General features: G+C 65.3%; 42 protein-coding genes. 10 read left to right on the forward strand and 32 right to left on the reverse strand.

Annotated features, from left to right (window positions below; genetic code table 11):
* Positions 1 to 83 precede the first annotated feature (83 nt).
* From serS to ACQR1I_RS33405, 10 genes are all read right to left on the reverse strand, one after another.
* Complete coding sequence (gene serS, locus ACQR1I_RS33360; RefSeq protein ID WP_434870619.1) at positions 84 to 1,415, reverse strand: serine--tRNA ligase; 1,332 nt, start codon at positions 1,413 to 1,415, stop codon at positions 84 to 86.
* Between the two features lie 127 nt (positions 1,416 to 1,542).
* Positions 1,543 to 2,358: a twin-arginine translocase subunit TatC gene (gene tatC, locus ACQR1I_RS33365; protein WP_434870618.1), complete on the reverse strand. Its 816-nt coding sequence runs from the start codon at positions 2,356 to 2,358 to the stop codon at positions 1,543 to 1,545.
* Positions 2,355 to 2,876 carry a Sec-independent protein translocase protein TatB gene (gene tatB / locus ACQR1I_RS33370; protein WP_434870617.1) on the reverse strand — a complete coding sequence of 174 codons (522 nt, stop codon included), beginning with the start codon at positions 2,874 to 2,876 and terminating at the stop codon, positions 2,355 to 2,357. Before tatB ends, tatC begins: the two co-directional genes overlap by 4 nt.
* Positions 2,877 to 2,983: 107 nt before the next feature.
* Positions 2,984 to 3,217 (reverse strand): twin-arginine translocase TatA/TatE family subunit, encoded by a 234-nt coding sequence (locus ACQR1I_RS33375; RefSeq protein ID WP_434870616.1) that lies wholly within the window; start codon positions 3,215 to 3,217, stop codon positions 2,984 to 2,986.
* A 292-nt stretch (positions 3,218 to 3,509) separates the two neighbouring features.
* The gene (gene scpB, locus ACQR1I_RS33380) at positions 3,510 to 4,661 is read right to left on the reverse strand and encodes an SMC-Scp complex subunit ScpB (RefSeq protein ID WP_434870615.1); all 1,152 of its coding nucleotides are present in this window, start codon (positions 4,659 to 4,661) and stop codon (positions 3,510 to 3,512) included.
* Between the two features lie 19 nt (positions 4,662 to 4,680).
* A complete protein-coding gene (locus ACQR1I_RS33385; protein ID WP_172108563.1) occupies positions 4,681 to 5,520 on the reverse strand; it encodes a segregation and condensation protein A in 840 nt (279 codons plus the stop codon).
* A complete protein-coding gene (gene nagZ, locus ACQR1I_RS33390; protein WP_434870614.1) occupies positions 5,517 to 6,545 on the reverse strand; it encodes a beta-N-acetylhexosaminidase in 1,029 nt (342 codons plus the stop codon). The genes ACQR1I_RS33385 and nagZ overlap by 4 nt, the downstream gene beginning before the upstream one ends.
* A gap of 42 nt (positions 6,546 to 6,587) precedes the next feature.
* The gene (locus ACQR1I_RS33395; protein ID WP_434870613.1) at positions 6,588 to 8,132 is read right to left on the reverse strand and encodes an SPOR domain-containing protein; all 1,545 of its coding nucleotides are present in this window, start codon (positions 8,130 to 8,132) and stop codon (positions 6,588 to 6,590) included.
* A 95-nt stretch (positions 8,133 to 8,227) separates the two neighbouring features.
* Positions 8,228 to 10,024, reverse strand: a complete 1,797-nt coding sequence (argS, locus tag ACQR1I_RS33400; RefSeq protein WP_434870612.1) for an arginine--tRNA ligase — start codon at positions 10,022 to 10,024, stop codon at positions 8,228 to 8,230.
* Positions 10,025 to 10,032: 8 nt separating this feature from the next.
* Positions 10,033 to 11,199, reverse strand: coding sequence for a deoxyguanosinetriphosphate triphosphohydrolase (locus ACQR1I_RS33405; protein WP_434870611.1), 1,167 nt, complete (start codon positions 11,197 to 11,199; stop codon positions 10,033 to 10,035).
* A gap of 109 nt (positions 11,200 to 11,308) precedes the next feature.
* On the opposite strand from ACQR1I_RS33405, the gene erpA reads away from it, so the two are divergent.
* Entirely contained in the window at positions 11,309 to 11,650 is a 342-nt protein-coding gene (gene erpA, locus ACQR1I_RS33410) for an iron-sulfur cluster insertion protein ErpA (protein ID WP_434870610.1), read from the forward strand.
* Between the two features lie 17 nt (positions 11,651 to 11,667).
* Here erpA and ACQR1I_RS33415 read toward each other — a convergent pair whose 3' ends face one another.
* Entirely contained in the window at positions 11,668 to 13,983 is a 2,316-nt protein-coding gene (locus ACQR1I_RS33415) for an ATP-binding protein (RefSeq protein ID WP_434870609.1), read from the reverse strand.
* Positions 13,984 to 14,834: 851 nt separating this feature from the next.
* Between ACQR1I_RS33415 and ACQR1I_RS33420 the strand changes: the two genes are divergently transcribed.
* Positions 14,835 to 17,384: a penicillin-binding protein 1A gene (locus ACQR1I_RS33420; protein WP_434870608.1), complete on the forward strand. Its 2,550-nt coding sequence runs from the start codon at positions 14,835 to 14,837 to the stop codon at positions 17,382 to 17,384.
* A gap of 29 nt (positions 17,385 to 17,413) precedes the next feature.
* On the opposite strand, the gene ACQR1I_RS33425 is transcribed toward ACQR1I_RS33420, so the two are convergent.
* Together ACQR1I_RS33425 and ACQR1I_RS33430 are read right to left on the reverse strand one after the other, a co-directional pair.
* Positions 17,414 to 18,154, reverse strand: a complete 741-nt coding sequence (locus ACQR1I_RS33425; protein ID WP_434870607.1) for a metallophosphoesterase family protein — start codon at positions 18,152 to 18,154, stop codon at positions 17,414 to 17,416.
* 472 nt (positions 18,155 to 18,626) lie between these two features.
* On the reverse strand, positions 18,627 to 19,532 hold the full coding sequence (locus tag ACQR1I_RS33430; RefSeq protein ID WP_434870606.1) for a LysR substrate-binding domain-containing protein: 906 nt from the start codon (positions 19,530 to 19,532) through the stop codon (positions 18,627 to 18,629).
* A 97-nt stretch (positions 19,533 to 19,629) separates the two neighbouring features.
* On the opposite strand from ACQR1I_RS33430, the gene styA reads away from it, so the two are divergent.
* From styA to ACQR1I_RS33450, 4 genes are all read left to right on the forward strand, one after another.
* Positions 19,630 to 20,874 carry a styrene monooxygenase subunit StyA gene (gene styA / locus ACQR1I_RS33435; protein WP_434870605.1) on the forward strand — a complete coding sequence of 415 codons (1,245 nt, stop codon included), beginning with the start codon at positions 19,630 to 19,632 and terminating at the stop codon, positions 20,872 to 20,874.
* Positions 20,875 to 20,896: 22 nt separating this feature from the next.
* Complete coding sequence (locus ACQR1I_RS33440) at positions 20,897 to 21,424, forward strand: flavin reductase family protein (RefSeq protein WP_434870604.1); 528 nt, start codon at positions 20,897 to 20,899, stop codon at positions 21,422 to 21,424.
* A 667-nt stretch (positions 21,425 to 22,091) separates the two neighbouring features.
* Positions 22,092 to 22,997, forward strand: coding sequence for a 2Fe-2S iron-sulfur cluster-binding protein (locus tag ACQR1I_RS33445; RefSeq protein WP_434870603.1), 906 nt, complete (start codon positions 22,092 to 22,094; stop codon positions 22,995 to 22,997).
* Between the two features lie 82 nt (positions 22,998 to 23,079).
* Positions 23,080 to 23,559 carry a ferritin-like domain-containing protein gene (locus ACQR1I_RS33450; RefSeq protein ID WP_434870602.1) on the forward strand — a complete coding sequence of 160 codons (480 nt, stop codon included), beginning with the start codon at positions 23,080 to 23,082 and terminating at the stop codon, positions 23,557 to 23,559.
* Positions 23,560 to 23,669: 110 nt separating this feature from the next.
* Here the strand turns inward: ACQR1I_RS33450 and ACQR1I_RS33455 are convergent, their stop codons facing one another.
* A complete protein-coding gene (locus ACQR1I_RS33455) occupies positions 23,670 to 24,692 on the reverse strand; it encodes an aldo/keto reductase (protein WP_434870601.1) in 1,023 nt (340 codons plus the stop codon).
* 214 nt (positions 24,693 to 24,906) lie between these two features.
* On the opposite strand from ACQR1I_RS33455, the gene xth reads away from it, so the two are divergent.
* Positions 24,907 to 25,704, forward strand: a complete 798-nt coding sequence (gene xth / locus ACQR1I_RS33460) for an exodeoxyribonuclease III (RefSeq protein WP_434870600.1) — start codon at positions 24,907 to 24,909, stop codon at positions 25,702 to 25,704.
* Positions 25,705 to 25,711: 7 nt separating this feature from the next.
* Here xth and ACQR1I_RS33465 read toward each other — a convergent pair whose 3' ends face one another.
* The 18 genes from ACQR1I_RS33465 to eno form a co-directional block, all read right to left on the reverse strand.
* Positions 25,712 to 26,182 carry a GNAT family N-acetyltransferase gene (locus tag ACQR1I_RS33465; protein ID WP_434870715.1) on the reverse strand — a complete coding sequence of 157 codons (471 nt, stop codon included), beginning with the start codon at positions 26,180 to 26,182 and terminating at the stop codon, positions 25,712 to 25,714.
* A gap of 49 nt (positions 26,183 to 26,231) precedes the next feature.
* Entirely contained in the window at positions 26,232 to 26,948 is a 717-nt protein-coding gene (locus ACQR1I_RS33470; RefSeq protein WP_434870714.1) for a tetratricopeptide repeat protein, read from the reverse strand.
* Positions 26,949 to 27,048: 100 nt separating this feature from the next.
* Positions 27,049 to 28,773: a dihydroxy-acid dehydratase gene (gene ilvD / locus ACQR1I_RS33475; RefSeq protein WP_434870599.1), complete on the reverse strand. Its 1,725-nt coding sequence runs from the start codon at positions 28,771 to 28,773 to the stop codon at positions 27,049 to 27,051.
* A gap of 232 nt (positions 28,774 to 29,005) precedes the next feature.
* Positions 29,006 to 29,977, reverse strand: coding sequence for a tripartite tricarboxylate transporter substrate binding protein BugD (locus ACQR1I_RS33480; protein WP_434870598.1), 972 nt, complete (start codon positions 29,975 to 29,977; stop codon positions 29,006 to 29,008).
* Positions 29,978 to 30,047: 70 nt separating this feature from the next.
* Positions 30,048 to 31,289, reverse strand: coding sequence for a threonine synthase (locus tag ACQR1I_RS33485; RefSeq protein ID WP_434870597.1), 1,242 nt, complete (start codon positions 31,287 to 31,289; stop codon positions 30,048 to 30,050).
* 313 nt (positions 31,290 to 31,602) lie between these two features.
* Complete coding sequence (gene lpdA / locus ACQR1I_RS33490) at positions 31,603 to 33,024, reverse strand: dihydrolipoyl dehydrogenase (protein ID WP_434870596.1); 1,422 nt, start codon at positions 33,022 to 33,024, stop codon at positions 31,603 to 31,605.
* A complete protein-coding gene (locus ACQR1I_RS33495; RefSeq protein WP_434888872.1) occupies positions 33,024 to 33,296 on the reverse strand; it encodes a hypothetical protein in 273 nt (90 codons plus the stop codon). The genes lpdA and ACQR1I_RS33495 overlap by 1 nt, the downstream gene beginning before the upstream one ends.
* 39 nt (positions 33,297 to 33,335) lie before the next feature.
* Positions 33,336 to 34,682 (reverse strand): pyruvate dehydrogenase complex dihydrolipoamide acetyltransferase, encoded by a 1,347-nt coding sequence (locus tag ACQR1I_RS33500; RefSeq protein ID WP_434870594.1) that lies wholly within the window; start codon positions 34,680 to 34,682, stop codon positions 33,336 to 33,338.
* A gap of 2 nt (positions 34,683 to 34,684) precedes the next feature.
* Complete coding sequence (locus tag ACQR1I_RS33505) at positions 34,685 to 34,990, reverse strand: DUF5076 domain-containing protein (protein WP_434870593.1); 306 nt, start codon at positions 34,988 to 34,990, stop codon at positions 34,685 to 34,687.
* Positions 34,991 to 35,001: 11 nt separating this feature from the next.
* Complete coding sequence (locus tag ACQR1I_RS33510) at positions 35,002 to 36,375, reverse strand: pyruvate dehydrogenase complex E1 component subunit beta (protein ID WP_434870592.1); 1,374 nt, start codon at positions 36,373 to 36,375, stop codon at positions 35,002 to 35,004.
* Positions 36,376 to 36,404: 29 nt separating this feature from the next.
* Positions 36,405 to 37,427, reverse strand: coding sequence for a pyruvate dehydrogenase (acetyl-transferring) E1 component subunit alpha (gene pdhA, locus ACQR1I_RS33515; protein ID WP_434870591.1), 1,023 nt, complete (start codon positions 37,425 to 37,427; stop codon positions 36,405 to 36,407).
* A gap of 205 nt (positions 37,428 to 37,632) precedes the next feature.
* Entirely contained in the window at positions 37,633 to 37,950 is a 318-nt protein-coding gene (locus tag ACQR1I_RS33520; RefSeq protein ID WP_434870590.1) for an FtsB family cell division protein, read from the reverse strand.
* A 174-nt stretch (positions 37,951 to 38,124) separates the two neighbouring features.
* Positions 38,125 to 38,682, reverse strand: a complete 558-nt coding sequence (locus ACQR1I_RS33525) for an NADPH-dependent FMN reductase (RefSeq protein WP_434870589.1) — start codon at positions 38,680 to 38,682, stop codon at positions 38,125 to 38,127.
* 146 nt (positions 38,683 to 38,828) lie between these two features.
* The gene (locus tag ACQR1I_RS33530) at positions 38,829 to 39,695 is read right to left on the reverse strand and encodes a hypothetical protein (RefSeq protein WP_434870588.1); all 867 of its coding nucleotides are present in this window, start codon (positions 39,693 to 39,695) and stop codon (positions 38,829 to 38,831) included.
* Between the two features lie 116 nt (positions 39,696 to 39,811).
* Positions 39,812 to 40,987 (reverse strand): serine hydrolase domain-containing protein, encoded by a 1,176-nt coding sequence (locus ACQR1I_RS33535; protein WP_434870587.1) that lies wholly within the window; start codon positions 40,985 to 40,987, stop codon positions 39,812 to 39,814.
* A gap of 202 nt (positions 40,988 to 41,189) precedes the next feature.
* Positions 41,190 to 42,188 carry an MBL fold metallo-hydrolase gene (locus ACQR1I_RS33540; protein WP_434870586.1) on the reverse strand — a complete coding sequence of 333 codons (999 nt, stop codon included), beginning with the start codon at positions 42,186 to 42,188 and terminating at the stop codon, positions 41,190 to 41,192.
* A 117-nt stretch (positions 42,189 to 42,305) separates the two neighbouring features.
* Complete coding sequence (locus ACQR1I_RS33545) at positions 42,306 to 43,448, reverse strand: zinc-binding dehydrogenase (protein WP_434870585.1); 1,143 nt, start codon at positions 43,446 to 43,448, stop codon at positions 42,306 to 42,308.
* Positions 43,449 to 43,479: 31 nt separating this feature from the next.
* Entirely contained in the window at positions 43,480 to 44,763 is a 1,284-nt protein-coding gene (gene eno / locus ACQR1I_RS33550) for a phosphopyruvate hydratase (RefSeq protein WP_434870584.1), read from the reverse strand.
* 179 nt (positions 44,764 to 44,942) lie between these two features.
* On the opposite strand from eno, the gene queF reads away from it, so the two are divergent.
* The 3 genes from queF to ACQR1I_RS33565 form a co-directional block, all read left to right on the forward strand.
* The gene (gene queF / locus ACQR1I_RS33555; protein WP_434870583.1) at positions 44,943 to 45,419 is read left to right on the forward strand and encodes a preQ(1) synthase; all 477 of its coding nucleotides are present in this window, start codon (positions 44,943 to 44,945) and stop codon (positions 45,417 to 45,419) included.
* Positions 45,420 to 45,593: 174 nt separating this feature from the next.
* Positions 45,594 to 46,706 carry an ATP-dependent nuclease gene (locus tag ACQR1I_RS33560; protein WP_434870582.1) on the forward strand — a complete coding sequence of 371 codons (1,113 nt, stop codon included), beginning with the start codon at positions 45,594 to 45,596 and terminating at the stop codon, positions 46,704 to 46,706.
* A 41-nt stretch (positions 46,707 to 46,747) separates the two neighbouring features.
* Positions 46,748 to 46,965, forward strand: a 218-nt coding sequence (locus ACQR1I_RS33565; protein WP_316197067.1) for a transposase, incomplete at its 3' end; no start/stop codon positions are given.

The raw sequence follows: 46,965 nt of genomic DNA on the forward strand, positions 1-46,965 counted from the left end.
GCGATTGCTGAACAGACCCGAGGATAGGGCCCAGCGTTCGCCACGCAAGCAAACGACCGCCGCCGATGACATTTGCCGCGGCCCTATGGCTCCGCGGCAACGACCTTGAGGCCGCCCATGTAGGGCTGCAACGCGTCGGGGACGGCGATCGAGCCGTCGGCCTGCTGATAGGTCTCCATGACCGCGATCAGCGCTCGGCCCACGGCCGTGCCGGAGCCGTTCAATGTGTGCACGAAGCGCGGTTTGCCATCGCTGGCGCGGTAGCGCGCATCCATGCGGCGGGCCTGGAAGTCGCCGCACACCGAACAGCTCGAGATCTCGCGGAAGGCGCCGCCATCGCCCTGCCCCGGCATCCAGACCTCGATGTCGTAGGTCTTCTGCGACGAGAATCCCATGTCGCCGGTGCACAGCGTGATGACGCGGTAGTGCAGATCGAGCCGGCGCAGCACCTCCTCGGCGCAGGCGAGCATGCGCTCATGCTCGTCCTTGCTGGTCTCCGGCGTGGTGATCGACACCAGCTCGACCTTGGTGAACTGGTGCTGCCGGATCATGCCGCGGGTGTCGCGGCCGGCCGCCCCGGCTTCCGCGCGGAAACACGGCGTCAACGCCGTGAGCCGCATCGGCAGCTCCTTCTCGTCGACGATCGATTCGCGCACGAGGTTGGTGAGCGCGACCTCCGCAGTCGGGATCAGGCCGAGCCGTTCGGTCTTCAGCCGCTCATCGGGCGAGACGAGCAGTTCGCCCTTCACCGCCCAGAATTGGTCGTCCTCGAATTTCGGCAACTGGCCGGTGCCGAACATGACGTCGTTGCGCACCAGTAGCGGCGGGTTGATCTCGGTGTAGCCGTGCTCGGTCGTGTGCAGGTCGAGCATGAACTGACCGAGCGCACGCTCGAGCCGTGCCAGTCCCTTCTTCAGAACGACGAACCGCGCGCCCGACAGCTTCGCCGCCGACTCGAAGTCCATCGTGCCGAGGCCCGTACCGATATCGTCATGCGGCTTCGGCGCGAACGCGTAGTTGCGCTTGGCGCCGAACACGTGGCGCTCGACATTGTCGCGCTCATCCTTGCCGTCAGGGACTTCGTCGAGCGGCAGGTTCGGAATGGCGGACAATTCGCGCGCCAGTTCCTCGTCGGCCTGCTTCGCAGCCGCCTCGAGGTCCGGCATCGTTGTCTTCAGCTTGGCGACCTCGTCCATCAGCGCCGACGCGCGTGCGTCGTCCTTGGCCTTCTTGGCCTCGCCGATCTCCTTGGAGGCGGCGTTGCGGCGGGCCTGCGCCTGCTCGGACGCCAGGATCGCCGCTCGCCGCCGCTCGTCGATGGCGAGCAGTTGCGACGACAACGGCGACAGACCCCGGCGCGTCAGCGCCGCATCGAAACCTTGCGGATTGTCGCGGATCGATTTGATGTCGTGCATGGTCGTTCGGTCCTGGGAACGAAAAGACAGGGGCGAGTCGCCGCGGCAGAAGCGGGCGCGCTTGCACTACCGCGAATGGCCGCCGATGGGAACAGGGCCCCGAACAGTCCCGGTCGCCCTGATCGCCTTATTCCGAAGGATTGGTCGGCAGATTCCCGGAGCCGGACGACGAGCCGGCTTTGGCCGCAGCCGCCTGCTTCTCGACGAAGCCCACGGCGATGATCGCACCCTCGTAGAGCGCCATCAGCGGGAGCGCCAACGAGGCCTGGCTGAGCACGTCCGGCGGGGTCAGCACGGCCGCAATGATGAAGGCGATCACGATGAAATAGCGCCGCTTCTCCTTCAGCATCTTCGAGGTGACGATGCCGATCCGGCCGAGCAGGGTCAGGATCACCGGGAGCTGAAAGGCGATGCCGAAGGCGAAGATCAGCGACATCATCAGCGACAGATATTCGCCGACCTTGGGCATCAGCGCGATCTGCGCCGTCTCGGGCCCACCAAGCTGCTGCATGCCGAGCGAGAAGCGAACGATCATCGGCCACACCGCAAAATAGACCAGCATGGCGCCGAGGACGAAGAACACGGGGGTCGCGATCAGATACGGCAGAAACGCATTGCGCTCGTGGCGGTAGAGGCCAGGCGCCACGAACATGTAGATCTGCGTCGCGATGATCGGAAACGACAAGAAGCCGGCGCCGAACATTGCAAGCTTGAGCTGCGTGATGAAATATTCGAGCAGCTGCGTGTAGATGAACTTGCTGTTCTCCGGCCCGGCCACCCACACGAACGGCAGCACCAGGATGTTGTAGATCTGCTTGGCGAACAGGAAGCACAAGATGAAGGCCAAGCCGAAGCCGACCAGCGCCTTGATCAGCCGCGACCGCAGCTCGATCAGGTGGTCCATCAACGGGGCCTTGCTGGCCTCGATATCCTCGGCACTCATGACGCTTTGGCGTCCTTCAGACGCTCCGCCTCGGCCGGCGCTTCAGCCGGCGGCTCGGGCTTGATCTCGCGCACGATGGCCAGCGGCTCGCCGGTGGCCTGATGCGTCTCGGCTTCCATGAAGGTCTCGGCGCGCGCTGGCTCGGGGGTGGTGGGGATCACGACGGGCTCGGGGGACACGGCAACACTGTCCGATGCAGGCGCAGCCGGCTCGGCAGGCCTGTCCACGCCCTCGATGTCCAAGGCCTTGTCGACGTCGCGCTGCAGCGAGGACATCATGCCCGACGGGGAGAAGCCGCTCGCAGCCTCCTTCACCTCGTCAAAACTCTTCTTGAGGTCGGCCATCTCGGCCTCGCGCATGGCTTCCTGGAACTGGCCCTGGAATTCGGAGGCCATGCGGCGGGCCTTGCCCATCCACTGCCCGACCATGCGCAGGACGCCGGGAAGCTCCTTGGGGCCGATCGCAATGAGCGCGACGACCCCAATCACGAGCAGCTCACTCCAGCCGATATCGAACATGTACCAATCCGCCTACGCGACGACGCTCTTGATCCCGCCCTGCCCAACGCGTCCGAGCAGGTTCCGGGGTTGCGGGAGCGCGCGCCGCCCGCGCCGTTTAGCGCAGATCAAACGGCCTTGCTGCCGACATCCGTGCGGGTGGCCGAGGGCGTCGCGCCATGGTCGATCGACTTGACCGGCTCGGTCTTCTCCGGCGCCTTGTCGTCGTCCTGCATGCCCTTCTTGAAGGCCTTGATGCCCTGCGCGACGTCGCCCATGAGGTCGGAGATCTTGCCGCGCCCGAACAACAGCAGGACGACGCCGATCACGACGATCCAGTGCCAAATGCTAAGCGAACCCATCCTGCAACCCTCCAAACACCCTTGCAGCCGTCCAGCGACTGCCGTCGACGCTACCGCCGAAACCGCGCCATATCCATGGACTTGCCCGCGACACTTCGCTTCTAGCATTCGATTGCGAAACAGCAACCTGAACCAAGGCGGCAATCAGCCGAAAGCGGCGCGCGGAGAGCCCGATCTGGCCGGAAGGTAGGCGTCAGCGCCCCCAAAAACAAGCACTTAAGGTCCGCCAAATCGCGGGCGGACCTACGTAATAACGCGAGTGTTAACGGCGCCAAGGGAGCCGTTCCTTCCGCTATTCCCGGTGCGACGAACCGTCCTCGTCGGTATCGCTGTCGCCCTCGTCATCCGCGGCGTCGGCATCGCGTTCGGCTTCGGTGGCTTGCTCGACCTGAGCTTCAGCCTGATCCTCGGCTTCGGCCGAGAGATCGACCAGCTCGGCCACAGGCTCATCATCCTGCTCATCGAGGAGTTCCTCGACCTCGAGCTCCTCGATGAGCAACTCCTGGACCGCGAGAGTCGTCTCGACGACCTCGTCCTTCGCAACGGACGTCGAGACCTCCAGATCGCCGACGGCAAGCTGCGACGTCGCCTCGTCGTCCAGAACGCCCGCCTCGGCCTCTACTGCTCCCGCCTCTGCGGTTTCAGTCAGCGTTTCGATGACACCGGTCTCAACGAAGCCGGCTTCCCCGACTGCCGCTCCCGCGTCGGACGATTCCGCGTCTGCGCCCTCGGCTTCGCCTGGCTCGGCCTCGACCGCCGGCGCGAGCGCCAGATCGAGATCGCCCGGATCCAGCGGCTCCTCGTCCTCGCGGAGCGTCGGATCGTCGGAGGGCGTCGGAACGGTAAAGCCGGTGGGCAGGCGCGAATCCAACAGGCCTGTGCCCTTCAGCTCTTCCAGGCCCGGCAGATCACCAAGCGTCTCCAGGCTGAACTGGCCCAGGAACGCATCGGTGGTGCCGAAAGTCAGCGGCCGGCCGGGGGTCTTGCGACGCCCACGCGGCTTGATCCAGCCGGTCTCCAGCAGCACGTCGAGCGTGCCCTTCGATGTCACGACGCCGCGGATCTCTTCGATCTCGGCACGGGTCACCGGCTGATGATACGCAACGATGGCCAGCACCTCGATCGCGGCGCGTGACAGCTTGCGGGTCTCGGTGCTCTCGCGCGTCATCAGCCAGGCGAGATCGCCGGCGGTGCGGAACGTCCACTTGTTGGCGACACGCACGAGGTTGACGCCACGGGTGGCGTATTCCGCCTGCAGCTGCGCCAGCGCGGCCTTGATGTCGACACCGTCAGGCATCCGCTTGGCAAGCGTCGCCTGCTCGAGCGGCTCGGCCGCAGCGAACAGCAGAGCCTCAAGGATGCGCAACTCTTCGGGGCGCACCTCGGGCTCGTTCGCCGCGATCTCGTCGGGCTCTTCCATGCGCAGTTCCGCCAAGCTTGCCATGGCAGGGTCTCCTTCTTCGTTACTCAACCGTCAAGTCCGGCGCAGCCATGGCGCCGGGCTGGTTCGGTGGACGCTTACGAAAATACAGCGGCGCGAACGCCTGCTTCTGGTTCAGCTCGAGCTTGCCTTCGCGGACCAGTTCCAGCACGGCCGCAAAGCTCGATGCGAAGACGGTGGCCTTCTGTGCCGGCTCGACGACGTAGTCCAGCAGGTAGTCGTCGAGGCATCCCCAATCGTCCGACACCTCGGTCATGCCGACCAGGCGTTCGAGGGAGGCGCGCGCCTCGGCCAGCGACCACACGGTGCGCTTGGCCATGTGCACCGAGGTGACGACGCGCGACTGACGCTGAATGGCGTAGGCCGACAGCAGGTCGAACAGGGTCGCGGTAAACTTGGGGTGGCGGACCTCGGCAATCTGCTCCGGATTGCCGCGCGGGAACACGTCGCGCTGGAACTGCGGCCGGTTCATCAGCCGGTTGGCAGCCTCGCGGATCGCCTCCAGCCGGCGCAGCCGGTTGGCGAGCGCCGTCGCCATCTCCTCGGCGCTCGGTCCTTCCTGGGCCGGCGGCTCGGGCAGCAGCAGGCGCGACTTCAGGAACGCGAGCCAAGCCGCCATGACGAGATAGTCGGCGGCGAGCTCCAGCCGGATCTTGCGCGCGGCCTCGATGAACTGGAGATACTGGTCGGCGAGCGCCAGGATCGAGATCTTGGCGAGGTCCACCTTCTGCTGCCGAGCCAGCGCGAGCAGCAGGTCGAGCGGGCCTTCATAGCCCTCGACGTCGACGACCAATGCCGGTTCGGCTTCGGCCAGCTCCGTCGTGGGACGGCCGGTTTCAAACGACAGAATTTCAGCGGTCATGCGCTCGCGGGTCCCAGCCGGTTGATCAGGGCGTCCAACTCGGCGCGTGCGGCGCTGCGGTCGAAGCCCGTGGGTGCCTTGCGCGCAGCAAGCGCGCGATCGGCGCGGATCAAGGCCTGGCCGGCCAGCTCCGGCGTCTCGGCGGCGACGGCCTGCATCTCGTCGAGCTTGCCGTTGCAATGCAGGACCATGTCGCAGCCCGCCGCGACGATCGCGCGCGTGCGCTCGGCGACCGAGCCGTCCAGTGCGTTCATGGACACGTCATCACTCATCAACAAACCCTGGAACCCGATCCGTTCGCGAATCACCCGCTGGATCATTGTCGCAGAAGTCGTGGCCGGATGGGCGGCGTCGATCGCGCTAAACACAACATGTGCAGTCATCGCCATCGGCAGGTCGGCGAGCGGCCGGAAGGCGGCGAAATCGGTCGCGTCGAGCTCGGCTTCCGGGGTATCCACCGTCGGGAGCCGAAGGTGACTGTCGGCAGTGGCGCGGCCGTGCCCGGGAATGTGCTTGAGCACCGGCAGCACCCCGCCCTGCTCCAGCCCCTCCGTCACCGCTCGGGCAATCGCCGCCACCTTGGCCGGCGCCGTGCCATAGGCCCGATCCCCGATGACAGCATCCGCGCCTGCGACGGGGACGTCGGCCAGCGGCAGGCAGTCGACCGTAATCCCCAGCTGGCTCAGATCGTCGGCGATCAGGCGGGCGCTAAGCCAGGCGGCGCGCAGGCCCGCGGCCGAATCAAGGTCGTAGAGGCGGTCGAAGACGGCGCCCGCGGGATAGGCCGGCCAGTGCGGCGGACCCAGCCGCTGCACCCGTCCGCCTTCCTGGTCGATCAGCACGGGGGCGGCGGCGCTGCCAGCGCAATTGCGCAATTCCTGAACGAGTGCAGTCACTTGAGCGGGTGACTGGACGTTACGTTTGAACAGGATGAAGCCCCACGGCTTCGCTTCGCGGATGAACGCGCGCTCGGCTTCGGTGAGGTCAGGGCCGGAGATGCCGGTAATGAAAGCCCGCATGGTCATGCGGGCCGCATAGACCCCGCCTTGGGGTCGGTCAAGCAAGCCTTAATTGTTGCTAAACGGGAAACACTGTCCGCCGGCAGTTTTCAACGTCCCGCACATCTTGTTGGCCTCTTCCTTCGTCGCGAAGGGGCCGACGGCCGCGCGGTACTTGACGCCGCCCTTGTCGCCCAGATCCATCCGCTTGATGATCGGCTCGTATTTGCCGAGCACCGCGCCGTACTTGTCCTGCACCGCCTTGTACGACGACATCGCCTCGGCCTCGCTGGCCTGCGACGAGATCGACACCAGGTACCCCCCGGTGGCGCCGCCCATCGTCTGCTCCGTCACCGGAACCGCCGCTGCGATGCGCGCCGGCGCCGTTGCAGGCGCGGCCGGCTGCGGCGAAATCGGCATCGGACTGTCGGCCGGCGGATTGGCCGACGCGTTGGCGTTGGCAGCCGACTTCTTGCCCTTCATCGGCTTGGTCGGAGGCGGATTGGCCATCGCCGCAGCACCCGGATCAGCCCCCGGCTGATTGCCGCCGGTCACGGACAGCGTCTTGATCGGGCGCGGATCGCTGTTCGGCAGCGTGCCGTTGGCATTTGCCATCTGGGTGGGCATGCCGCTGCCCATCATGTTTGCCGCGGGCGGTGCCGCGTTCTGATTGGTCTGCGGGAACACGACGCGCGGATTGCCGCCGCGGACGTTCGCGTTCACGTCCATCGGCGTCTCCTCGCGGGACACCATCCGCTCGCCGCCATCATTGCCCAACAGGCGGTCCGGCACCTTCGGCGTCGGATCCTGCTGCGCCATGATCTTGGTCGGCGTATTGTCGGCACGGATGATCGGCGGCTCGCCGGTACGGCCCGCGGAGATGTAGGTCTTGTAGCCATAGGCGCCGCCGGTGCCGACCACGGCCAGCGTCAATACCGCCAGGACCGTGCTCATTCCACTGCGACGCCGCGGCCGCTCCTCTTCCTCACCCTCGTCGTAACCGTCCTGGTAGCCGTACTGGCCGTCCTGGAACTCGTTGTCGCCCTGGTAGCCCTGCTGGCCGCCCATCTGGCCAAACAGCGCGTCGTCGTAGCGCGACGAATCCTGCTCGTTGTCGTCGTAATTGGCGTCATTCTCGGCAAAGCGGTGCCGCGACTCGCCGACGCTGTAATCGAGCTTCGAGAGCTGGTCCGCGAATTCGCCGTTCGGATAGCCCTGCTGCTGGCGCGGCGGTGCCGGCGCGAAATCCTGCTGGGGAAAATCCGGTTCGCGTCCGCGCGGATCCTGCAGATCGGCCGGATACGCCGGCGGCTGGGCCGCCTGCTGCTGACCCATGTCGGCGAACGGGTTGGCTGCGGCCGGCTGCGGCGTATTGGTCCGCTGCATCCACGTCGGAGGGCCACCCGGCGGCATTCCGGCCGACGGGTCCGGGGCAGCCGGACGCGCAGGCGCCCGCGGCGCTGCCTGGGGCGTGGCGCGGCCGGATGCGGCGAAGGGGTCATTCTGTCCGATCAGGCGGGCAAGCTCCGCCAGCGGATCGGCATCGGCCTGCTGGTTTCCACCACGGCCAAAACCATCAGCGGGAAAGGGTCTGTCCTGGTAACGATCAGCCATCGTAATGAAGCGTCCCTGCGGGTGATCCGCACATGCGTCCTAAGGCGGACCCTGCCAGATTGAGGCCCCCAACTGAAGTCGCGTGTTTCCCCCAATCAGCGCATTGCATCAGGAGCATTAACGCCCAAGATCGCAAGTCCCGACGCCAGTACCGAGACGACGCCCTGAACCATGGCCAAACGTGCCTTGGTCAATTCTGCATCATCATCGATAATGAAGCGTAAATAGGGCAAATCCCGCCCCTTGGTCCAGAGGGCGTGAAATTCGCTTGCAAGTTCATAGAGGTAGAAGGCGATCCGGTGCGGCTCGTGTGCCGCGGCCGCGCTCTCCACCGTACGTGGGTACAGCGCCAGGCGTTTCAAGAGGTCGTGTTCGGCCGGGTCGGACAGTTTTTCCAGGTTTGCCCGGCCCAGATAGGTAAGCCGCGCCCCCTCCTCCTCCGGCAGGTCCGGAAGGCTCTCCCGGGCGTTGCGGAAGATCGAATGTCCGCGGGCGTGGCCATACTGGACATAGAACACGGGATTGTCGCGCGACTGCTCGATCACCTTGGCGAGGTCGAAATCGAGCACGGCGTCGTTCTTGCGATAAAGCATCATGAAGCGGACAGCATCGCGCCCAACTTCATCAACAACTTCCCGCAGGGTGACGAAGTCGCCTGAGCGCTTCGACATCTTCACCGGCTCGCCATTGCGTAGCAGCTTGACCATCTGCACGACCTTGACGTCGAGCGTCGCCTGCGCGGCGGTCACCGCCTTCACCGCCGCCTGCATGCGCTTGATGTAGCCGCCATGATCGGCACCGAACACGTCGATCAGATCGGCAAAGCCGCGCTCGAACTTGTGCCGGTGGTTGGCGATGTCGGAAGCGAAATAGGTGTAGGTGCCGTCCGACTTGATCAGCGGCCGATCGACGTCGTCGCCGTAGGCAGTGGCCCGAAACAGCTCCTGCTCGCGGTCTTCCCAATCCTCGACAGCCGCGCTCTTCGGCCGTGGCAGACGTCCGAGATAGACATCACCGCGCTGGCGCAGGAAATCGATCGTCTCGGCGACCTTGTTGTTGCCCTGATCGATCAGCGACCGCTCGGAGAAGAACACGTCGTGCCTGATGTTGAGCGCGGCGAGATCGTCCTTGATCTCGGCCATCATCATCGCGATCGCCTTGGTTCGTACGATCGGAAGCCACTCCGATTCGGGCATCGCCTTCAGCTTGGCGCCATGCTCGGCGGCGAGCGCGTGCCCGACCGGCTTCAGATAGTCGCCGGGATACAGGCCTTCCGGTATAGCGCCGATGTCCTCGCCGAGAGCCTCGCGATAGCGCAGGAAGGCCGAGCGTGCGAGCACGTCGACCTGCGCGCCGGCATCGTTGATGTAGTACTCGCGGGTGACGTCATGACCGGCGAACTGCAGCAGGCTGCACAGCGCATCGCCGAACACGGCGCCGCGGCAATGCCCGACATGCATCGGTCCGGTCGGGTTGGCCGAGACGTACTCGACGTTGACCTTCGGCGCGCCCGGCACCGGGGCGACCCGGCCATAATCCGCGCCTTCGCGCAGGATGGTAGCCAGGGCCTTTGACCACACCGCGGGCTGCAGCGTCAGGTTGATGAAGCCGGGACCGGCGATGTCGACCTTGGCGACGAGCTCATCGGCGCGCAGGCGCTCGGCGATCTGTTCGGCCAGATCGCGCGGCTTCGCCTTGGCCTCCTTGGCCAGCACCATCGCGGCGTTGGTGGCCATGTCGCCATGGGTAGGATCGCGCGGCGGTTCGACCACCACGCGCGAGACGTCGATGCCGTCGGGCCAGTTGTCTTCCTTGGCGAGCGCAGCGCAGATCGCGTGCACGCGCGCCAGCACGTCGGCGAACAAATGAAGATGGGGAGCTTGTTCGAGCATGTGGCCGCCTAACGCAAATCCGGGGTCGAGTCAAAAAGACGGTGGTGCTCGGTTAAGGCGAAACGGTCCGTCATTCCGGCGATAAAATGGCCGATGCGGCGGGCCCGCTCCCCGTCGCCGTCGGCCCCCTCCAGCCATCCGGCCGGCAGGGATGCGGGATCGTCCTGATAGCGGCCGAACAGGTCGGCGACGATGCGTTCGGCATCGCGCATCACCCGCATCACCCGCTCGTGCCGATACATGTGCTTCCAGAGAAACCGCTTGATCGTCGCCTCGTGCTCGGCGACGTCGGCCGGAAACGCCACCAGCGGCCCGGCGTGCCGGCGCACGTCATGCGGCGACACCGGCTGCGCGCGCTCGATTCGGCGCTGAGTTTCCGCGGCCACCGCGGCGATCAGGTAGGAGATCAGCTCCCGCACCAGCTCCGCGCCCCGCCGGCTGTCGTCAAGGCGGGGATAGTGGCGGTCGATCTCCTCGATCATGGCCGCGAGCAGCGGAACGTCGCGCAGATCGTTGACGGTGAACAGGCCGGCGCGCAGGCCGTCGTCGATGTCGTGTGCATCGTAGGCGATGTCGTCGGAAAGGGCCGCGACCTGCGCCTCGAGCGAGGCATAGCTCCAGAACTCGAGATCGAAGCGGGCGTTGAACTCGGCGATTCCGCTCGGGATCGGCTGCTGCAACGGGCCGTTGTGCTTGACGATGCCTTCGAGCGATTCCCAGGTCAGGTTGAGGCCATCGAAATCCGGATAGCGCTGCTCGAAGGTCGTGACGATGCGCAAGGTCTGGGCATTGTGGTCGAAGCCACCATGCGCTTCCATGCAGCGGTTCAGCGCCCGCTCCCCGGCATGGCCGAACGGCGGGTGGCCGAGATCATGCGCCAGCGCCAGGGTCTCGGTGAGATCCTCGTCAAGGCCGAACTGGCGGGCGAGCGCGCGGGCGATCTGGGCCACTTCCAAAGAATGGGTCAGGCGGGTGCGGTAGTGGTCGCCCTCGTGGAAGACGAACACCTGGGTCTTGTGCTTCAGCCGGCGGAAGGCGGTGGAGTGGATCACCCGGTCGCAATCCCGCCGGAACGGGCTGCGGGTCCGCGACGGCGGCTCGGCGACCAGCCGGCCCCGGCTGCGATCGGGATCGCAGGAATAAGGAGCACGGGGGGCAGCCATTCCGACCGACACGGGCGATTGTTCCCTTTGAGATTTGATTCCTCGACGGAGCCCACTTAACTATGGGGAGTGCCCGACACCAAATGAATAGGGCATGATGAGCTTCAGGAGCCCCTTGGTGATGACCGCAGCCACGACCACCCCCGTCACCATCAGCGAACGCGCCGCCCGCCGCATCGGCGAGATCCTCGGCAAGGAGACCGAAGGCGCCATGCTGCGCATCTCGGTCGAAGGCGGCGGCTGCTCCGGCTTCCAGTACAAGTTCGACATCGACCGCGCCAAGGCCGAGGATGACCTGGTCATCGCGCGCGACCGCGCCGTGGTGCTGGTCGATCCGGCATCGGTGCCGTTCCTCGCCGGCTCCGAGGTCGATTTCGTCGACGACCTGATGGGCGCCTCGTTCCGGATCAACAATCCCAACGCCACCGCCTCGTGCGGCTGCGGCACCAGCTTCTCGGTCTAGCCCCTCCTCCGTCCTGTTCAGACCTGGGCCGTCGCCGCCGCGCCATCGGACGGCGCAAGACTCGGCGCCTCCACCCGCGGCGCGGCCGGACCGATCGCCTTCAGCATCGCCGCCACCATGGCCGGCTTGCGCAAGGGCTTGGCGAGGAAGTCGCTCATGCCGGCCTCGCGGCACTGCTTGATGTCGTCGGGGAAGGCGTTGGCGGTGAGCGCGATGATCGGCAATTCGGCGAGCCGGCCGCCCTTGCCACGGATCGTTCGGGTCGCGGTGATGCCGTCCATCTCGGGCATGCGGACGTCCATCAGGACGAGATCGAACTCCTGTTCGGCCGCCGCCTTCACCGCCTGCACGCCATCCGGCACGATGCATTTGTCGATCTCGAATTCCTGCAGCATCTTCGAGACCACCATGCGGTTGGTGGCGTCGTCCTCCGCGATCAGCACGCGCAACGGACGGCCGAGCGCCTCGATCCGGGCCTTGAGGTCGCCGGCGCCGACACGATCGCCACGCTGATCCGAGATCTGCTTGTCGCTCCACGGCAAGGTCAGGCTGAAGCGGAACGTCGAGCCCTCGCCCGCCACCGACGACACCGCGATCGTGCCGCCCATCTGCTCGATGATGCGGCGGGAGATCGCAAGCCCGAGCCCGGTGCCGCCGAAGCGGCGGTTGATCGAGGCGTCGGCCTGGGCGAATTCAGTGAACAGCTTGCCGACGCGGTCGGCCGGAATGCCAATGCCGGTGTCCGACACCCGCCATTCGATCGTCGCCACGTCGTGCTGGCGCGACGTACAGCTTACGGCAATGGTCACGCCGCCGCGCTCGGTGAACTTCACCGCGTTCGAGGCGAGGTTGATCAGCACCTGGCGGATGCGCGCGACGTCGCCCTTCAGCGCCGGCGGCAGCTTCTGGTCGATGTCGGCGTTGACCAGGAGGCTCTTCGATTTCGCATTGACGCCCATGATCGCCGTGACGGCTTCGACCAAGGCTGCGGGCGAAAAATCCACCGACTCGAATTCGAGCTTGCCGGCATTGAGCTTCGACAGGTCGAGGATATCGTTGAGGATGCGCTGCAGATTGTCGCCGGATTCGCGGATCGTCATGACCGCGTGACGCTGCTCCGGATCGAGCTTGGTCTCCAGCAGCGTCGAGGCGAGTCCGAGCACGCCGTTCATCGGGGTGCGGATCTCGTGGCTCATCATCGCCAGGAAGTCCGACTTGGCGCGGCTCTCGGCCTCCGCCTGCTCGGCGCGCCAGCGTTCGGTGACGTCACGCCCGAAGCCGCGATAGCCGGCGAACTTGCCGTCATAGTCGCGCGCCGGCCGCGCGGTCAGCGCCCAGCGCCGACGTTCGCCGCCGGCCACCACGACGTGGATCAAGATCTCCGGGATCGACAGCCGCCGCTTCATGCGATCGGCAAAGGTCGCAAGCGTCGCCGTGTCGGTCGGGCAGAGATATTCGAGCGTGTCGACGAGCCGCTCGCCCTTGAGCTGATCGAGCGGCAGCTGGGCGACGTCGGCGAAGCGCTGCGGCGCATCGATCAGCCGGCCCTCCGCATCGGTCTGCCACAGCCAGCTCGACGCGTTCTCCTGGAATTCCTTGAGCAGCAGCGAGATCGTCTCGTTCTGCCGTTCGTGGCGGATCTGCGCCTTGAGGTTCTCCAGGAACACGTTGCCGTGCGACACGAGGTGCCGCACCATGAACGAGGTGTACAGGAACAGGAAGATCACAAGGACGAGATAGATCTGACCGCCGCAGAGAAACAGCGACGCGACCGAAGCCGCCATCATGGTCCAGGTGTAGGTCAATCCGGCGCGCGGCACGCTCGACATCGCGAAGGCGCCGCCTGAGATCATGCCGGTCATCAGCGAGCCGACGATGATCTGCAACTGCGCGTCGACCTGCGGCATCACGATGAGCGGCAGCGAGCCCCAGGTGGCCGATAGGAAGAACGCCTGCAGGGTCATGCGGCGAATGCCGCGCTCCGACGCCTCCTGCGGCGGCGACTGACGCGCGCGCCACCAGCCACGCAGCGCCATGGCCCCTGCCACCACGATGGCCGTTCCCCAGGCGAACAGAAACAGATTGGAAACCTTGTTCCAGAACACGCCGAGAATGATGGCGGCGTTGGCGAAGTTGATGCCGATGGTCACCGGGACCAGCCGTGCCACGGCATCGATCTGCCGGGCCCGGATGCGCCTGCGATCGCGCTCCGTCAGCGAGTCGTCGTCGAGCGCCGCGATGGCCCCGAATCCGCCCAGCCAAAGAAAGAATGCGCCGAGCGGACCGGCGCTTGCGGCTCGCTTCGAGCCCGCGGGATTTCCAGGCCACATCATGACGGCGCAGAACCTTCCTTGTGATCTCCTGCCATGCACGACGTGCTGCTTCAGCCGCGTTAATTGCCCTCCCCGTAGAAGTACGGGACGAAGATGTCGGGCCCAGTGCCTGGCCATCCATCGGCACCTGCACGCCGCGCTCTCGACGCGCGCCACTGCCGTTTGGGCGCAGAACCACGTTCTCGCGGCGTGATCCGCCCGAGGTCTGCATCTCGATGTCACCCTCTTCAAAGACGAGGGCGCAGGGAATGCCGGGTGCTGGCCGCAACCCATGGCCCGCCTGCAGAAAAAAAGCAGGCGGCAGTCACCACAGGTCCAGCCGGTCATCCGGCATTCCCTGCGCGATGGCCTTACGTCTTATGCGTACTCTCCCCGGGGATCGGCTGTCTTGCCCCCGTGACCGGCAGATCATCATCACCACCGGCGTAGCATCAGCGTCGAGATGCCAGGACCATACGTTTTCGACGTGCGCCTCGTGTCGTTCGTCGGCACGACAGAAGCCATGCTGCGACCCAAAGCGCCCACCGCATCCCACCCCGCGTGTCATGACGATCGCGATACGCCCCTCGTGCCGAGGCGGGACCATGGCAGAGAACCACATTTTCCGTAAAAACGAAATCGGAATATTTTTCGCGACAGGACTGGACAGACCATGTCCCGTTGAGATTGCGAAAGAAAATTGCCTAGCCGCGCAGCGGCTGGTCCAGCGATCGCGCGCCGCGCTGCAACGAGACCGCGCGCCGATGCGAGCCTCACTTTGGCCGTTGATCACATGGTAATTCAACACCCGGGGCGGGTTACCTCGTGCCATGACGGCACGGCCTGCCGCTGATCGCTTCCGACGGGACACCATGACCGTAACTGGACGCCATGACTCGGCGCGGCCGCGACGACCGGCACGCCGCGCAAACAGACCCACACCCAAGCGGGGCCTGCTGCGTTTCTTCGGCTTCTTCTTTGCCACCGGTGCCATCCTGTTTCTGATCGCCGGAGCCGGCGTCGCCGGCCTGATCTGGAAGTTCTCGCAAGACCTGCCCGACTATTCCCAGCTTCAGGACTACGAGCCGGCCGTCATGAGCCGCGTACACGCCGCGGATGGGTCGCTGCTCGGCGAGTATGCGCGGGAGCGCCGGCTCTATCTGCCGATCCAGGCGATTCCGAAGCTCGTGATCAACGCGTTTATCTCCGCCGAGGACAAGAACTTCTACCAGCACGGCGGACTCGACTTCTCCGGCATGGCGCGCGCGGCCGTTACCTATGTGCAGCATCTTGGCTCGACGCGCCGGCCGCAGGGGGCGTCGACGATCACCCAGCAGGTCGCGAAGAACTTCCTTCTGACCAACGAGGTCTCGCTCAATCGCAAGATCAAGGAGGCCCTGCTCGCCCTGCGTATCGAGCAGACATATTCCAAGGATCGGATCCTCGAGCTCTATCTCAACGAGATCTATCTCGGCTCCGGCTCCTATGGCATCGCGGCTGCCGCCCTGTCCTATTTCGACAAGTCGGTCAACGAGCTGACGATCGCCGAGGCGTCGTATCTCGCGGCGCTGCCCAAGATGCCGGGCAGCCTGCACCCGGTGCGCAATCGTGACCGTGCCATCGAGCGCCGCAACTACGTGGTCGACCGCCTGTTCGAAAATGGCTTGATCACCAGGGCCGACGCGGACACCGCGCGCCGGGAGCCGATTACGCTGACCAGCCACGCCGCCAACGCCCACACGTTCGCCGGCGAGTTCTTCGCCGAGGAGACCCGCCGCGACCTGCTCGAGCGCTACGGCGAGAAGAAGCTGTATGAGGGCGGCCTGTCCGTGCACAGCACGCTCGCCCCGAAGATGCAGGTGATGGCGCGCAAGACCCTGGTCGCGGGCCTGGTGCGATACGACCAGGAGCAAGGCTATCGCGGCCCGGTTAGCAAGCTCGACATCTCCGGAGACTGGGGCGCGCGAGTAGCCGAGGTGAAATCGCTGAGCGACATCTCGCCCTGGCGGATGGCCGTCGTGCTGGAGGTGTCGGATCAGTCCGCGCGCATCGGCTTTCAGCCGTCGCGCGAATTCGGCGCCGTCAGCAAGGAGCGCCAGACCGCGCTGATCTCGCTCGATGGCGTCAGATGGGCGCGGCCCGTCGCCGGTCCGAGAAGCGGAAAGACCCCCACCACCGTTTCGCAGGTGCTGCAGCCGGGCGACGTGATCTATGTCGATCCGCTGTTCAAGGAGGGCAAGGCGGTCGACGGCCAATATCGTCTGGAGCAGCTTCCGGAAGTGTCGGGGGCGATGGTCGCGATGGAGCCGAACACCGGCCGCGTGGTCGCCATGGTCGGCGGCTTCTCCTACGATCAGAGCCAGTTCAACCGCGCCTCGCAGGCCTACCGGCAGCCCGGCTCGACCTTCAAGCCGATCGTCTACTCGGCCGCGCTCGACAACGGCTACACGCCGTCGAGCATGATCGTCGACGCGCCGCTCGAGATCGACCAGGGCCAGGGCAACGAGGTCTGGCGTCCGGAGGATTTCACCAGCGGCAAATATCTCGGGCCGACGACGCTGCGCAATGCGCTGAGATTGTCGCTGAACACGGTGACCGTGCGGCTCGCGCAGGATGTCGGCATGCCCCTGATCTCCGAATATGCGCGGCGCTTCGGCATCTATGACGACGTCCCGAACTATCTCTCCTACTCGCTCGGCACCGGCGAGACGACGGTGATGCGCATGGTGTCGGCCTATGCGATGATCGCCAACGGCGGCCGCCGCGTGAAGCCGACGCTGATCGACCGGATCCAGGATCGCTACGGCCGCACCATCTTCAGGCACGACAGCCGGGAGTGCCGCGGCTGCGAGGCGCCGGAAGGCTGGCACAATCAGCCAGAGCCGCAACTGGTGGATCGCCGCGAGCAGGTGCTGGACAGCCTGACCGCGTACCAGATCACGGAGCTGATGGAAGGCGTCGTGCAGGGCGGCACCGCAGTCGCCCTGAAGGAGGTTGGCAAGCCGATCGCCGGCAAGACCGGCACCACCAACGAAGCGAAGGACGTATGGTTCGTCGGCTTCTCCCCGGATCTCGTCGTCGGCCTCTACATCGGCTACGACAAACCGCGCAGCCTCGGCAAGACCGCACAGGCGGCGCGGATCGCAGCCCCCGTGGCCCGGGATTTCCTGAAGCTCGCGATCGCCGACAAGCCGGCCACGCCGTTCAAGATGCCGGCCGGCATCAAGCTGGTTCGCGTCGATGCCAAGACCGGCATGCGTGCCGTTCCCGGCCAGACCAGCAGCGTCATCCTCGAACCGTTCAAACCAGGCACCGCGCCGCCGGACGACTATTCGGCGCAGGCGGACAACGATCCGAACCGGCTCCCCGCCAATCCGGCGAATTCGGGCGCAGTGATGCAGGTGACCGGCGGGCTCTACTGACCATCAGCGCCGTGCGCGGCGGACGAAGCTCAGATCACGGCGCCGGAGGCGTAGGCGCCGGCCCAGTGCGGAAAGCCGTTCTCGAGCGCGCGCGCCGCAGCGCGATCCCAATCGTAAGCCAGCGCAAACAGCTCGGCCTGCCAATGGCCGCGGCGCTCGGTCAGCACGGCGTAGCGCGCGTGCGGCGAGCGATATTCGAGCTGGGCGGCGACCGGGATGTCGCCGAACACCGGGCAGCCGACGCTACCGGGATTGACCACCAGGGGACCGCGCGGCACCTGCACCACCGCCTGCCGGTGGCTGTGGCCGCACAGCACCAAGGTGGCGCCGCCGAGATTGACGAGCCGCGAGGCCAGCACGTCGCGGCGCGCCGCGACATAGCGGCCGTCGTCGAGCATTTCTTCAAGCAGGCACGCGCTGTCATCGTCGGGCGTGCCGTGAACGCCAAGGATGCCCTGTTCCAGCACAATGCGCGCCGGCAGCGCATGCAACTGGCGGCGCTGCTCGGCGTTCAGCGCCGCCCGCGCAAAGCGGCCGGCCGGCGACAGCTTCTCCTCGGGATACTCCTCGATCCAGCGGTCGTGGTTGCCGCGCACGGTCGGCAGCGACAGCGATTGCAGCAGCTCGAACGTCTCGCGCGGCCAGAGCGGACTGGTCACGCAGTCGCCGAGGTTGACGGTGGCATCGACGCCGCGGGTCCTGACGTCGGCAAGAACAGCCTCCAGCGCCGGCAGATTGCCATGCACGTCGGACATCACCGCCAGCCGCATCGTCGTCTCCCTCGCAATCCCGTCTCAAGTCAGTCGCTTGAGGCGATACTCTAGCATCCTCGTCATTGCGAGCGAAGCAATCCAGAGTCCCTGCTCTGCCCCTGGATTGCGTCGCTTCGCTCGCAATGACGGCGGAGATGCCAGTGGCCAAAGCGAAAACGTAGGGTGGGCAAAGCGGGCGCCGCAGGCGGCCGCGTGCCCACCATCGAGACCTGGTTCACGCTGGACACAGCTGAGCGCACCGCTGCAAGATACCGCGCCCTCTCCCCTTGTGGGAGAGGGCATCACCGGCTCATCTACGTACTCGCTTGGGTGAGGGGTATCTCTCCACGAGCGACGCAACCGGATAGATACCCCTCACCCAACCGAGTTCGCTGCACTGTCCTACATGCCCTCTCCCACAAGGGGAGAGGGCGCATTTACTCGCACCGCTCGCGCGTCGGTCGCGAATTCGACCGTTGCTATAATCTTCTCACTGCGGCGTACCAATCGCAAACACATCCGCGCGCTCGATGATCAGGTCGCGAAACAGTCTCGCGCGGTGGGACATCCATTGCGGGTCGGGATAGACGACGTGGAGCGGCAATGACGGGACGTCGTAGTCCGGCAGCAGGTGGATCAGCTTGCCCGATGCGATGTGTCGGACCGCGCACCAGTCCGGCAGCACGGCGGCGCCGAGGCCCTCCAGCGCGGCCAGGGCCATGATGTCGGCGTCGTCGCAGGTGAGCGAGGGCGTGATGCCGACGACGTGGCGGCCGGTCTCGGATTCGAAGCTCCATTCGTTCTTCGGCGACAGCCGCGAATAGGTCACGCAGGGCAGCTGGCGCAGATCGTTGGGCAGCCGCGGTGCGCGGTGACGCGCAAGCAGCGTCGGCGCCGCCACCAGCAGCCGCCTCACCGTGCCGACGCGGCGCGCGACCAGCGAGCTCGATGAGAGCACGCCGATGCGGATCGCGAGCTCGGTGCCGGTCTCGACGAGGTCGACGAACTGCTCGGTGAAGCGGATGTCGAGCCGCACCTCAGGATAGCGTCGGCCGTATTCCGCGAAAATGTCGGCGAAGAAGGTGCGGCCGAACGAGGTCGGCACCGTCATCCGCAGGGTGCCGGAGGGCGCGCCGACGCGCTTCGGCGACGGCACGCCCGCGCTCTCGAACAGGGTGACGATGTCCTTGGCGAGCTTGAGCACGCGATCCGCCTCGGCGGTCGGGCGCAGCTTTCGCGTGGTGCGCACGAACAGGCGACAGCCGAACTGCTCCTCCAGCAGCGCGATGCGCTTGGTGATGGCCGGCTGGCCCAGGCCGAGATCGGCAGCGGCCTGGGTGAAGCTGCCGGCCTCCATGACCCGGATGAAGGTCTGCAGCGCGTCGATCCGGTCCATTCATTCCTCCCTGGAATGAGTTTTATTCTTGTCATTCCGTATACGTGATCGGGAGGACTGGTCTAGCCTCTGCAAAAATCAAAACGGAGGGAGACCCATGGAGAAGTCGATTGGCATCGTCGGCGCCGGCATTGGCGGGCTGCATCTGGCGCTCTACCTGCAGAAGCACGGCATCCAGGCGACAGTCCTCACGGACCGCGAGCCCGAGCAGTATGCTGCGACGCGGTTGATGAACACGGTGGCGCATCACGGCATCACGGTGGCGCGCGAGACCGAGCTCGGGGTGAACCACTGGGACGATCCCGAATTCGTCTACTATCACCACGATCACTTCTTCAATTTCCCGGGCAGCCCCCTGCTGTTCCGCGGCGCCTTCAAGCAGCCGAGCCGCGCGGTCGACTACCGGATCTACCTGCCGGCGCTGATGAAGGATTTCGAGGATCGCGGCGGCACCATCGAATATGCCAGCATCCAGGACGATGACGTCCCGGCCCTGGTGTCGCGCTTCGATCTGCTGGTGGTGTCGACCGGCAAGGGCGCGCTCGGGCGGATGTTCAGCCACCGACCGGAGCTGTCGCCCTATCAGCAGCCGCAGCGCCTGCTCTGCGTCGGCCTCTATGACGGCGTCGATCACGGCAGCCCTGACGGTGACGATCCGCGCGGCGTCACGCTGTCGGTGTCGCCCGGGCATGGCGAGATGATCGTGATCCCGACCTTGACCTTCGGCGGCATGAAGACGGCGCTCTTGATGGAGAACATCCCCGGCGGCGACATGGCCGAGCTGGTGTCGCTCAACTACGATGCCGATCCCACAGGCTTCCGGCAGACGATGCTCGACAAGCTCGAGAAGCACCATCCGCACACCTACAACAGGATCGACACGCACCGCTTCGACCTGCAGCCGCTGGACCTCTTGCAGGGCGCCGTGGTGCCGACGGTGCGGCGCTCATCGGTCAGCTTCGACGGCAAGATCGCGATCGCGCTCGGCGACGTGCATTCGGTGGTCGATCCGATGATGGGCCAGGGCGCCAACATGGCGTCCTATGCGGCGTTCGAGCTCGGCAAGGCGATCGTCGACGCCGTGGCGTTCGACGACCGCTTCGTCGAGACCGTCGATCGCGCCCGCGAGAACCGCGTGCTCGCGGCTGCGCGCTGGACCAACCTGATGCTGCAGCCGCCGTCGGAGGCGATGGGACGGCTGATCGTCACGATGGCGCAGAACCGCGCGCTCTGCGACGAGTTCACCGACAATTTCAACTATCCGGAGCGGCAATGGGACCGGCTCGCGAGCGACCGGCGCATCCACGCCTGGATCGACGAGCGAACGCAGCTTGCGGCGTGAGGCCGATGATGTGGAGAAGCACATGAGTCATCATGCCGACCCGGCGAGCTTTCGCGCAGCGGCGTCGCGCTTCTCCACCGGTGTCACCGTGGTGACGAGCAGCGACGCCGATGGCGTGGCGGTCGGCATGACGGCCAACAGCTTCACCACGGTCTCGATGGAGCCGCCGACAGTGCTGATCTCGCTGAAGCGCGGCCGCACCTGGCAGGCGGTGAGCGCGACGCGCCGCTATGCGGTCAACGTGCTCGCGGCCAATGACGTCGCGATCGGCCGGCATTTCGCGGGAACGCCGCTGGCACAGGGCGCACCGGCGCTGGAGGAACGCGACGGCTTCTTTCTGCTGCCGCAGGCGATCGCGCAGTTCGGCTGCGAGGTGGTCAGCACGGTGGAGATCGCCGACCACACGCTGTTCATCGGCGAAGTCCGCTGGTGCCACCACCAGGACGGCCTACCGCTGGCGTTCTACGCCAGCCGGTTTCGCAATGGATTGGGAGCGGAGATCAGGCCGAGTGAGGCGCTGGCGTATCCGGCGGAGGGGTGGAGTGTTTGATCAAGGAGCGTGGTGGGCGCGGCGCTGCGCGCTCTGGCCCACCCGGCCCGTCGCAAGAAGCTGAAGCGGTTCGCCGGGACGACTTAGTGAGCCAAACATCGTCACATTGAAGACTGCGGGTCCGGCACAGTCGTGAGGCTCAACCGCCGATCGATACGGGGTCGATGCCCCCCGCTGCAGCGGCTCCAGAATGACCGAAGCACGGCTGCGTCACGATCGGCCATGATGATATCGCTTCGCCGGCCTCGCCGTCAAACACGCATCGCTGGGCACGCGGGAGCCGTGCGCCGCTCTTCCACAGCAAAGCGGAACGACGGAGGTCCTCGTCAGGCTCGCAGCGCCCGTCGCAGCACCCTGACCCTGTTCCGGGAACCCGTGACGTGCATCGTCGTCACGACAACCGAGGTTGCGGCGGAGCTCGACGCGCATGCTGCGGCGCGCGTCCTCCATGCCCGTTGATCCAGATCAAATGGGCCGCTCCCGTCCGCTTGTCGGCTAGCGCGCACGGCGGAATGCGCCATCGCCATTCCGCATGGCTCGTGCATCGAAATACACCTGATCTCAATTAGTTGAACTAATGGCATGCGACTTGCTGACAGGACGCCGAACGCACGCTGAACGCAACACGACAACGCGGCACACCGACAGCCGTCGACAGGAGACGCCCGTGGCCAATGTCACTTTCTCATCACCCTCACTGCCGAGGGACATCACCGTCTATGCAATCGCAGGCGATCGCGGCACCATTCTTGGCGTCGCCAAGGCGCACAAGATTCCGATCCCGTTCGATTGCCAGGACGGCGAGTGCGGATCCTGTCTCGTCGAGGTCACGCACTTCAACCCGAAAACGAAATACGGGATCGCACTGACCGAAAAAGAGAAGGAGATGCTGAAGCAGCTCGGCAAGATCTCCAAGGTCGAGATCGAGAACGCCGAGGTCAACGACATGCCGCCGCAATACCGGCTGGCCTGCCAGTGCTTCGTCCGCAACGAGGACATTCTCGTCAACTTCAAGGGCGACGAGACCGTGCCGCCGCGAGGTCCGCACATCACCCACGCGGTCAAGCACTATACCGGCGGGGTTGAGATCGCCTCGCTCGACGAATTCCTCGGCTACGCCGTCAAGGTCGAAGAGGACGCGGCGCTGCACTTCGACATCATCGCGGCCAAGATGGAGGAGCATGGCAACACCGAGGTCGCGGCACTGTTCCGGCAGCTCGCCGGCTTCTCCCGGCTGCACCTCGCCGAGGCGAAGTCGCGCGCCGCCAACATCGATCTCTCCAAGGTGATCCCGCCGGACTATGCCTGGCCGGACCACGAGACGCCGGAGCGCACCTCGCTGTGGGCCGGCGACGCCGCGCTGTCGCGGCTCGACGCGCTCAAGGCCGCCCTGGAAGGCGAGAAGCGGGGCTACGAGTTCTACGTGTCGATCGCCGCCAAGACCAGGATTCCCGAGATTGCCGCGATGGCCAAGGAGTTCGTCAAGGAGGAGGCCGAGCACGTCCGCCTGCTCGAAGCCTGGATCATCCGCGAGGAATGGCTGCAGAAGACGGCCGCACAGCCGCTGAATTGATCCGAACAGGCGCTCGCAAGCGACGAGCGGGTGCGGCAGGCCGCGCGCGCCCGTCCATTGCGGAACGACGAAGGAGACACCGATGATGACCGTTGAGGAATTCCTGGTCCACGCCATCCGTCTGGAGCGCGAGGCCGCCGATCGCTTCGATCATCTGGCCGATGCGATGGAGAATTGCAGCAATCGCGAGGTCGCGCGGCTGTTCCGGCAGCTCGCCGACTACTCGCGCCTGCACCTGGCATCGGCCCGGGAGCGCGGCGGCTTTCGCGAGCTGCCGGATCTAAAGCACGATGAATTCCAATGGCCAGGGCCGGAGAGTCCGGAGACCGCCGCGATCTGGGCCGCCGATCCGTTCGTCGGCCGCGAAGAGGCGCTGGAGATCGCGCTGCAGGCGGAAACCGCGAGCTACGAGTATTACAAGACCATCCTGGACACCACGGATGATCCGGAAATCAAGGTGTTCGCGAAGGAGTTCACCGAGGAGGAAAGCGAGCACGTCGCCGAGCTGCAGAAGTGGATCACGGCGCATGCGGCCGGGCTGCCGCTGCCCGTGGTCGACTGACGCCGCGACGCTAGGCGCGCGACGCCGATCGGACGACGTCGTCAAACGCCTCGAAGCCGCAGGCACGAGGCCTGCGGCGGACGATCCACAAGCGTTCCGCTTGGCGACGGCTAGCGCCGCTCGTTGAGCATCGGGAAGCCGCGCTGGTGCCAGACCGGATAGGCCGCGGGGATGTCGCTGGCGGCGTTGAGCGTCGCCACCTGCTCGGCCGTCAGGCTCCAGCCGACCGCACCGATGTTCTCGATCAGCTGGCTCTCGTTGCGGGCGCCGACGATGATGGTCGACACCGTCGGGCGCTGCGAGAGCCAGTTCAGCGCGACCTGCGGAATGGTCTTGCCGGTCTCCCTGGCGACGCCGTCGAGCGCATCGACGACGCGATACAGCCGCTCCTCCTGGAAATGCGGCCCGGTGCCGGCGATGTCGTGCGCGCGCGTGCCGGGCTTGGCCGGCTGTCCGCGGCGGATTTTGCCGGTCAGCTTGCCCCAGCCGAGCGGGCTCCAGATCACGGCGCCGACGCCCTGGTCGCGGCCGAGCGGCATCAGCTCCCATTCGTAGTCGCGGTTCAAGAGCGAGTAGTAGGCCTGATGCGCGACGTAGCGCGGGTAGCCATAGCGGTCGGAGGCGGCGAGCGACTTCATCAGGTGCCAGCCGGAGAAATTCGAGCAGCCAATGTAGCGGATCTTGCCGGCGCGCACGAGCTGGTCGAGCGTCGACAGCGTCTCCTCGACCGGCGTGTTGTAGTCCTGGCCGTGCAGCTGATAGAGGTCGATGTGATCGACGCCGAGCCGCATCAGCGAGCCCTCCACCGCATCGATGAGGTGCTGGCGCGACGAGCCGTAATCGTTCGGACCGTCGCCCTTCGGAAACGTCCCCTTGGTCGAAATCAGCAGCCGGTTGCGCTTGCCCTTGATTGCCTGGCCGAGGATGGTCTCGGCAAGACCGCTGGAATAGGCGTCGGCGCTGTCGAACATCGAGATGCCGTGGTCGAGGCAGACATCGATCAGCCGCGACGCGCCATCGGCGTCGGTGCCGCCCCAGGCCTTGAAGAAGTCGTTGCTGCCGCCGAAGGTGGCGGTGCCGAAGCTGAGGGCCGGCACACGGAGGCCGGAATGGCCGAGACGTCGATGCTCCATGATGGTCTCCTTGTGTCTCGCGGTCTGCTGGAGTCGTCTGGACCAGCGTCGCGACGGCCCGATGAATACGTGGGTTGGCGGCCGCCCGCCATGGGACATCCCGCATGGCATTCCTGCACCGGCCTGTGATTCCCGCGGCGATCCGCCTTGACCAAGGCCGCCGCGGCTTGGTCTAACCCGGTCGTCTCTCCCCGAAGGTCTCTGGAACCCGGCCATGCGCATCGCGACCTGGAACGTCAATTCGGTCCGGCAACGGATCGAGCACCTCGTGACCTGGCTGAAGGAATGCTCGCCGGACATCGTCTGCCTGCAGGAGATCAAATGCACGGATGACGCCTTCCCCAGGCTAGAGATCGAGGCGCTCGGCTACAACGTCGTGACCCACGGCCAGAAGACCTTCAACGGCGTCGCACTGCTGTCGAAGCTGCCGTTCGACGAGACCAAGTCCGGGCTCGACGGCGATGCCGAGGACGTACATGCGCGGTTCCTCGAAGGCGTGGTCAGCCTCAAGAGCGGCGTGGTGCGCATCGCCTGTCTCTATCTGCCCAACGGCAATCCGGCGAACACCGACAAATATCCGTACAAGCTCAGATGGATGTCGCGGCTTCGTGACTATGCGCGTGAACGGCTGAAGACCGAGGAGCCGCTGATCCTCGCCGGCGACTTCAACGTCATCCCCGCGGCGGCCGACGTGTCCAATCCCGAGGCCTGGGGCGAGGACGCGCTGTTCCGCCCCGAGACGCGCGAGAGCTTCCAGTCGCTGCTGTCGCTCGGGCTCACTGACGCGCTGCGCGCCGTCACCGACGCGCCGGGGCAGTACACGTTCTGGGACTATCAGGCGGGCGCCTGGCAGAAGAACATGGGCATCCGGATCGATCATCTGTTGTTGTCGCCGCAGGCCAGCGACCGGCTGGTCGAGGTCGGCATCGACAGCTATGTCAGGGCCTGGGAGAAGCCGTCGGATCACGTGCCGGTGTGGGCCGATTTCGATCTCGAGACGGCGTCCGCGTGAAACGGCGCTAGCCGCCGAGCGGCTTGCGCATCGGATAGGACGCGGCCGTGCCGAACTTGCCGGCGGGAACGCCGACGTCGACGTAGCCGCGGGCGAGATAGAATCGGTGGGCCGTCTCGGTGCTGAGCAGCGCGATCTCCCGCGCCCCGAGCGCGCGCGCCCGCCGCTCCAGCTCGGTCACCATCGCCGAGCTGACGCCACGAAACCGGGCCAGCGGCGACACGTAGTTCGCGGTGATCTCGCCGGGAAAAGCGAGCCCGCCGACGGCGAGAATCGCGCCCTCCTCGACCGCGACCAGCAATGACCGGCCCTGCCCGTCGGCCCAGGTTGCAACGATTTCCGGTGTCTTGTTGGCAAGCCAGCGCGCGAGAATGTCGGGGTTGCCGCGGTGATCGGCCGCGCACAGTTCGATGATGGAAGCGCGAAGCACCGCGCAGGCCGCCGCAGCGTCGTCGGGGGTCGCCTCGCGGATCATCATCTCCAGCCCCTCCGTCACGCGGAGGGGAACGCGATGCATTCCGCTCCGCCTACTCGCGCTTGCCCTGAACCCAGCTCTCGAGCATCTGCAGCGCCGAGGCGCGGTCGTCGTCCGAGGCCTTGGCAAAGGCGCGGTTGTAGCTTTCCTTGATCCAGACCTCGTCCGGACCGGCGCTGTCGCGCGCCAGCGTCAGCCACATCAGGCCGCGCGCGGCCTGCCGAGGCAGCCGGTCGCCGTTGAACAGCATCTGGCCAAGCAGCGCCTGGGCCTGATGCTGGCCTTTCTGCGCGGCGAGGCCGAGCCAGCGCGCACCGTAACGGAAATCGTCGCGCGAGGCATCCGCCGTCTTCAGGTACATCCGCGCCAGATCGTACTGGGCATCGGCGTTGCCGAAGTAGGAGGCGGCGTAGGAGAACATCTCGCGGGCGCGATCCGGATCCGCCTTCACCTTGGAGTTCGGAATCCCGCTGAGGTAATAGCGGCCGAGCGCCACGAAGGCGTTGGCGACGATCTGGGCCTGCGGCGCCGACGGCGAATCCTCCGCATGCGCATTGGCGATGCGGCTGAAATAGTCGAAGGCGCGGATGTCGTCGCGCACGACGCCATCGCCCGCGGCATACATCCGGCCGAGCTTGAATTGCGCGACCGGGTGACCTTCCTCGGCAGCATATTGCAACGCCGTCAGCGACGGCGCCGTGGTCGTTGCGGTCGCGGCAGGAACAGACTTGCGCAGCGCGCCGGGCGCACCCGACTGCGGCCCAGCCACCGCGATCGGCTCCTGGTTCACCGGCGCGCCGTCGAATGCAAACGACGGCCACGGCAACGCGAGCGGAGCAACCGCAAGCATCCATACGAAAATGATTCGATCAGATGTCCGCATAGCAATGTTTCTCTTGCGCACCACCTGGGTGAGTGACGGCCCCCGCCACGGCCGGTCCCACCTGCTGGGCATATTTCCAAAGTGCACCTGACGTGTGATGGGTCTCACGCGGCGTCCACTTGGTCTTGCGTGTTGCGAGCTCGGCATCACTCAACTTGACGTTAAGGATACCCGCCTCGGCGTCGATTTCGATGATGTCGCCATCTTCAACCAGCGCGATCGGTCCGCCGATCGCAGCCTCGGGTCCGATGTGGCCAATGCAGAAGCCGCGGGTCGCGCCCGAGAACCGGCCGTCCGTGATCAGCGCAATCTTGCCGCCCATCCCCTGGCCGGTCAGCGCCGCCGTGGTCTGCAGCATCTCGCGCATGCCCGGACCGCCACGCGGTCCCTCGTAGCGGATCACGATGACCTCGCCCTCGCGATAGGTGCGCTTCTGTACGGCTTCAAAGGCATCCTCTTCCCGATCGAAGCAGCGGGCCGGCCCAGTGAATTTCAAGTTCGACATGCCCGCGACTTTCACGATCGCGCCCTCTGGCGCGAGATTGCCTTTCAGTCCGACAACACCTCCAGTTGCAGTGATCGGCTGGTTGGCCGGCCTGACCACGTCCTGGTGCGGATTCCATTTCACGCCTTTGAGATTTTCGGCGATCGTACGGCCGGTGACTGTGAGGCAGTCGCCGTTCAAATAGCCGTGGTCGAGCAACGTCTTCATCAGCAGCGGAATTCCACCAGCCTCAAACATGTCTTTGGCGACATAGCGGCCACCCGGCTTCAAATCCGCGACATAAGGTGTCTTTTTGAAGATTTCGGCGACGTCAAATAAGTCGAACTTGATGCCGGCCTCGTGTGCAATCGCTGGTAGGTGGAGGGCCGCGTTGGTCGACCCGCCGGACGCCGCGACGACGGCCGCCGCATTCTCCAGCGACGCCCGCGTGACGATGTCGCGGGGCCGGATGTTCGCTGCGATCAACTCCATGACCTTCTCGCCGGCGGTCATGCAGAACGAATCGCGGATCTCATAGGGAGCCGGAGCACCAGCCGAGTAAGGCAGCGCCAGCCCGATCGCTTCCGACACGGTCGCCATGGTGTTGGCCGTGAACTGAGCGCCGCAGGCGCCGGCCGACGGACAGGCGACGCGCTCGAGCTCGTCGAGGTCGCCGTCCGACATCGCGCCGACCGAGTGCTTGCCGACGGCCTCGAACATGTCCTGCACCGTGACCTGCTGGCCGCGGAAATTGCCCGGCAGGATCGAGCCGCCATAGATGAAGATCGAGGGCACGTTGAGCCGGACCATCGCCATCATCATGCCCGGCAGCGATTTGTCGCAGCCGGCGAGGCCGACCAGCGCATCATAGGCATGGCCGCGGATCGTGAGCTCGACCGAATCGGCGATCGCCTCACGCGACGGCAGCGACGAACGCATGCCGTCATGGCCCATCGCGATGCCGTCGGTCACGGTGATGGTGCAGAATTCGCGCGGCGTGCCGCCGGCATGGGCGACGCCCTTCTTGACCGCCTGGGCCTGCCGCATCAGGGCGATGTTGCAGGGCGCGGCCTCGTTCCAGCACGAGGCGACGCCGACGAAGGGCTGGTGGATCTGGGCCGTGGTCAGACCCATCGCGTAGAGATACGACCGATGCGGCGCACGCTCCGGCCCTTCCGTCACGTGACGGCTGGGCAGCCTGCGCTTGATGTCGGTCTTCGCGTCCATCGCTGTTCTGGCCTCCCGGTGCTTCGGAGATGCCTATCCTAAAGAGGGATGATTGGCAGCCTCACACGCACAGGTACTATTCTGATCAAAGTATTTCACGACCAGGTGTGGCCAAAAAGCGGCGCGTTTGCGGAGGGCCCGAGATTGTAACCAAAACTTCGTAAACTGTGGCGGAGCCGCAACATTCGTGGCCGTTCCGCAACCATCTGGTCAGGAGCAAAATACCGCCAGATTACTCTGGCACCACCCCTGCGGCCCGGATCATCGGCCACCACTTGCCGATTTCCGCCTTTTGCACGGCTCCGAGCGCTTCCGGCGTGCGCTGATCCGGCCCCGGCATTTGCAACCCCAGGTTTCTCAATTGATTCTGCACATCCGTGTCATTCAGCGCCGCGACGGCCGCGGCGTTGAGCGTTTCGACGATCTCCTTCGGCGCTCCCTTGGGCAGCCAAAGGCCCGACCACAGCGTCATGTGGAAGCCTGAAAGGCCCGCCTCGTCGGTGGTCGGAATCTCCGGCGCGCTGTCGAGGCGCTTGGAGTCGGTGACGGCGTAGGCGCGAATCATGCCGGCGCGAACCTGGTTGATGGCGTTGGAAGTCTGATCGACGATGAGATCGATCTGGCCGCCGACGAGATCGTTCATCGCCGGGCCCGTGCCGCGATAGGGCACGAATTGCAGCTTGATGCCGGTGATCTGCTGGAGATACAGCCCGGCGATGTGGCTGCCGGAACCGTTGCCGGCCGTGCCGGCGGATGCAGGATTCGGCTGCGACTTCAGCCAGGCGAGGAATTCGGTCAACGAGTTCGCCGGAACGTTGCTTCTGCTGACGATGATCATCGGATTGCTCGGCAGCAGCACCACCGGCTCGAGATCGGCGACGAGATCATAGCCGAGCCGATACACCGCGCCGTTGGCCACGTGGGTGCCGAGATGGCCGAAACTCACGGTGTAGCCGTCTGGCTTGGAGCGCACCGCGCGCCCGACTCCGATGGAGCCGCCGGCGCCGGTGACGTTCTCGACCAGCACCGGCTGGCCGAGCGTCCGCTTCATGTGCTCGGCGAGGATGCGCATCATCGCATCCGAGGGACCGCCGGCGGCGAACGGCACGATCACCGTGATGGCGCGCGACGGATAGGTCTCCGCGTCAGCGGGTCCACCAAACAAGGCAAGCGCCATCACCACAGCGCCGAACAGGCGTCGCATCGCGGTCCTCCCCGGGCCTGATCCTTGTTGTCGGACGATCAGGCGCCAGGCCGCAATGCCGACCGTCCGGTTAGAACCGAGTGTAGTCGATCGGCTGGTGGCGATCGAGCGCGCGCTCGACTTTCGGCAGCGGATATTTGAGTCCCGTGGCGCAATTGAACAGCATGACGCGGTCGCTCTTCGTCACACGTCCATCGGCCAGGCTCTGCTTGTACGCGGCATAGGTCGCAGCCCCTTCGGGGCACAGCAAGAGCCCCTCCTCGCGCGCGACCTCGTTGAGAGCAGCGGAGATCGCGTCATCGTCGACGGCGATCGCAAAGCCTTTGCTTTCGCGCACGGCGCGCAGAATCAGGAAATCACCGACCGCCTGCGGCACACGGATGCCGGACGCGATCGTATGCGCATCCTCCCAACGCGTCGCATGCTCGACGCCAGCTTCGTAGGCGCGCACCATCGGCGCGCAGCCGGAGGCCTGCACCGCGACCATGCGCGGGCGCTTGGCGCCGATGAAGCCGATCTTCTCCAGTTCGTCGAACGCCTTCCACATGCCGATCAGGCCGGTACCGCCGCCGGTCGGATAGAAGATCACGTCGGGCACGTCCCAGCCGAGCTGCTCGGCGAGCTCCAGCCCCATCGTCTTCTTGCCCTCGATGCGATACGGCTCCTTCAGGGTCGAGGTGTCGAACCAGCCGACCTTGGCCTTGCCTTCGCCGACGATCTTGCCGCAATCATCGATCAGGCCATTGACGCGGTAGACGGTCGCGCCCTGCAACTCGATCTCGCTGACATTTACTTCAGGCGTATCGGCCGGGCAGAAGATCGTGGTCTTGATGCCGCAGGAGGTCGCGTAAGCCGCGAGCGCCGCACCCGCATTGCCGTTGGTCGGCATCGCCATGTGGGTGATGCCGAGCGCCTTGCCCATCGACACGGCCATGACCAGGCCGCGCGCCTTGAACGATCCCGTCGGCAATCGTCCCTCATCCTTCACGATGATCTCACCGCCGCCGAGCTTCTTGCCGAGCTTCGGCAGATTGATCAGCGGTGTCATCACCTCGCCGAGGCTGACGATGTCCTGGCATTTGCGCACCGGCAGCAGCTCGCGATAGCGCCACATGTCGGCGGGCCGCTGCGCCAGCGCGTCCTTGGTCAACGCCTGCCTCACGCCGGCCAGATCGTAGCGCACCAGCAGCGGCTTGCCGGCCTTGGAGAGGTTGTGGATTTGGTCCGCCGGATAATGATCGCCTTCCATCGCACATTCGAGATGCGTGACGAAGGTCGGGCGCTCGGTGGTGAGGTTGTCGCTGGATTTCACGGCAGGACTTTCTGTTTAGGCCCGTCTGGTTACATCCGTCATTGCCGGGCTTGACCCGGCAATCCATCCGCTTCGCAAAAGTTTCCCAAAGCGGGATGGATGCGCGGGTCAAGCCCGCGCATGACGAGCGGATCTAGAAATGGATGTTCTGTCGTGTGGTTCACTAAGTCTCACGGCAGGACTTTCTTGTGAGCCCGTCTGGTCCTCTCCGTCATTGCCGGGCTTGACCCGGCAATTCATCCACTTCGCAAAAGTTTCCCGAAGCGGGATGGATGCGCGGGTCAAGCCCGCGCATGACGGCCGGTGGGCGGAGCTACATGTTCAACACACGTCCATAGGCGTCGAGCACGGCTTCCTTCATCATCTCCGACAGGGTCGGATGCGGGAAGATGGTGTGCATCAGCTCTTCCTCGGTCGTCTCCAGGTTCATCGCCACGACATAGCCCTGGATCAGCTCCGTGACCTCGGCGCCGACCATGTGCGCGCCGATCAACTGGCCCGTCTTCTTGTCGAAGATCACCTTGACCAGGCCCTGGTCCTCGCCGAGCGCGATCGCCTTGCCGTTGCCGACGAAGGGGAAGCGGCCGACTCTGATGTCGCGGCCCTGCTCTTTCGCCTTGGCCTCGGTGAGGCCGACGGACGCCACCTGCGGATGGCAATAGGTGCAGCCTGGAATGAGGCTCTTGTCCATCGGGTGCGGATGCAGGCCCTTGATGGCCTCGATGCAGACCACGCCCTCATGCTCCGCCTTGTGCGCCAGCATCGGCGGACCTGCGACGTCGCCGATCGCGTAGAGGCCGGGCACGTTGGTCTTGCCGTAGCCGTCGATCACGATGCAGCCACGGTCGGTCTTCACGCCGAGCTTCTCGAGCCCGAGGTTCTCGATGTTGCCGACCACGCCGACCGCGGAGATCACGCGGTCAAACTCGGTCGTCTCGATCTTACCCTTGCCGTCGTCGATCGTCGCCACCACGCTGTCGCTCTTCTTGTCGAGCTTGGTGACCTTGGCGCCGGTCATGATCTTGAGGCCCTGCTTCTCCAGCTGCTTGCGGGCGATGCCGGCGATCTCGGCGTCCTCCACGGGCAGGATCTGCGGCAGCACCTCGACCACGGTGACCTCCGAGCCCATGGTGCGGAAGAACGAGGCGAACTCGATGCCGATCGCGCCGGAGCCGACCACCAAGAGCGACTTCGGCATCTTGTCGGGCACCATCGCCTCGAAATAGGTCCAGACCAGCTTCTTGTCCGGCTCCAGGCCCGGCAGCACGCGTGGCCGCGCGCCGGTCGCGACGATGATGTGCTTGGCCTGGTAGGTGCCTTCGCCCAGCGCGCCCTTTGGCGCTTCCACGTCGGACTTGGTCACCGTGATCTTGCCGGGCGCGTCGATGTTGGCGCGGCCCCAGATCACCTGCACCTTGTTCTTCTTCATCAGGAAGCCGACGCCGTCGGCGAGCCGCTTGGAGACGCCGCGCGAGCGCTGCACCACCGCCTTCGGGTCGTAGGAGATCTTCTCCGCCGACAGGCCGTAGTCCTTGGCATGCTGCATGTAGTGATAGATCTCGGCCGACCGCAGCAGCGCCTTCGTCGGGATGCAGCCCCAGTTCAGGCAAATGCCGCCGAGATGCGACTTCTCGATGATCGCGGTCTTGAAGCCGAGCTGGGCAGCGCGGATCGCGGTGACGTAGCCGCCCGGGCCCGAGCCGATGATGATGACGTCGAAGGATGTGTCGGCCATTACGGCTCCCGTTCAACTGAAGCAGTCGGATATGAGTTCGTCGTGGTGCTGCCGATGGAGCGTCGCCAGATCCAGCTTCGGATCATGGCCTCGACAAGCATCAGCGCGGCTGAGATCGCGAACCCGGCGAGCACGATCGGGGCCCAGATGCCGCGCGACAGCGCCTCGCCGGAGAAGAAAGCAGATCGGATGACGTCGATCCCGAGCGGGTTGGCTGATACCACGATGCTCGCCGATGCCGTGATCCAGGGCCACCGCGTCCTTATACGCATGCGCCGGCCCCGTCAGCCATCCCGCTCCGGAAAACAACTTCACACCATCATCATCACGGGGTTTTCGATCAGCTGCTTGAAGGCGCCGATCAGCTCGGCGCCGAGCGCGCCGTCGATGGCGCGGTGATCGCACGACAAGGTCACGCTCATCATGCTGGCAATCTCGATCTTGCCGTTGCGCACCACCGGCCGCTCCTCCGACGTGCCGACCGCAAGGATCGTCGCATGCGGCGGGTTGATAACCGCCGTGAAGTGCGTGATGCCGTACATGCCGAGGTTGGACACGGCCGTGGTGCCGCCCTGATATTCCTCCGGCTTCAGCTTCCGGGTCCGCGCGCGCGCGGCAAAATCCTTCATCTCGTTCGAGATCGCCGACAGCGTCTTGGTTTCGGCCTTGCGGATGATCGGCGTGATCAGGCCGCCGGGCATCGCCACCGCAACGCCGACGTCGGAATGCTTGTGCTTGACCATGCCGGCTTCGGTCCAGCTGACGTTGCAGTTCGGGATCTTCTGCAGCGCGACTGCCATGGCCTTGATGACGAAGTCGTTGACCGAAATCTTGTAGAGCGGCTTCTTCTCCTTGTCCTTCGGAGCGGCCGCATTGATCTCCTCGCGCGCGGCCAAGAGCTTGCCGATGTCGCAGTCGATCGTCAGGTAGAAGTGCGGGACGGTCTGCGTCGCTGCGGTCAGGCGCTGCGCGATCGTGCGGCGCATGCCGTCATGCGGGATGACCTCGTAGGAGCCCGGCTCGAACAGCGCCAGGATCTGCTTGTCGGACATCGACGGAGCTGCTGCAGGAGCGCCCGCGGCGGGAGCAGCCGACGGCGCGGCTTTGAGGCCCTTACCGGACTTCGCATCCTCGACGTCGCGGGCGACGACGCGACCATGCGGGCCGGTGCCGGTGATGCGGCCGAGATCGATGCCGGCATCCTTGGCAAGGCGGCGCGCCAACGGCGACGAGAAGATGCGGGCGTGGCCGTTGGCCTGGGGCGCAGCCGCAGGTGCGGCTGGCGCAGGCGCGGCGGCCGGCATAGCCGCGGGTGCAGCAGCAGGCGCCGGCGCCGCGGCGGGAGCCGCTGACGCAGTCGGCTTGGCCTCAGGCTTCGGCGCTGCCGGCGCGCTGCCGGACGCCTTCACGTCCTCGCCTTCGCCGGCGAGCACCGCGATCACGTCGTTGACCGGCACGTCCTGCGTGCCCTCGGGCACCAGGATCTTGGCGAGCGTGCCTTCGTCGACCGCCTCGACTTCCATCGTGGCCTTGTCGGTCTCGATCTCGGCGATGACCTCGCCGGACTTGACCTGGTCGCCTTCCTTCTTGAGCCAACGAGCGAGGTTGCCCTTCTCCATCGTCGGCGACAGCGCGGGCATCAGAATGTTGATCGGCATGATCAGTGACCTTGTTTCGACCTGGGGCTGGTGGTGCCCGTATCAGTCGGCCGAGCCAGCTCGGCTTCGAACATCTCGACGATGCGCTGCAGCGCCTCGTCTTCGGAATACTCGCTCTCGCGCGCATAGGCGCGCGCAGCATGTCGGGCCACGTCGACCAGGAGCAGCCCCCACACGTCCGGCTCCTCGAAGGCGCGCTGGAAGGCGATCGAGAGCCCGCCATCGAGCACGAAGGCGCGCAACACTTCGGTGGCGTCCTCGCGGCCGACGACGTCGGGCGGCAGCGGCTGCTCCTTGGGTCCGGCCATCTGGGGGTCCCTTAGCGGTAGCACACGGATTTGGCCGCCCGCACGACATCAGCAGCCGAGGGCAGCGCCAACTTCTCGAGATTCGCCGCATACGGCATCGGCACGTCCTTGCCCGACACGCGCGTGACCGGCGCATCGAGATAGTCGAAGGCGTGCTCCATGATGCGCGCGGCGATCTCGGCGCCGACGCCGCTCTGCGCCCAGCCCTCTTCCACCGTGACCGCCCGCCCGGTCTTCTTGACCGAGGCGATGATGGTCTCGGTGTCCATCGGACGCAGCGTGCGCAGGTCGATGACCTCGGCCTCGATGCCCTCCTTGGCGAGCTCATCGGCGGCCTTCAACGCGTAGGTCATGCCGTTCGACCAGGCGATGATCGTCACATCCTTGCCGGCGCGGGCGATGCGCGCCTTGCCGATCGGGATGATGTAGTCGTCGAGCTTCGGCACCTCGCCGGAGTGACCGTACAGCACCTCGTTCTCGAGGAAGATCACCGGGTTCGGATCGCGGATCGCGGCCTTCAGCAGGCCCTTCGCATCGGCCGCGGAATACGGCGCGACGACCTTGAGGCCCGGAATGTGCGAGTACCAGGACGAGTAGTCCTGGCTATGCTGGGCGGCAACGCGGGCGGCGGCGCCGTTGGGCCCGCGGAACACGATCGAGCAGCCCATCTGGCCGCCGGACATGTACAAGGTCTTGGCCGCGGAGTTGATGATCTGGTCGATCGCCTGCATCGCGAAGTTGAAGGTCATGAACTCGACGATCGGCTTCAGGCCGGCCATCGCCGCACCGACGCCGATGCCGGCGAAACCGTGCTCGGTGATCGGCGTGTCCATCACGCGGCGGGCGCCGAACTCCTGCAGCAGGCCCTGGGTGACCTTGTAGGCGCCCTGATACTCTGCGACCTCCTCGCCCATGATGAAGACGTCGCCGTCGCGGCGCATCTCCTCTGCCATCGCGTCGCGCAGCGCCTCGCGAATGGTCACCGTCACCATCTCGGTGCCGGCGGGAATTTCCGGATCGGGCTGCGCCACGGCTTGCGGCGCGGCTGCAGAGACGGCCGGCGCCTCGGCGGCAGCGGTCGGTGCGGCTTCAGCGGCCTGCTTGGCCGGCGCGGCCACCTTGCCGAGATCAGCGGCCGTCTCGCCATCGGCGAGGATGGTTGCGATCGGCGTGTTGACCGCGACGTCGGCGGTGCCTTCGGGAATCAGGATCTTGCCGAGCGTCCCTTCGTCGGTCGCCTCGACTTCCATCGTGGCCTTGTCGGTCTCGATCTCGGCGATCACGTCACCCGACTTGATCGCCTCGCCTTCCTTCTTCAGCCATTTGGCGAGGTTGCCCTTCTCCATCGTGGGCGACAGCGCGGGCATCAAAACTTGAATTGGCATATCAGCTCCAGGAATATCAGCTTGCGCGCTCAGCGATAGACGTCGGTGTAGAGCTCGGCGGGATCCGGCTCGGGATCGGCCTGCGCGAAATCGGCTGACTCGTTGACGATCTTGCGCACGTCGGCGTCGATCGCCTTGAGGTCCTGCTCGCTGACCTTCGCCGCCAGCAGGCGGTTGCGGACCTGCTCGATCGGATCCTGGTCGTGACGGACCTTCTCGACCTCCTCACGGGTCCGGTACTTCGCCGGGTCGGACATCGAATGGCCGCGATAGCGATAGGTCTGCATTTCCAGGATGAACGGGCCCTTGCCCTCGCGGCACCAGGCCGCGGCCCGCTCGCCGGCGGCCTTGACGGCGCGCACGTCCATGCCGTCGACCTGCTCGCCCGGGATGTTGAAGGAGATGCCGCGCTTGGAGAAGTCGGTCTGCGCCGAAGCGCGCGACACCGCCGTGCCCATCGCATAGCGGTTGTTCTCGATGACGTAGATCACCGGCAGCTTCCAGAGCTCCGCCATGTTGAAGCTCTCATAGACCTGGCCCTGGTTCGCCGCGCCGTCGCCGAAATAGGCGACGCTGACCGAGTCGTTGCCGCGGTAGCGGTTGGCCAGCGCCAGACCGGTGCCAAGCGAGACCTGGGCGCCGACGATGCCGTGGCCGCCGAAGAAGTTCTTCTCCATGCTGAACATGTGCATGGAGCCGCCCTTGCCCTTGGAATAGCCGCCGCGGCGTCCCGTGAGCTCGGCCATGACACCCTTGGCATCCATGCCGCAGGCCAGCATGTGGCCGTGATCGCGATAGCCGGTGATGACCTGGTCGCCGTCCTTCAGCGCCATCTGCATGCCGACCACGACGGCCTCCTGGCCGATGTAGAGATGGCAGAAGCCGCCGATCGCACCCATGCCGTAAAGCTGACCCGCCTTCTCCTCAAAGCGACGGATCAGCAGCATGTCGCGCAGCGCAGCCAATTCCTGTTCTCTGGTGAATTCCGGCGGCGGGCCGTTGTCTCTGTCCTGCCCGTGTTCCTTTGCGGCGGTTTTCTTGGGTGCGGCCATGGCAATTCCGGATGAGAGAAAAAGTAGCTTTCTCTAACTCAACTCCATGGCACGTCAAAGGACTGCGTGAACCGCCATTCACTTTGCCCGTGCCGCACTGCAGCGAGCACGAAATAATCGAATGCGAGGGGCAGCGATTTTGAAATCCTGATGCTGCTGCGCGCTTATGTGGCAGCCATCATCGCCCGCGGCGGTCACCTCGACGTCACTGCGGGCGATTAATGCGGATCAGGTCGTGCGGGTTGGCATAGCCGAGCTGGAAGCGCGCGCGCTCGTCGAGCATGTCGGGATCGACCCGGTCGGAGCGCAGCAGCGACACCCGCTTCTCGCCCTCGGCCCGCTCCTGCTTCAGCCGGACCAGCTCCGAGGTGAGCGACACGATCTCCTGGTCGAGCTCCTGCCGGGCATTCAGGCCATAGCGGCCGGTGTAGGCGTTGATGCCGAAATAGCCGACGATGGCCGCCGCCATCGTGTAGAGGGCGAGCCCGGTGAGAAAGGATTTCAGGCGTGCGCGGGAGACCATGGCCGGGAGAATGTAGGCAGCCCGGTTAAGGAATCGCTAACCCTGCCGGCGCGGGTGAGCGGCCCCGGTCTTGAAGCCAATCGGGGCAAGGCGCGCTGGCACCCCTGCCCCGATCATACCGGTCATGCGCTTGGCGACTGCGGTCCGCGCGAGCGCCGCATGCAGCCCGAGGTCTCAGCCGTTCTGCTTGGCGACGAAGGCTGCGAAGGCATCGAGATATTGCAGCAGCACCGGCTTGAGCGACTCCTTGGTCAGCTCGCCCTGGCCGTCGAACGCATCGCCGACGCCGTTCAGATAGATCTCCGGCTGGCCCATGATCGGGCCGGAGATGCCCGGCATGATGTTCTGCAGGTGCTTGGCCGCAGCGACGCCGCCGAGCGGGCCCGGCGAGTTCGAAATCAGGCCGACCGGCTTGCCGAGGAACGAGCTCTGTCCATACGGGCGCGAGGCGATGTCGATCGCGTTCTTCAGCACGCCCGGGATCGAGCGGTTGTATTCGGGCGTCAGGATGAGCACGCCGTTCGACGCCTTGAGCTTGTCACGCAGCGCGAGCCAGTCTGCCGGCGGGTTGGCCTCGAGGTCCTGGTTGAAGAACGACAGGCCTTCGAGCGTGACCACCTCGATCTTGAGGCTGGCGGGCGCGAGCTTCGCCATCGCCTTCGCGATCTTGAGCGTGAAGCTCTCCTTGCGGAGACTGCCGACGAGCGCGACGATCGAATACGGGGCGGGCATGAAAGCATCCTTCTGCGTTGAAACCGTAGGCGGACCTTAAGCGCTCCGCGCGATTTCATGCAAGTGCATGAACATCCACCGCCAGGAAACGCAGTGTTTCCCGAACGCGCGGCCCGGCGATCACGGCCCGGCCAGTCACTCAACGGTCACTCAATGTTGAAGTAGGCGCCGGGGCATTCGTTGGTCACGGTCGTCGCGATCGCCTGGGCCTGCGGCGAGGTCGGCTTGGGCACGGCGACGACCTTCCATCGGCCGGCCTTGTTCAGCCAGAATTTGTGGGTGGACGTTGCGATCCGGCGTTCGGAATATTTGGTGGCTGGCCACATCATGATGAACTTCGGCTTCGGCGGCGGAACCTCCTGCCATGTGCCGAACTCGTAGAACGGCATGTACCACAGATGCCATTCGATGGCCTGAAACTCGTGATGCGCGACGACCACCTGGACGACGGAGCTTCCTTTCAGCCACGTCGATCCGAACTCGGAGGGTGAGATCAGCTGACACCGCGTATGCAGCGGCTCCTGGACGTGGAGCAGATCATACTTCTGGTTCGATGACAGCAGACCGGCCGAGGCCGGCGATCCCGCATTGGGATCGTTCGCGGCCGAGGCGCAGATCGGCACATCGGACGGGCCCTGCCCGGTCCAGGGGTTGTGGCTGCAGGTGATGTGGCGCGACAACGTTCCGCCGGTGGTCGTGGCGGTTTCCTCGGCGAGACCTGTTTCGCGGTCCCAGGTGCCGGTGAACTTGGTCGTCTTGGTCGGCGGACAGGCCGTGGTCGGACCGGACGTCCACCAATGCGTCGCTTCGAGTTCGTAGAATGAGTAGCGGGGTTGCGGATAGTGGACCGCCTTGGCGCCGGTGAGCGCGTGGTGCGCAACGCAGCCCCATCCCTTGGTGTCGAGCCAGCAGACCAGCGGATAGCTTTCACTGGGCCAGCATCCCGCGCGGGCCGGCGACGACAAACTGACTGTGAGACCCATGATGGCCGCGGCCAGAAGGAACGGACGCATGATCTCCTCCGGTCCATGATGCTGGCTGAGAAAGCTGCGCCCCGCGAGCCCCGATCGCCTTGATCGGTATCAACCCTGCCGCGATCCGAAGCCCCGCCGCACCCTGGGCGGTGGCGCTAGCGGACCGGCTGCTCGCGCAGAATGCGGGTGAATTCCGCCACGGCCTGATGCGTCAGCCAGATCGCCTGGCCGTCGACCGGCTGCGACCAGCTCGACAGCTTGGCGATGACGGTCCTATTGGCGGCGTCGACGAACAGGTTCTGGCCGTGAATGCCCATCGCGAACAGCAGCTGCGGCTGGTCGTTGGTGACGTACCAGCCGCTGCGATAATGCATGTTGCGGCTGACGGCCGCGAAGCTGTCGCGCCATTGGCCGTCCCGCCAGGCCTTGATATCGCCGTTGTGCCTGATGTCGTCGAGCCAGGCCTCGGAGATGATGGTCTGCGAGCCGCGGCGGCCGCCCGAGAGCATGAGCTGGCCAAGCCGGGCAAAGTCGCGCAAGGTGGCGCAGAAGCCGCCGGTGCAGCGCGGGGCACCCTTGCGGTCGAGGGTGATGAAGGCCTCGCCGCTCGCCCCCATCGGCTTCCACAGCAGAGCGCCGACGAGGCTCGCGAAGCTGCGGCCGGTGGCGCGCTCGATCGCCCATCCCAGGAGATCGGTGTTGGACGAGACATAGCTGAACGGGCCGCCATGCGGCTTCGCCTGGGCGCGCATCGTCGCATAGAAATCGTGCAGGTTCGGCGTGGTGCCTTGCGCGACCGGCTCCCAGCCGGCGGCGTCGGCATAGGCCTGCAGGCCTATGCCGTCGAACACGATGCCTGCGCGCATGTCGAGGAGCTGTCGGAGGGTGGCGCCGCGATAGGCGGTCTCAGTCACCTCCGGCACGTAGCGCGTGATCTCGGCGTCGATGTCGAGCTCGCCGCGCCCGGCGAGGATGCCGGCCATCAGGCCGGTGATCGACTTGGTCGCCGACATCAGGATGTGCGGCGTGTCGCGATCGGTGCCGCCGTCGTAATGCTCGAACACGATGCGGCCGTCGTGCAGGATCAGGAGCCCGTCGGTCGCCGTCGCCTTCAGGAAGCCGTCGAGATCGAGCGTGCCGCCCTTGGGCAGCCGCAGGCTGAACTCATCGAACGCAACCGGGCTCGCCGGCAGCGGCCAGGCGCTGCCCGGCGCGCTCTCGATGTCGGCGACCGGCAGGATGGACCGGATGTTGTGGAACGCCCAGCGGCTGAACGGCGCGCTGCGCCAGTTGGAGAGATCGGCGCGGGAGGAAGATGGTGCAGTCGACATGCGGGGCCCTGTGGAATGCGTCCGACATAGGCGTTCGCGGCCGCGACGGAAAGCCCGGAACCTCTCCGGACAAACGAACAGGCCGCCCAAAGGCGGCCTGGCACTCTCTTTCCTCCGTCATTGCGAGAAGCGGAGCGACGAAGCAATCCAGAGTCCTTGCTCGGCCCTGGATTGCTTCGCTGCGCTCGCAATGACGAGAAACTTACAGCACCGGATTCCACGGCGCCGGGATCAGCCGGTAGCGCGGGCCATCCTTCTCGACGTAGCCCACCGAGGGGAAGGAGAAGTGGAAGCCGATCACCCTCGCCTTCTCGGCCGCGGCCATGTCGTAGAACTTGTGCCGTGTCTCCTGCGCCATCGCGGCGTCGGTGTCGAACATCACGTGCCAGTCGGGGTTGCGCAGGAACAGCTCGGGCACGTTGGTGACGTCGGCCTGGATCAGCACCTTGGCGTTGCCCGAGGCGACGGCGAACGAGGTGTGGCCCGGCGTGTGGCCGGGCGTGCCGAGCGCAGTGACGCCCGGCGCGACCTCCTTGTCCCACTCGTATTGCGTGACCTTGTTCTCCAGCCCGCCGAACACCTTCTTGAAGTTGGCGAAGTTGCCCTTCATCAGCTCGGTCTCCGCCTTGGCGGCATTCTCGTCGCTATTCCAGAACGCCCACTCCTTGGCGGGCACCTTGATCTCGGCATTCGGGAACGCCAGCGAGCCGTCGCCGAGCTTGAGGCCGTTGATGTGGTCGCCATGCATGTGCGAGAGCACGACGACGTCGATGCTCTTCGGATCGACGCCCGCCGCGGCGAGGTTCTGCAAGGTGCGGCCGACCGCGCCCTTGCTGGCCTCGAACGCGCCGGCGCCGTTGCCGGTGTCGATCAGCACCAGCTTGGAGCCGGTGTTGATCAGCTGCGGATTGAACGGGATCGTGATCATGCCCTTCGGCATGTAGCCGCCTTCCGCGGCCGCGAGCGCATCCTCCTTGGGCGTATTGACGACGAACTTGTCGGGCATCGGGAAGGTGCGCGCGCCGTCATTGACGGAGGTGCATTCGTAGTCGCCGACCTTGTAGCGGTAGAAGCCCGGCGCCTGCGCGCCGGCCGGCGCCACGGCCGCGCGGGCCTCGCTGCCGAGCAGTTGCGGCAAGCTGCCGGCGGCCCCGGCGAGGGCCGCACCGGCGAGAAATCGACGGCGATCGATGTTAGTCATGACAATCTCCTCAGCGCATACGCGGCAGACACCGCCCCAAAACCAAAACGGCGCGGATTGTCTCCGGCCGCGGGCCAAACGCAAGCCCGTCCGCAACGTCTGAGGAGCGACGTTAGGTCACTTAACTTTGTTGGGGTCGATAAGGAATTTTTCGCCAGTTGCCCGTTTGGCGTACGCGGCGAGGTTGGCCGGATCGAGCGTCTCGACCAGGGAGATCACCTTCGTGTAGTGGCTCGCGAACGTCGTCTTGAGCTCGTCGACGACCCGCTGGCGCAGCCGTTCGCCATCCGCCCGGCCGATCTTCATCAGGAACGGAAACAGCAGCCAGCCGCCGACGCCCCAGGTCATGCCGAAGCTTCGCGTGATCTCGGTCGGGCGCGTGTCCAGGCCGCCATAGATGTAGACCTGCTTGTGCACGGCCGAGCCGTAGCGGCTGTACGGATGCTTGCCGGACTTGTTGATCGCTGCTTCCATCGCAGTGAGGATCTGGCCGGCGAGCTTGCCGCCGCCGATCGCGTCGAAGGCGATGGTGGCGCCGGTCTCGACCAGCGCCGCGGTCAGCTCGTCCATGAAATCAGGCGAGGTCGAATCCACGACGTATTTGGCACCGATGCCGCGCAGCAGCTCGGCCTGTGCTGCACTGCGCACGATGTTGACCAGCGCAATACCGTCCTTGAGGCAGATCTTGTTGAGCATCTGCCCGAGATTGGAGGCGGCCGCGGTGTGCACCAGCGCCGTATGGCCCTCCCGCCGCATCGTCTCGGTCATGCCGAGCGAGGTCAGCGGATTGACGAAGCAGGAGGCGCCCTCTTCCGGCGTCGTGCCCGCCGGCAGCGGCAGGCACTCGGAGACCTTGAGGCAGCGGTACTGGCTGTACATCGCGCCGCCGATCGCAGCGACCGTGCGCCCCATCAGCGCCTTGGCGGCGTCCGACGAGCCGGTCTTGACCACGACGCCGGCGCCCTCATTGCCGATCGGCATCGACTCGTCCACGCGGGCAGCCATCGCCCGCATCCCGGCTTCGGGCACCTTCGCCGTGATGACGGGACGGTCCTTGGTGCCGGAAACCTGCACGGTCGACAGATCGGCGGCTCCGACGAGCAGGCCGAGATCGGACGGATTGATCGGCGCCGCCTCGATGCGCACCACGACCTCGTCCGGCCCGGGCTCCGGGGTCGGCACGTCCACGAGCGACAGCTCGAGCTCGCCGCTGCGCTTGATCAATGTCCGCAGCTGCAGGCCTTGTGTCTCGACGCTCATGCGTGCCTCCCCTGTTTGCTTCAGCTGCGGCTCAGGCCAGCGCCTTCAGCGCGTAACGGCCGGCGTAGCGGGCCTGGGCGTCGAGCTCCTGCTCGATGCGCAAGAGCTGGTTGTACTTGGCGGTGCGGTCGGCGCGCGCCAGCGAGCCGGTCTTGATCTGCCCGCAATTGGTGGCGACCGCGAGATCGGCGATCGTCGAATCCTCGGTCTCGCCGGACCGGTGCGACATCACGGCGGTGTAGCCGGCCTTGTAGGCCATCTCGACCGCGGCGAGCGTCTCGGTCAGCGTGCCGATCTGGTTGACCTTGATCAGGATCGAATTGGCGCGGCCGTTGCGGATGCCGTCGGCGAGGCGGTTGACGTTGGTGACGAACAGATCGTCGCCGACCAGCTGGCACTTGTGGCCGACCAGGTCGGTCAGCTCCTTCCAGCCGTCCATGTCGTCCTCGGACATGCCGTCCTCGATCGAGCAGATCGGATAACGCGCGACGAGGTCGGCGAGGTACCTGGCCTGCTCGGAGCGCGAGCGGGACTTGTTCTCGCCCTCGTAGACATACTTGCCGTCCTTGAAGAACTCGGTCGCGGCGCAGTCGAGCGCCAGCATGACGTCGTCGCCGGCGGTGTAGCCGGCCTTGTTGATCGCGGCCATGACGAAGTCGAGCGCGGCGTCCGCCGACGGCAGGTTCGGCGCGAAGCCGCCCTCGTCACCGACATTGGTGTTGTGCCCGGCCTTCTTCAGCTCACCCTTCAGCGTGTGGAAGATCTCCGAGCCGCAGCGCAGCGCTTCCGCGAAGCTCGGCGCGCCCACCGGCATGATCATGAATTCCTGGAAGTCGATCGGGTTGTCGGCATGGACGCCGCCATTGACGATGTTCATCATCGGCACCGGCAGGGTGCGCGCCGAGGTGCCGCCGACATAGCGATACAGCGGCATGTCGTAGGAGATCGCCGCCGCCTTGGCGCAGGCGAGCGACACGCCGAGGATGGCGTTGGCGCCGAGCCGGCTCTTGTTCTCGGTGCCGTCGAGCTCGATCAGGATCTGGTCGATCTGGACCTGGTCGTGCGCCGACATGTCGCTCAGCGCCTCGTAGATCTCGTCGTTGATCGCCTCGACCGCCTTCATCACGCCCTTGCCGAGATAGCGGTGCTTGTCGCCGTCGCGCAGCTCGACCGCCTCATGGGCGCCGGTCGAGGCGCCCGAGGGAACGGCGGCGCGGCCGACCGAGCCGTCCTCCAGCACGACGTCGACCTCGACCGTGGGATTGCCGCGGCTGTCCAGGATTTCGCGGCCGATGATGTCGACGATGGCGGTCATGAGGTCCTCTTGCGGGCTTTTCGGGTGGGCATTGCTGCGCCGCTTCTACCGCAAGCCCGGGGGTCCGAAAAGGCCAACTCGGGTCGAAGTCGGTAGAAGTCGCGGCCAAATCACGAAGCGGATGACGCAGGGGGCGCGATTGGCTAAACGGACGCCAGCTGCGACAGGTGACACGAGATATGGCGAAAACATCCAAGCCCACCAAGACATCGGCCGGCCTTCAGCTGGGACGCGCGGTGGCGGCCCCCGACAGCCCGGAGGCGGCGACGCTGGACCGCGTCCCCAATCCGCAGAAGGACACCGACTACCTGGCCCGCTTCACCGTGCCGGAGTTCACCTCGCTATGCCCGGTAACGGGACAACCGGACTTCGCCCACCTCGTCATCGACTACGCCCCCGGCCCCTGGCTGGTCGAATCCAAGTCGCTGAAAATGTATCTGGCCAGCTTCCGCAACCATGGCGCGTTCCACGAGGACTGCACGGTCGCCATCGGCAAGCGCTTGGCCGCCGAGATCAAGCCCAAATGGCTCCGCATCGGCGGCTACTGGTATCCCCGCGGCGGCATCCCGATCGACGTATTCTGGCAGACGGGGAAGCTGCCGAAGGGGTTGTGGGTGCCGGACCAGGGCGTGGCACCGTATCGTGGGCGGGGGTGAGGGATCAGGATTGCACGTTCCCAACGCACCATGCGACGTCCTGGAAACACCGGAACGAACGTTAGAAGAAAAATGAGCAATATGCCGCTTGTTCGCAAACCGGAGCGACTCTGTTTTAACTAGCATTTTAAGCTGCAAGTCTTCCTTGCTTGCATGAAGCGTCGAAAAAAACAAATGCCTGTCTTTCTTGAAGGGATCGCACTAGCAAACTTTCGCGGCATCGGGCCGGAGCTTCAAGCGCTCGGGCCGTTCAAGACCTTCAATTTCTTCGTTGGTGCGAACAACGTTGGCAAGTCGACTGTCCTCAACGCGATCCACCGCCACTTTGGGTCGACAGAGGAGCCGAAGTTTACGGCTCTCGACGCGTATACGGGTGTGAACACAGGACCAATGCAATTTCGCGTTGGAGTGCTCAAGGAGACGTTTGAATCCACCATAGTGAAAGCGATAGGCGATAGTCGGATTCGTCTTCAATATGGGAGTGACCACAGAACTAGCGACCTTGTTCACAACATCTGCGAGGAACTAGCAGCCCCAGGTGACGATTTGATCTGGATACCAAAAAATATTGATCAATCTCTAGTGGGGTCCGTTCGCGGCGCGCTTGTTGACGGTTTGTGGCGTCAACTGTGGTCGTTTATATACAAGGGCGCCACTAGTGGATCAGTGACTGATGACTGGATTCCTGATGTTCTAAAAACCTTTTTCGAGCTTCAAAAACACCGCCCCCGCCCGGTCAGCAGATTTATTCCTACACACCGACAAATCGGCCCAGCATCGCAGTCATTTGCTGATTTTAGCGGCGCCGGCCTTATCGACCGCCTCGCCGAACTTCAAAGCCCAGATCACGACAAGCGCCACGAGTTCGAAGTCTTCAAGAAGATAAACGAGTTCTTGCAAACCGTAACAGGACGCCGAGAAGCAAGGATCGAAATTCCTCACAATCGAAATCATGTCCTCGTTCATATGGACAACAAGGTCCTGCCGCTTGCTAGCCTAGGTACCGGAATTCATGAAGTTGTAATGATCGCCGCTTTCTGCACTATAAGCGAAGAGAAAATTGTTTGCATCGAGGAACCCGAAAGTCATTTGCATCCGCTGCTGCAAAGGAAGCTGATCTCGTATTTACAGGAAAAAACGTCTAACCAATACTTCATCGCCACACATTCAGCCGCCTTTATCGACACACCCGGAGCAGGAATTTTCCACGTCACCAACGATGGAGTTCAAACGAGAATCAAGGAATCGGTCCTCCGCAAAGAACGTGACCTTGCCCCTCGGGCTTAATCCAGTTTGAAGTTCGTTCTGGCCCCAACGAGGACCAGAGCATGAAGCGCAGCCGCTTTACGGAAGAGCAGATCATCGGGATTTTGAAGGAGCACGAGGCTGGCGTTCCGGTCGCCGATCTGTGCCGCAAGCATGGCGTGAGCGACGCCAGCATTTACAAGTGGAAGGCCAAGTTCGGTGGAATGGACGTCTCGGAGGCCAAGCGGCTGAAGACGCTGGAGGACGAGAACACGCGGCTGAAGCGGCTGCTGGCGGACGC

Source organism: Bradyrhizobium sp. HKCCYLS2038 (genome assembly GCF_051167655.1).
Classification (GTDB): domain Bacteria; phylum Pseudomonadota; class Alphaproteobacteria; order Rhizobiales; family Xanthobacteraceae; genus Bradyrhizobium.

Coding starts and splice junctions, on each gene's coding strand:
- ACQR1I_RS33530 (WP_434870588.1), bottom strand. CDS start 39,695: ATGCGTCCGTTCCTTCTGGCCGCGGCCATCATGGGTCTCACAGTCAGT.
- lpdA (WP_434870596.1), bottom strand. CDS start 33,024: ATGGCCGACACATCCTTCGACGTCATCATCATCGGCTCGGGCCCGGGC.
- ACQR1I_RS33505 (WP_434870593.1), bottom strand. CDS start 34,990: ATGGCCGGACCCAAGGAGCAGCCGCTGCCGCCCGACGTCGTCGGCCGC.
- ACQR1I_RS33560 (WP_434870582.1), top strand. CDS start 45,594: ATGCCTGTCTTTCTTGAAGGGATCGCACTAGCAAACTTTCGCGGCATC.
- ACQR1I_RS33440 (WP_434870604.1), top strand. CDS start 20,897: ATGAGTCATCATGCCGACCCGGCGAGCTTTCGCGCAGCGGCGTCGCGC.
- argS (WP_434870612.1), bottom strand. CDS start 10,024: ATGCTCGAACAAGCTCCCCATCTTCATTTGTTCGCCGACGTGCTGGCG.
- pdhA (WP_434870591.1), bottom strand. CDS start 37,427: ATGGCCGCACCCAAGAAAACCGCCGCAAAGGAACACGGGCAGGACAGA.
- ilvD (WP_434870599.1), bottom strand. CDS start 28,773: ATGGACGCGAAGACCGACATCAAGCGCAGGCTGCCCAGCCGTCACGTG.
- serS (WP_434870619.1), bottom strand. CDS start 1,415: ATGCACGACATCAAATCGATCCGCGACAATCCGCAAGGTTTCGATGCG.
- queF (WP_434870583.1), top strand. CDS start 44,943: ATGGCGAAAACATCCAAGCCCACCAAGACATCGGCCGGCCTTCAGCTG.
- xth (WP_434870600.1), top strand. CDS start 24,907: ATGCGCATCGCGACCTGGAACGTCAATTCGGTCCGGCAACGGATCGAG.
- tatC (WP_434870618.1), bottom strand. CDS start 2,358: ATGAGTGCCGAGGATATCGAGGCCAGCAAGGCCCCGTTGATGGACCAC.
- ACQR1I_RS33430 (WP_434870606.1), bottom strand. CDS start 19,532: ATGGACCGGATCGACGCGCTGCAGACCTTCATCCGGGTCATGGAGGCC.
- ACQR1I_RS33480 (WP_434870598.1), bottom strand. CDS start 29,977: ATGCGACGCCTGTTCGGCGCTGTGGTGATGGCGCTTGCCTTGTTTGGT.
- ACQR1I_RS33455 (WP_434870601.1), bottom strand. CDS start 24,692: ATGGAGCATCGACGTCTCGGCCATTCCGGCCTCCGTGTGCCGGCCCTC.
- ACQR1I_RS33495 (WP_434888872.1), bottom strand. CDS start 33,296: ATGCGTATAAGGACGCGGTGGCCCTGGATCACGGCATCGGCGAGCATC.
- ACQR1I_RS33520 (WP_434870590.1), bottom strand. CDS start 37,950: ATGGTCTCCCGCGCACGCCTGAAATCCTTTCTCACCGGGCTCGCCCTC.
- ACQR1I_RS33535 (WP_434870587.1), bottom strand. CDS start 40,987: ATGTCGACTGCACCATCTTCCTCCCGCGCCGATCTCTCCAACTGGCGC.
- erpA (WP_434870610.1), top strand. CDS start 11,309: ATGACCGCAGCCACGACCACCCCCGTCACCATCAGCGAACGCGCCGCC.
- ACQR1I_RS33395 (WP_434870613.1), bottom strand. CDS start 8,132: ATGGCTGATCGTTACCAGGACAGACCCTTTCCCGCTGATGGTTTTGGC.
- ACQR1I_RS33385 (WP_172108563.1), bottom strand. CDS start 5,520: ATGACCGCTGAAATTCTGTCGTTTGAAACCGGCCGTCCCACGACGGAG.
- ACQR1I_RS33525 (WP_434870589.1), bottom strand. CDS start 38,682: ATGCCCGCCCCGTATTCGATCGTCGCGCTCGTCGGCAGTCTCCGCAAG.
- ACQR1I_RS33465 (WP_434870715.1), bottom strand. CDS start 26,182: ATGATGATCCGCGAGGCGACCCCCGACGACGCTGCGGCGGCCTGCGCG.
- tatB (WP_434870617.1), bottom strand. CDS start 2,876: ATGTTCGATATCGGCTGGAGTGAGCTGCTCGTGATTGGGGTCGTCGCG.
- ACQR1I_RS33450 (WP_434870602.1), top strand. CDS start 23,080: ATGATGACCGTTGAGGAATTCCTGGTCCACGCCATCCGTCTGGAGCGC.
- ACQR1I_RS33545 (WP_434870585.1), bottom strand. CDS start 43,448: ATGAGCGTCGAGACACAAGGCCTGCAGCTGCGGACATTGATCAAGCGC.
- ACQR1I_RS33540 (WP_434870586.1), bottom strand. CDS start 42,188: ATGACTAACATCGATCGCCGTCGATTTCTCGCCGGTGCGGCCCTCGCC.
- ACQR1I_RS33415 (WP_434870609.1), bottom strand. CDS start 13,983: ATGATGTGGCCTGGAAATCCCGCGGGCTCGAAGCGAGCCGCAAGCGCC.
- nagZ (WP_434870614.1), bottom strand. CDS start 6,545: ATGACCATGCGGGCTTTCATTACCGGCATCTCCGGCCCTGACCTCACC.
- ACQR1I_RS33425 (WP_434870607.1), bottom strand. CDS start 18,154: ATGCGGCTGGCGGTGATGTCCGACGTGCATGGCAATCTGCCGGCGCTG.
- ACQR1I_RS33375 (WP_434870616.1), bottom strand. CDS start 3,217: ATGGGTTCGCTTAGCATTTGGCACTGGATCGTCGTGATCGGCGTCGTC.
- ACQR1I_RS33420 (WP_434870608.1), top strand. CDS start 14,835: ATGACCGTAACTGGACGCCATGACTCGGCGCGGCCGCGACGACCGGCA.
- ACQR1I_RS33510 (WP_434870592.1), bottom strand. CDS start 36,375: ATGCCAATTCAAGTTTTGATGCCCGCGCTGTCGCCCACGATGGAGAAG.
- scpB (WP_434870615.1), bottom strand. CDS start 4,661: ATGGCAAGCTTGGCGGAACTGCGCATGGAAGAGCCCGACGAGATCGCG.
- styA (WP_434870605.1), top strand. CDS start 19,630: ATGGAGAAGTCGATTGGCATCGTCGGCGCCGGCATTGGCGGGCTGCAT.
- eno (WP_434870584.1), bottom strand. CDS start 44,763: ATGACCGCCATCGTCGACATCATCGGCCGCGAAATCCTGGACAGCCGC.
- ACQR1I_RS33500 (WP_434870594.1), bottom strand. CDS start 34,682: ATGCCGATCAACATTCTGATGCCCGCGCTGTCGCCGACGATGGAGAAG.